The sequence below is a fragment of the Burkholderia sp. Ac-20349 genome, assembly GCF_017104865.1.
Lineage (GTDB): Bacteria > Pseudomonadota > Gammaproteobacteria > Burkholderiales > Burkholderiaceae > Burkholderia > Burkholderia aenigmatica.
Window position 1 is genome coordinate 1 of record NZ_JAAGPM010000040.1, and the last position, 57,671, is coordinate 57,671.

51 protein-coding genes and 1 pseudogene (1 of these 52 running past the window's edge) are annotated in these 57,671 nt (G+C 66.8%); 16 read left to right on the forward strand and 36 right to left on the reverse strand.

What is annotated here, in order from left to right:
• Positions 1-175: 175 nt before the first annotated feature.
• Positions 176-640, reverse strand: a pseudogene (locus G3N61_RS15560) (MFS transporter); the annotation flags it as partial.
• Positions 641-854: 214 nt separating this feature from the next.
• Between G3N61_RS15560 and G3N61_RS15565 the strand changes: the two are divergent.
• Positions 855-1,769, forward strand: coding sequence for a LysR family transcriptional regulator (locus tag G3N61_RS15565; protein WP_089453374.1), 915 nt, complete (start codon positions 855-857; stop codon positions 1,767-1,769).
• 22 nt (positions 1,770-1,791) lie between these two features.
• Here the strand turns inward: G3N61_RS15565 and G3N61_RS15570 are convergent, their stop codons facing one another.
• The 8 genes from G3N61_RS15570 to G3N61_RS15605 form a co-directional block, all read right to left on the reverse strand.
• On the reverse strand, positions 1,792-4,857 hold the full coding sequence (locus tag G3N61_RS15570) for an efflux RND transporter permease subunit (RefSeq protein WP_205822948.1): 3,066 nt from the start codon (positions 4,855-4,857) through the stop codon (positions 1,792-1,794).
• Complete coding sequence (locus G3N61_RS15575) at positions 4,854-5,843, reverse strand: efflux RND transporter periplasmic adaptor subunit (protein ID WP_346778574.1); 990 nt, start codon at positions 5,841-5,843, stop codon at positions 4,854-4,856. The genes G3N61_RS15570 and G3N61_RS15575 overlap by 4 nt, the downstream gene beginning before the upstream one ends.
• A 109-nt stretch (positions 5,844-5,952) precedes the next feature.
• The gene (locus G3N61_RS15580) at positions 5,953-7,365 is read right to left on the reverse strand and encodes a TolC family protein (RefSeq protein WP_241017766.1); all 1,413 of its coding nucleotides are present in this window, start codon (positions 7,363-7,365) and stop codon (positions 5,953-5,955) included.
• A 284-nt stretch (positions 7,366-7,649) separates the two neighbouring features.
• Positions 7,650-9,182, reverse strand: coding sequence for an amino acid permease (locus G3N61_RS15585; protein WP_043177647.1), 1,533 nt, complete (start codon positions 9,180-9,182; stop codon positions 7,650-7,652).
• 102 nt (positions 9,183-9,284) lie between these two features.
• Positions 9,285-9,749, reverse strand: a complete 465-nt coding sequence (locus tag G3N61_RS15590) for an Lrp/AsnC family transcriptional regulator (protein WP_043177650.1) — start codon at positions 9,747-9,749, stop codon at positions 9,285-9,287.
• Positions 9,750-9,847: 98 nt separating this feature from the next.
• Positions 9,848-10,606: an arginine deiminase family protein gene (locus tag G3N61_RS15595; RefSeq protein WP_205822950.1), complete on the reverse strand. Its 759-nt coding sequence runs from the start codon at positions 10,604-10,606 to the stop codon at positions 9,848-9,850.
• 208 nt (positions 10,607-10,814) lie between these two features.
• Positions 10,815-12,065: a DUF1479 domain-containing protein gene (locus G3N61_RS15600; RefSeq protein WP_205822951.1), complete on the reverse strand. Its 1,251-nt coding sequence runs from the start codon at positions 12,063-12,065 to the stop codon at positions 10,815-10,817.
• Positions 12,066-12,175: 110 nt separating this feature from the next.
• On the reverse strand, positions 12,176-12,565 hold the full coding sequence (locus G3N61_RS15605) for a VOC family protein (RefSeq protein WP_174971955.1): 390 nt from the start codon (positions 12,563-12,565) through the stop codon (positions 12,176-12,178).
• 73 nt (positions 12,566-12,638) lie between these two features.
• On the opposite strand from G3N61_RS15605, the gene G3N61_RS15610 reads away from it, so the two are divergent.
• The gene (locus G3N61_RS15610; protein WP_205822952.1) at positions 12,639-13,616 is read left to right on the forward strand and encodes an AraC family transcriptional regulator; all 978 of its coding nucleotides are present in this window, start codon (positions 12,639-12,641) and stop codon (positions 13,614-13,616) included.
• Positions 13,617-13,706: 90 nt separating this feature from the next.
• Here G3N61_RS15610 and gltA read toward each other — a convergent pair whose 3' ends face one another.
• The 7 genes from gltA to G3N61_RS15645 form a co-directional block, all read right to left on the reverse strand.
• Entirely contained in the window at positions 13,707-15,008 is a 1,302-nt protein-coding gene (gene gltA, locus G3N61_RS15615; RefSeq protein WP_011355741.1) for a citrate synthase, read from the reverse strand.
• A gap of 65 nt (positions 15,009-15,073) precedes the next feature.
• The gene (locus tag G3N61_RS15620; protein WP_011355742.1) at positions 15,074-15,346 is read right to left on the reverse strand and encodes a succinate dehydrogenase assembly factor 2; all 273 of its coding nucleotides are present in this window, start codon (positions 15,344-15,346) and stop codon (positions 15,074-15,076) included.
• 7 nt (positions 15,347-15,353) lie between these two features.
• On the reverse strand, positions 15,354-16,055 hold the full coding sequence (locus tag G3N61_RS15625; RefSeq protein ID WP_011355743.1) for a succinate dehydrogenase iron-sulfur subunit: 702 nt from the start codon (positions 16,053-16,055) through the stop codon (positions 15,354-15,356).
• A gap of 21 nt (positions 16,056-16,076) precedes the next feature.
• Entirely contained in the window at positions 16,077-17,855 is a 1,779-nt protein-coding gene (gene sdhA / locus G3N61_RS15630) for a succinate dehydrogenase flavoprotein subunit (RefSeq protein ID WP_043177662.1), read from the reverse strand.
• Between the two features lie 3 nt (positions 17,856-17,858).
• Positions 17,859-18,227, reverse strand: a complete 369-nt coding sequence (gene sdhD / locus G3N61_RS15635) for a succinate dehydrogenase, hydrophobic membrane anchor protein (protein ID WP_011355745.1) — start codon at positions 18,225-18,227, stop codon at positions 17,859-17,861.
• A 4-nt stretch (positions 18,228-18,231) separates the two neighbouring features.
• On the reverse strand, positions 18,232-18,648 hold the full coding sequence (gene sdhC / locus G3N61_RS15640) for a succinate dehydrogenase, cytochrome b556 subunit (RefSeq protein ID WP_034185792.1): 417 nt from the start codon (positions 18,646-18,648) through the stop codon (positions 18,232-18,234).
• A 171-nt stretch (positions 18,649-18,819) separates the two neighbouring features.
• Positions 18,820-19,644: a GntR family transcriptional regulator gene (locus G3N61_RS15645; RefSeq protein WP_043177665.1), complete on the reverse strand. Its 825-nt coding sequence runs from the start codon at positions 19,642-19,644 to the stop codon at positions 18,820-18,822.
• 288 nt (positions 19,645-19,932) lie between these two features.
• On the opposite strand from G3N61_RS15645, the gene G3N61_RS15650 reads away from it, so the two are divergent.
• From G3N61_RS15650 to G3N61_RS15675, 6 genes are all read left to right on the forward strand, one after another.
• A complete protein-coding gene (locus G3N61_RS15650; protein WP_043177668.1) occupies positions 19,933-20,919 on the forward strand; it encodes a malate dehydrogenase in 987 nt (328 codons plus the stop codon).
• Between the two features lie 184 nt (positions 20,920-21,103).
• Positions 21,104-22,111, forward strand: a complete 1,008-nt coding sequence (locus G3N61_RS15655) for an aldolase/citrate lyase family protein (protein WP_043177670.1) — start codon at positions 21,104-21,106, stop codon at positions 22,109-22,111.
• 230 nt (positions 22,112-22,341) lie between these two features.
• Positions 22,342-22,857, forward strand: coding sequence for a hypothetical protein (locus G3N61_RS15660; RefSeq protein WP_043177672.1), 516 nt, complete (start codon positions 22,342-22,344; stop codon positions 22,855-22,857).
• 22 nt (positions 22,858-22,879) lie between these two features.
• On the forward strand, positions 22,880-24,331 hold the full coding sequence (locus tag G3N61_RS15665; RefSeq protein WP_205822953.1) for a bifunctional 2-methylcitrate dehydratase/aconitate hydratase: 1,452 nt from the start codon (positions 22,880-22,882) through the stop codon (positions 24,329-24,331).
• A gap of 52 nt (positions 24,332-24,383) precedes the next feature.
• Positions 24,384-27,101, forward strand: coding sequence for an aconitate hydratase AcnA (gene acnA / locus G3N61_RS15670; RefSeq protein WP_043177678.1), 2,718 nt, complete (start codon positions 24,384-24,386; stop codon positions 27,099-27,101).
• A gap of 203 nt (positions 27,102-27,304) precedes the next feature.
• Positions 27,305-28,249: a hypothetical protein gene (locus G3N61_RS15675; protein ID WP_089453382.1), complete on the forward strand. Its 945-nt coding sequence runs from the start codon at positions 27,305-27,307 to the stop codon at positions 28,247-28,249.
• 15 nt (positions 28,250-28,264) lie between these two features.
• On the opposite strand, the gene G3N61_RS15680 is transcribed toward G3N61_RS15675, so the two are convergent.
• From G3N61_RS15680 to G3N61_RS15690, 3 genes are read right to left on the reverse strand one after another with little or no spacing between them, the layout of a single operon-like run.
• A complete protein-coding gene (locus G3N61_RS15680; RefSeq protein WP_089453383.1) occupies positions 28,265-28,699 on the reverse strand; it encodes a DUF1801 domain-containing protein in 435 nt (144 codons plus the stop codon).
• Positions 28,696-29,127, reverse strand: coding sequence for an SRPBCC domain-containing protein (locus tag G3N61_RS15685; RefSeq protein ID WP_205822954.1), 432 nt, complete (start codon positions 29,125-29,127; stop codon positions 28,696-28,698). The genes G3N61_RS15680 and G3N61_RS15685 overlap by 4 nt, the downstream gene beginning before the upstream one ends.
• Complete coding sequence (locus G3N61_RS15690) at positions 29,127-29,450, reverse strand: metalloregulator ArsR/SmtB family transcription factor (RefSeq protein WP_043177689.1); 324 nt, start codon at positions 29,448-29,450, stop codon at positions 29,127-29,129. The genes G3N61_RS15685 and G3N61_RS15690 overlap by 1 nt, the downstream gene beginning before the upstream one ends.
• Positions 29,451-30,093: 643 nt before the next feature.
• Here G3N61_RS15690 and G3N61_RS15695 point away from each other — a divergent pair.
• Both G3N61_RS15695 and G3N61_RS15700 read left to right on the forward strand, forming a co-directional pair.
• Positions 30,094-31,827, forward strand: coding sequence for a S53 family peptidase (locus G3N61_RS15695; protein WP_205822955.1), 1,734 nt, complete (start codon positions 30,094-30,096; stop codon positions 31,825-31,827).
• A 187-nt stretch (positions 31,828-32,014) separates the two neighbouring features.
• Positions 32,015-33,406 carry an MFS transporter gene (locus tag G3N61_RS15700; RefSeq protein ID WP_205822969.1) on the forward strand — a complete coding sequence of 464 codons (1,392 nt, stop codon included), beginning with the start codon at positions 32,015-32,017 and terminating at the stop codon, positions 33,404-33,406.
• A 14-nt stretch (positions 33,407-33,420) separates the two neighbouring features.
• Here G3N61_RS15700 and G3N61_RS15705 read toward each other — a convergent pair whose 3' ends face one another.
• The 6 genes from G3N61_RS15705 to G3N61_RS15730 all read right to left on the reverse strand — a co-directional run bounded on the left by G3N61_RS15705 (position 33,421) and on the right by G3N61_RS15730 (position 40,545).
• Complete coding sequence (locus G3N61_RS15705) at positions 33,421-34,353, reverse strand: LysR family transcriptional regulator (RefSeq protein WP_205822956.1); 933 nt, start codon at positions 34,351-34,353, stop codon at positions 33,421-33,423.
• Between the two features lie 85 nt (positions 34,354-34,438).
• Complete coding sequence (locus tag G3N61_RS15710) at positions 34,439-35,857, reverse strand: MFS transporter (protein ID WP_205822958.1); 1,419 nt, start codon at positions 35,855-35,857, stop codon at positions 34,439-34,441.
• Positions 35,858-36,084: 227 nt separating this feature from the next.
• Positions 36,085-36,921 carry an ABC transporter permease gene (locus G3N61_RS15715; protein WP_027791109.1) on the reverse strand — a complete coding sequence of 279 codons (837 nt, stop codon included), beginning with the start codon at positions 36,919-36,921 and terminating at the stop codon, positions 36,085-36,087.
• Between the two features lie 37 nt (positions 36,922-36,958).
• Positions 36,959-38,215 (reverse strand): ABC transporter permease, encoded by a 1,257-nt coding sequence (locus G3N61_RS15720; RefSeq protein WP_205822970.1) that lies wholly within the window; start codon positions 38,213-38,215, stop codon positions 36,959-36,961.
• A 99-nt stretch (positions 38,216-38,314) separates the two neighbouring features.
• The gene (locus G3N61_RS15725; protein WP_043177703.1) at positions 38,315-39,361 is read right to left on the reverse strand and encodes an ABC transporter substrate-binding protein; all 1,047 of its coding nucleotides are present in this window, start codon (positions 39,359-39,361) and stop codon (positions 38,315-38,317) included.
• A gap of 77 nt (positions 39,362-39,438) precedes the next feature.
• Entirely contained in the window at positions 39,439-40,545 is a 1,107-nt protein-coding gene (locus G3N61_RS15730) for an ABC transporter ATP-binding protein (protein WP_043177706.1), read from the reverse strand.
• A gap of 108 nt (positions 40,546-40,653) precedes the next feature.
• Here G3N61_RS15730 and G3N61_RS15735 point away from each other — a divergent pair, with 108 nt between their 5' ends.
• The gene (locus G3N61_RS15735) at positions 40,654-42,177 is read left to right on the forward strand and encodes a PLP-dependent aminotransferase family protein (protein ID WP_205822960.1); all 1,524 of its coding nucleotides are present in this window, start codon (positions 40,654-40,656) and stop codon (positions 42,175-42,177) included.
• A 45-nt stretch (positions 42,178-42,222) separates the two neighbouring features.
• Here G3N61_RS15735 and G3N61_RS15740 read toward each other — a convergent pair whose 3' ends face one another.
• From G3N61_RS15740 to G3N61_RS15760, 5 genes are all read right to left on the reverse strand, one after another.
• Positions 42,223-43,257, reverse strand: a complete 1,035-nt coding sequence (locus G3N61_RS15740; RefSeq protein WP_205822962.1) for a lipase secretion chaperone — start codon at positions 43,255-43,257, stop codon at positions 42,223-42,225.
• 3 nt (positions 43,258-43,260) lie between these two features.
• Entirely contained in the window at positions 43,261-44,355 is a 1,095-nt protein-coding gene (locus tag G3N61_RS15745; RefSeq protein ID WP_089453393.1) for a triacylglycerol lipase, read from the reverse strand.
• A 228-nt stretch (positions 44,356-44,583) separates the two neighbouring features.
• Positions 44,584-46,716, reverse strand: coding sequence for a TonB-dependent copper receptor (locus G3N61_RS15750; RefSeq protein ID WP_205822963.1), 2,133 nt, complete (start codon positions 46,714-46,716; stop codon positions 44,584-44,586).
• 82 nt (positions 46,717-46,798) lie between these two features.
• The gene (locus tag G3N61_RS15755; protein WP_043177717.1) at positions 46,799-47,167 is read right to left on the reverse strand and encodes a DUF2946 domain-containing protein; all 369 of its coding nucleotides are present in this window, start codon (positions 47,165-47,167) and stop codon (positions 46,799-46,801) included.
• 155 nt (positions 47,168-47,322) lie between these two features.
• Positions 47,323-47,859: a cytochrome b gene (locus G3N61_RS15760; RefSeq protein ID WP_089453395.1), complete on the reverse strand. Its 537-nt coding sequence runs from the start codon at positions 47,857-47,859 to the stop codon at positions 47,323-47,325.
• Between the two features lie 225 nt (positions 47,860-48,084).
• Between G3N61_RS15760 and G3N61_RS15765 the strand changes: the two genes are divergently transcribed.
• Complete coding sequence (locus G3N61_RS15765; protein ID WP_043179140.1) at positions 48,085-48,723, forward strand: Pr6Pr family membrane protein; 639 nt, start codon at positions 48,085-48,087, stop codon at positions 48,721-48,723.
• 48 nt (positions 48,724-48,771) lie between these two features.
• Here the strand turns inward: G3N61_RS15765 and G3N61_RS15770 are convergent, their stop codons facing one another.
• Entirely contained in the window at positions 48,772-49,506 is a 735-nt protein-coding gene (locus G3N61_RS15770) for a peptidoglycan DD-metalloendopeptidase family protein (RefSeq protein WP_043177721.1), read from the reverse strand.
• 425 nt (positions 49,507-49,931) lie between these two features.
• Here G3N61_RS15770 and G3N61_RS15775 point away from each other — a divergent pair, with 425 nt between their 5' ends.
• On the forward strand, positions 49,932-50,252 hold the full coding sequence (locus G3N61_RS15775) for a hypothetical protein (protein WP_043177723.1): 321 nt from the start codon (positions 49,932-49,934) through the stop codon (positions 50,250-50,252).
• 118 nt (positions 50,253-50,370) lie between these two features.
• Here G3N61_RS15775 and G3N61_RS15780 read toward each other — a convergent pair whose 3' ends face one another.
• From G3N61_RS15780 to G3N61_RS15795, 4 genes are all read right to left on the reverse strand, one after another.
• Positions 50,371-50,715 (reverse strand): DUF4148 domain-containing protein, encoded by a 345-nt coding sequence (locus G3N61_RS15780; protein ID WP_043177725.1) that lies wholly within the window; start codon positions 50,713-50,715, stop codon positions 50,371-50,373.
• 200 nt (positions 50,716-50,915) lie between these two features.
• A complete protein-coding gene (gene gndA / locus G3N61_RS15785; RefSeq protein ID WP_043177729.1) occupies positions 50,916-52,328 on the reverse strand; it encodes an NADP-dependent phosphogluconate dehydrogenase in 1,413 nt (470 codons plus the stop codon).
• 97 nt (positions 52,329-52,425) lie between these two features.
• Positions 52,426-53,067 (reverse strand): DUF938 domain-containing protein, encoded by a 642-nt coding sequence (locus G3N61_RS15790; protein WP_089453396.1) that lies wholly within the window; start codon positions 53,065-53,067, stop codon positions 52,426-52,428.
• Positions 53,064-53,960, reverse strand: a complete 897-nt coding sequence (locus G3N61_RS15795) for an NAD-dependent protein deacetylase (RefSeq protein ID WP_043177732.1) — start codon at positions 53,958-53,960, stop codon at positions 53,064-53,066. Before G3N61_RS15795 ends, G3N61_RS15790 begins: the two co-directional genes overlap by 4 nt.
• 1,031 nt (positions 53,961-54,991) lie before the next feature.
• Here G3N61_RS15795 and G3N61_RS15800 point away from each other — a divergent pair.
• Positions 54,992-55,723, forward strand: coding sequence for a GNAT family N-acetyltransferase (locus G3N61_RS15800; RefSeq protein ID WP_205822965.1), 732 nt, complete (start codon positions 54,992-54,994; stop codon positions 55,721-55,723).
• A gap of 31 nt (positions 55,724-55,754) precedes the next feature.
• Here the strand turns inward: G3N61_RS15800 and G3N61_RS15805 are convergent, their stop codons facing one another.
• Positions 55,755-56,153, reverse strand: a complete 399-nt coding sequence (locus G3N61_RS15805; protein ID WP_205822966.1) for a lysozyme inhibitor LprI family protein — start codon at positions 56,151-56,153, stop codon at positions 55,755-55,757.
• 200 nt (positions 56,154-56,353) lie between these two features.
• On the opposite strand from G3N61_RS15805, the gene G3N61_RS15810 reads away from it, so the two are divergent.
• Positions 56,354-57,313 (forward strand): LLM class oxidoreductase, encoded by a 960-nt coding sequence (locus G3N61_RS15810; protein WP_205822967.1) that lies wholly within the window; start codon positions 56,354-56,356, stop codon positions 57,311-57,313.
• A gap of 303 nt (positions 57,314-57,616) precedes the next feature.
• On the forward strand, positions 57,617-57,671 hold part of the coding region annotated (locus G3N61_RS39570) for a hypothetical protein (protein WP_241017767.1) (this coding region is incomplete at its 3' end). The annotated region continues 175 nt past the right edge of the window; 55 of 230 annotated nt are visible.

Consider the following 57,671-nt stretch of genomic DNA (forward strand, 5'->3'; position numbering starts at 1 on the left):
GCCGAGCCCCTGAACCAGCCGCCACGCGAGCAGCATCCCGATCGACGGCGATGCGCCGACGCCGGCGCTGCCGAACCCGAACAGCAGCAGCGATGCAGCGAACACGCGCCGCTCGCCGCAGCGGCGCCCGAAGATCGGAAGACCGTCCGGGAGGTCAGACGTTTGCTCTTCCAATCTCGACAATGGCACCGCCGATCGCCGGCGACAACGCGGGCACGAGCAGCGCGACCATCATCACGACCGACGTGAGCCGCGCCCGCGCCTGCGGCGGATACGCGCGATAGGCCATCGTCTGCCCGACCGGAATCAGCAGCCCGCCGCCGAGCCCCTGAACCAGCCGCCACGCGAGCAGCATCCCGATCGACGGCGATGCGCCGACGCCGGCGCTGCCGAACCCGAACAGCAGCAGCGATGCAGCGAACACGCGCCGCTCGCCGCAGCGGCGCGCGAGCCACGTGCCGAACGGGATCACGACGGTCAGGCCGAGCACATATGTGTTGCCGACCCACGCAAGCTGCGCGACCGACGCGTGCAGTTCGCGCTGCAGCGCCGGATACGCGGCGTTCAGCATGAACATGTTCGCGAGATCGATCGCGAAGCCGAGCAGGTAGACGGCGGCGATTCTGGAACGGTCGGTCATGGCGGCGGCAACATCACGAAACGCCGCAGTGTAGAGGCCGGCCGGCCCATCGGTAAGCGGCCGGATTCGACCGGTTTCGTCGAATTTTTTTGACAATCAGGTCACGTCCCGGCAACGCCGCGCAGTCGCAGCCATGCACCGCACGCCGCACGCGGCCGCACATTCGGGTACCCTTCGAGCGATCCAACGCATAGACAGGACCCACGCCCCAACCATGGTGAGCCTCGATCGTTTCGCCGTCTTCCGTGCCGTGGTCGAGGCCGGGTCGTTCACGGCCGCCGCCACCGCGCTGAACCAGGCGCGGGCGGCCGTCAGTTTCAACATCAAGCAGCTCGAAGCGGAGCTCGGCGTCACGCTGCTCACGCGGACGACCCGGCGTGTCGAGCTGACCGACGCCGGCGAGCGCTTCTACCAGCGCTGCCTGCGCGTGCTCGAAGAAGCCGAAGGCGCGATCGACGAGGTGCGCGGCGAGCATGGCGGGATGCACGGCATCCTGCGCGTGACGTCGACGGTCGAGTATGCAGCGCGCGTCCTCGCCCCGATGCTGCATGCGTTCACCGCGCAACATCCCGCGTTGCGCGTGCGGCTCGAAACGCATACCTCCCAGGCCGATCTCGTGCGCGACCGCTTCGACGTCGCGATCCGGCTCGGACGCGACGAGCACTTTCGCGACCTGCCCTATCGCGGTGTCTGCCTCGCCACCTACGATGTGCTCGCCGTGATGGCACCCGGTCTGCCCGCGAAAGCCGGGCTGCCGCACCCGGCGTCGCCCGACGACCTGGCCCGCTTGCCGCAGCTCGGCCACAGCCGGCTCGAGCGGATCGCCGAATGGATGCTCACCGATCGCGCGGGCAACGAACATGCGTTTCGACCGGCCCAGAAGCCTCGCATCGTCGTCGACAACGCATCGGTATTAAGCGAACTGGCACGCCAGGGCAGCGGCGTCGCGCTGCTGCCCGAATGGCTCGTACGCGACGATCTCGAGAGCGGCACACTGGTCGACGCGCTGCCCGCGTACCGGTTTCCGCAGCAGAACGTCTACGCGCTATACGTCGCGACGCGGCACGTCCCGCAGAAAGTGCGCGCGTGGGTGGATTTCATGAAGGCGCGACTTGCGCGAGCGGACTGACGCAACGTGCGTGCGCGCGGCCTTACCCTTGCGCCCTCCCCGGGCGCCGCCCCGACAGCAACACGCGCAGCAGCGCCGGCAGCACGAGCAGCACGAGCGGCAACTGCACGATCAACCCCGAAATGATCGCGACCGCAAGCGGCTGCTGCATCGCCGAACCCTGCCCGAGTGCAAACGCGAGCGGCAGCAAGGCCAGGATCGCTGCGATCGTCGTCATCGCAATCGGCCGCAACCGGTTGCGGCCGGCCGCCAGCAGCGCCACATCCGGCGCCATGCCTTCGTCGCGCACGAGCCCCTGGAATTCCGACACGTAGAAGATCGCCACCTCCGTCACGATGCCGACGATCATCGTCATCCCCATCATGGCGGAGATGTTCAGCTCGATGCCGGTCACCCATAGCCCGACGAACACGGCACCGGTCGCACACAACGGCATCGCCATCACGGCGAGCGCCACGCGGAATCGCTCGTAGAGGAACAGCAGCAGCGCGAACACGAGCGCAACGGCCGCGCCGAACACCGCGATGAGCCCGCGGAAGGCGATCTGCTGTTGTTGATACAGACCGCCCAGTTCGTAATAGACGCCCGACGGCAACAGGTTCGCGTCGCCAAGCGCGCGCTGCACGTCCGCGATCGTCGAACCGAGATCGCGACCGTCGATCCGCGCGGTGACGGACACCATCCGCTTCAGGTTGTCGCGACTGATCTCCGGCTGACCGCTGATGGTGATACGGTCGGTCACGCGGTCGAGCGGAAACAGGTGCCCGTCCGGCGCGCGGATCTGCAACGCGCCCAGCCCCGTGCCGTTCATCCGCATCGCGTCCGCCACCCGCACGCGCACGCCGACCGTCTTCGGACCTTGCTGATACTGCGTCGCGACGCTTCCCTCCAGCAAGTCCGACACCTGCTGCGCGATCGACTGCGGATCCATCCCTTCGGCGGCCGCCGCGTCGGGCCGGATATGCAGGTCGAGCGCATCGCCCGCCGGGTTGATGCCGTCGTCGACGTCGACGATGCCCTGAATCTTCCCGATGCGCGCCGCCACACGTCGCGCGGTTGCTTCGAGCACATTCGGATCGTCCGAATAAATCTTGATCTGCACGGGTTGCGGCACCGCGGTCAGGTCGCCGATCAAATCCTCCATCAATTGCGCGAGTTCGATATTCACGCCGGGCACGTTCGTCTCGACCTTCGAACGGATCTCTTCCATCACGGTATCGATCGGCTCGCGCGACCCCGATTTCAGGCGCACGAAGAAGTCTCCCTTGTTCGGTTCGTTGAGATCGCCGCCGAGGCCCGCGCCCGTCCGGCGCGAATACGTCGCGACGTTCGGGTTCTCGCGAATGATCGTTTCCACCTCGCGCATCAGGCGATCGGTCTCGGTGATCGAGGTACCGGGCGCCGTATGGTAGTCGAGCACGAAGCCGCCCTCGTCCATCGACGGCATGAACCCGCTGCCGACGCGCGTGAACGCGAACGCGGCCACGACCAGCAGCGGCACCACGCCCGCGAATGCCAGCCAGGGCTGGCGGCTGACGCGCTCGACGAGCGTCGCATAACGTGTGTTCAGCCAGTGGGCGAAACGCGACTCGCGATGCTCCGCCGCATCGGCCGGCGTCAGCCAGTGATCGCACAGGATCGGGATCGCGAGCCAGCTCACGATGAACGAAATGAACAGCGCGCTCGCCATCGTGATCGACAGCGCCTTGAAAAACGCACCGGTCACGCCCGACAGGAACGCGAGCGGCACGAAAATGATCAGCGTCGCGGCCGACGACCCGGCGAGCGGCCGCGTGAATTCGAGCGCCGCGCTCATCACGCGGCCGTGAAATGCGTGAGCGCCCGCCTCGCGCATGCGTCGCGCGATGTGCTCGATCATCACGATCGCGTCGTCGATCACGAGCCCGACGGCCGCCGCCATCCCGCCGAGCGTCATGATGTTGAAGCCCATCCCGAACACGTCGAGCAGCAGGATCGTCGTGCTCATCACGATCGGCACCAGGGCGACCGCGATCGCGGTGACCTTCCAGTTGCGCAAGAATACGAACAGCGTGAACGCGGCCAGCACGACGCCGATCAGGATCGCGTCGCGCACGCTCGATGCGGATGCGATCACGAGCTGGCTCTGGTCGTACCAGTTCGCGAGACGGACACCCGACGGCATCTGCTTGCGGAAATCGGCGAGCTTCGCGCGGATCGCCGCGGCCATCGCCACACTGTTCGCGCCCGGCTGCTGGAACACGTTGACGAGCACCGCATCCTGTCCGTCCGCGGTCACGCGGATCCATTGCGGGACCGTGCCGCGCGACACCGTCGCGACGTCGCCCACGCGCACCTGGTTGCCGCCCGACGATGCGACGACCGCGTTGCGCAGCGTATCGAGCGACGTGATCGTCGTATCGGCAACGACCAGATATAGCTTGTAGTGATCCTCGATGCGCCCGGTTGCCATCAGCACGTTGCCGGCACCGATCGCCTTCGACACGTCCTCCACCGACAGCTTGTACGCGGCAAGCCGCGCGGGATCGATCGCGACCTGCAGTTCGTCCTGCGCGCCGCCCGTCACCTCGACACGTGCCACGCCGTCGACCGACGACAGCAGCGGCCGCAACTGGAACTGCGCGAGATCGCGCAGTTCGGACAGCGACTGCCGCGACGACGTGAGGCTGTAGGCGAGCACCGGGAACACGGTCGGATCCATCCGCTTCACCTGCATCGTCGTGCCGGCCGGCAGCGACGGCAGGATCTCGGCGATCGTCGACTGCGCCTGCAGCGTCGCCTGCGCCATGTCGGTGCCCCAGTCGAAGTTCAGCGAGATCTCGGCCGAACCGCGGCTCGTTTTCGATTCGACGTCGCGCACGTTCGGCACGCGCCGCAGCGCCTCTTCAACCGGCATGGTCACGAGTGTGGCCATCTGCTCGGCCGGCCGGTCGCCGGCGTCGAGCGACACGACGGCGCGCGGGAACGACACGTTCGGAAACAGCGAGATCGGCAGCCGGAACGCCGTCAGCGCACCGGCAATCGCGAGCAGCGCGACGACGAACAGCAGCGAGCGCCGGTGCCGCTGCATCCATTGCCCGAAGTTCATCGATGCACGCCTCCGGCAAGACGCACGGCCATCCCGTCCTGCAGTTCGTAGTTGCCGGTCACGACGAGCGGCTCGGCCGCATTCAGCGGGCCGTCCACGCCGTAACGGTCGCCGCTTTCGACGCGCACCGCGACATCGACGCGACGTGCCGCCTGCTTCGGCGTCACCTGGAACACGTACGCACCCTTTGCATCGCGCAGCACCGCCGAGCGCGGCACCACCCACCACGTGCCGGTCTGCGTCGCGATATCGGCGCTCACGCGCGTCCCGGGAATGAACGCGGTGCCGCCGAGCGGCACGTTCGCGCCGACGTTCACGAGCTGGCTCTGCGGATCGATCGACGCGCCCGCGACGACGACCTGCCCCGCCGGATTCGCGTGTTCCAGCGCGGTCGACAACCCGTGCAGCACGACGGCGTCGCCCGCATGAATCGACGCGGCCGACGACGGATCGACGCCGAGCGTGACATTCGCCTGGTGGCTCGACGCGCCGGTGGTCGCCGCAAGCTGCGCGATCGTCGCGCCGGCCTGCAACTGGTCGCCGGGCAGCGCCGACAGCTGCGACACGACGCCCGCGGACGGCGCCGCGATCGTCACGTCGCCGCCATGCACACCCATCTGCTGCTGCGCGGCCAGCCCCTGCTGCGCATCGTCGAGCGCTTTCTGCGCGGCGGCCAGCTGCGACTGCGTCGCGAGACCGTCGTCGTACAGCGAGCGCGTACGCGCGAGTTCGCCGCGCGCCAGCGTCAATGCACTCGCCGCCTGCGATGCGGCCAGCACCGCGGCGGGATCGGCCTGCACGACGACGAGTGGCGTGCCGCGCGCGACCGTCTGGCCGGGCAGCACGAGAACCTTGCGCAGACGCGCGGTGTACGGCAGGTTCACCGACATCACGCTCGCCGACGACGCGGCGACAATGCCGTACGCACGCACTTGCTGTGAGATCGGCGCACGCTGCACGCGCACGGCTTCAACCGAGGCGGTCACGGGTTCATCGGCACTCGCGGGCCCGGCGCACGGCGCAAGCGCGGCAAGCGCGACGGCGAATGCTGCCGCGCGGCGGCGTGTAAGGCAATTCAGGACGGCTGGCATGAAGTCAACGCTGGGGGGAGTCGGTGGAAAAGGCATTGGGGACGGCACTGCCGAGCAACGCCTGCAGGCCGATGCGTTGCTCGGCGAGCGCATCGCGCTGCGTCGCCACGTCGATCCGCTTCGTCAGCGCGACAAGCTGCGCGTCGGTGTACTGGCCGAGCGCGATATCGTGCGCGGCGTACGCGTGCCCGGCATGCTCGGCGGCCCGTTCGAGCGCGGGCAGCGCAGCCTCGTCCTGCGCAAGCTGCTCCGTCGCGAGACGGGAATCGGCACGCAGGTGCGCGATATCGGCATAGGCGACGTTCAGCCGCGACTGGTATTCGTCGCCCAGCCGCTGGCGGGTTGCCTGCTCGATCGCGACGTTGCCGCGGTTGCGATTGAAGATCGGCAGGCTCAGCGCAATCTGAAAGCCGGTCGTATAAATGCCCGACGTGTCGCGTGCCCGATTGAAGCCGACATTCAGGCTCGGAAACTGGTTCAGGATCGCGGCGCGATATTTCTGCTCCTGCGCGTCGTAGCCGGCCTGCAGCGCGATCAGGTCGGGCCGCCGCTGCGGCAGCGCGGCCACTGCGGCGTCGAGCGTCGCATCGGTCAGCGGCACCGCCCGGTCGGCGCCGGCCAGTCGCAGTTCGACGCCCGGTGCGAGCCCGAGCAGCGCGTTCAGGTCGTGGTGCGTCTGCTCGCGTGCACGCACCATGTCGTCGTATTGCTTGCGCGCATCGCTGCAGGCCGTCGACGCGACGCTGACGACGTCATCCGTCACGTTGCCCGCCTGCCGCGCATGCGCGATCCGCTCGTAGCGCGCCGTGTTGAGCGCGCGCGCCTGCGCGAGCAGCGGCAACGTCGCGTCCTCGTAGCGCGCCTTCGTGTACAGCTGCTTCGCCTGCGCGACGACCTGCCACTCCTGCCACAGCAGACCGAGATCGGTCTTGCGCACCGTCGCGTCGGCGGACCGCTTGTTCGCATTGCGCGTGACGATCGCCATCACGTCCATGCTCAGGCCGTAGTTGAACGCGCGCTCGAGACCGGCCGCGCCCGGGAAATCGCTCGACACCGACAGTTGCGGATCGGGCAGCAGGCCCGCGGAAAACGCCTGCGCCTGTGCAATCCCGAGATCGTCGCGCGCAAGCTTCAGGTCGGGATTGTTCGCGACCGCGAGCATCGCGATGTCCTCGATGTCGAAGCCATCGGATGGATCGAAGCGATGCGCAGCCAGTTCCGGCAGCGGCATGGCCGCCGGATCGATGCGAATCCGGTTCAGCGCGTCGGTGGTGGTCAGTGTCGCGTGCGGGGTCAACGGTCGCGGGTGGTATGCCGTGCAGCCGCCGAGCACGACGGCACACGACACGGCACCGGCAAGCGCGGCACGCAAACGGCAAGCGGAGAACGACGACGAAGCAAGCGGAGAGCGGAACAACGGTCGCTCCTGAGCGGATGAACGTGAGAATGGACGCGTCCGCGACAGGTCGAGGCAAACGCGACGCCATTATCCCGACCGCTTGCTTAAGGGCCGATTAAGCAGCCGCCGAATGGGCTGCGAAAGGATTGCGCGGGTGGCGCGCGATGGACGAACGCGACATGAAAGTGTCACGCACCCGCACCGAGCGCCAGTCGAAAGGGAACCGACAGAAAGCGAGGCACCCCGGGCACGCGAGATGCCGGGCGAGCGCATCGATCGCCCGGCAGCGTACGTGCCATCGCTCAGTTGCCGCGCCCGGGCCGGCTCGCCCCCGCATCGACCGCCTCGACCGAACGCGTCAGCCACGGCCCGATGTCCATCTCCTCGTAGCGCACGAGCCGGCTCTTGCGCGCGCGGCGATACGCCCACCAGATCGCGACGAACAGCGGAATCCACACGTAGATCGACAGCACTTCCATCCAGTCGATGCGGGCCGCGAAGAACGCCTGGTAGTCCTGCCCGAGCGAGATCACGATGCAGATCGCGATCGCGAACAGCGGCCCGAACGGGAACCATTTCGCGCGGTACGGCAGTTGATCGAGCCGGTAGCCCTGCTTCAGGAAGCCCTTGCGGAACCGGTAATGGCACACCGCGATGCCGAGCCACGCGATGAAACCCGTGATGCCGACCGTATTCAGCAGCCACAGATAGATGCTCTGGTTGTTGGTCAACGACGTGAGGAAGCACAGCCCGCCGACGGCCATCGTCGCGTACAGCGCGTTGCGCGGCACGCCGCCCGGCGACAGCGTCGCGAACATCGCGGGTGCGCGCCCTTCCGCGGCGAGGTTGTACAGCATCCGCGTCGCCGCGTAGGTGCCGGAATTGCCGGCCGACAGCACGGCCGTCAGGATCACGAGATTCATCGCGCCGGCCGCGAGCCGGAAACCCGCGTGGCTGAACACCAGTGTGAACGGGCTCACGCCGATGTCGGTCACATCGCTCTTCAACAGGTTCGGATCCGTGTACGGCACGAGCAGGCCGATCACGAAAATCGCGAACACGTAGAACAGCATGATCCGCCAGAAGATCTGCTTCACCGCGCGCGGGATCGTCTGGCGCGGATTCTCCGATTCGCCGGCCGTGATCCCGACCAGTTCGGTGCCGAGAAACGAGAAGCCCGCGATCAGCGCGACGCTCATCATCGCGTGCACGCCGCCGACGAACGGCGCGTCGCCCGTCGTGAAGTTGCGCAGGCCGACCGGATGCCCGTTCCCGATCAGGCCGGCGGCGATCAGCAGCCCGGCCGCGATGAACGCGACCACGGTGACGACCTTGATCAACGAGAACCAGTATTCCGATTCGCCGAAGCCACGCACCGACAGCGTATTCAGCAGGAAGATCAGCACGAGAAAGCCCGCGCCCCACCAGATGCCAGGTAGGGTTGGAAACCAGTAGCGCATCACGATCTGCGCGGCGACCAGCTCGATCGCGATCGTCACGGCCCAGCTGTACCAGTAGGTCCAGCCGAGCGCGACGCCGAAACCTTCGTCGACGTACTTCTCGCCGTAGATCGCAAACGAACCCGATACCGGCATCAGCGCGGCCATCTCGCCGAGGCCCGTGACGACGAAGTACACCATCAGCCCGATCGCGATATACGCAGCGATCGCACCGCCCGGCCCCGCCTGCGCGACCGACGCCCCCGACGCGACGAACAGCCCCGTGCCGATCGAACCGCCGATCGCGATCATCGCGATGTGGCGGCCCTGCAGACGACGCTTCAGCGTCGTTCCGGACGGCGCGGCCGTCTCCGCTGCCGCTTGCAAAGCATCCATAGTGTTCACCCTGATTGGATTCGGGGCGGGCGATTTGATTCGGAATGCGAATCGCCCAACCCGGTCATTCGCGTTGAAACCGGCCCTTTCCGGCCGGCTGCCTCACACGACGCTGCGCTTGATCGCCTGCAGTTCGGCCGTCGTCACGATCTTCTCGATCCGGAACCGCGGGCTTTCCAGCCACGCGTTCGCGATCCGCCGGTACTCGTCGAGATCCTCGCACGCGAGCCGCACGAGAAAATCGAACGTGCCGCTGACGAGCCAGCAATCGAGCACGGCCGGATTCGCCCGCATTTCGTCCTCGAACGGCGCCTGCGAACGCCCGTGGTCGGCCAGCGTGATCTGCGCGATCACGACGATCGGCTTGGTCGCGCGCGGCGCCTTGATCACCGCGCGGTACCCTTCGATCACGCCGAGCGCCTCGAGCCGCTCCACGCGCGCCTGGCACGGCCGCGGCGTGAGGTTCACGAGCTCCGACAGCTTCCGGTAGGAAATCCGCCCGTCGGTGCGCAGGATGTCGAGGATCCGGAGATCGATCTTGTCGAGCTGCATCTTCTTGTCGGTCATCCGCGTTCGCTCCGGTCGGGTCGTGGCTGGTGCGCGGAACGTCTCCGGTTCCGCGCGGGGGCCACATTATCCGGCCGAAGCGGCCGCGCGCCAATCGGCTAGAACCGCAGCGACAGGCAGGTCAGCCCGCCGTCCATCTTGCGGAACTCGCTCGTGTCGATCACGTGCAGCGGCAGCCCGAGCGATGCGATCGCATCGTGCACGCGCGGGTAGCCGGCCGGGGTGATCAGCGTGCCGTTTACGCGCAGCGTGTTACCCGCGTATTCGTCGGCGGCCGAGATCGCGATCCGGCGATAGTCGGCGAACGCCGGATGCGCGGCCAGCGCTTCGGTCACGAGCAGTGTGTCGTCGCCGAGCGCGTTGACGACCGACTTGAGATGCAGGCCGGCACCCACCGGCACCGCGACGACCGAATAGCCGTAGCGCGACACCAGCGATTCGAACGCGGCGATGCCTGCGGCGTCGGTGCGGCCCGTCAGGCCGACGTAGAAGCGCTTGCCGACCTGCATCACGTCGCCGCCGTCGAGGCGACCGTCCTGCATCGGCAGCAGGTCGCGATGCGCGGCCAGTGCCGCTTCGATATGCACCGTCTCGCCGCGTCGCGCGGGCGCACCGGGGCGCGTGATCACCGCGAATTCCGGCGTCACGACCGCGGTGTCCTCGACGAAGTGCGAATCGGGAAACGCGTCCAGCGGCGGCAGTTCGGTCAGCTCGACGCCGAGCGTGCGCAGCGCTTCGCAGTAAGCGTGAAACTGCGTGAGCGTCTTGTCGTAGTCGGGCGCGCCGAGCTCGGCGGTGGTCAGGCCCGCGCCACAGGACGGCGCGGGGCGGCGAACGATCGCTTGCGTGAATTGCATCGACTCCTCCATGGTCAGCGCCACACCCGTGCTTCAACGGGGTGGCTGCGTTGTGTCCGGACCATTATCGGAAGCCAAATTGCGCAATTCGCGTCGATTTCGGCGGTGCCGACAGCCGATTGCGTCGAATTGCACGCGGTACGCAGCGGATTCGGCAAACGGCCGTTCACCGCCGGGCGAACGGCCGCCTTCGCCTGCGGTGCGCCGGCTACAGGCCCGGCCCGAAACCCATCTGCGAACGGCCGAGTGCCGTGAGATCGCCCTCCCCGCCGCGACCGTCGAATTCGACCTCGAAATGATCGGCCGGAAAATCGGGCGGGCTCTCGCCGCGCAGGAACGCAGCCCGCTGGCGCTGCAGGTACGCGTCGTTCTTCGCGCAACCGGGTGCGGCCGCGATGTACATCACGTTGCTGTCGCCATTGCCGCGATGCGCATCCTCGACCGCGTGCACGACGTCGCCATGCCAGAACACCGCGTCGCCCGGCTCCATGTGCGGGATCGGCACCAGTGCATCGAGCAGCAGCGCGTGCCATTCGGGCCGGATCGACAGCGCGCGGCCGGGACGCGCGCCGCACAGGTCGTCGTCGGCGACATCGTCCTGCAGCGCGCGCAGCACGACGTAGGCCATCGCGTTCGCGACCGGGATCAACTGCAGCGTACCGTCGCCGGGCCCCTGCGGCGTCAGCGCGGTCCAGCCCTGGAACGTGCGGAACATCGAGCACACGGCCGGCGACGGGATCTCCTCGACGTCCGGACGAAACGCCGCATCGAACGGGTCGTAATCGCGCCAGCGACCGGCCAGCACGTGACGGTAGACCTGGCGGAAATTCGCGCCGAGCCAGCGTTCGACGGAGCCGCCGTCGACGTGCGGCGACAGCCCGAGCGACGTCGAGCCGGGCGGGCGGCGGCGAATCCGGTCCGCATAGGCCGGCACCTGGTCGGGATCGAAATGCGTGTGCGTGCCGTCCGCATGCCGCCACAGGCGGTTCAGGAACACGCGCGCCTGGGTCAGCGCCAGAGACTGGCGCGCAGCCACCTGCGGCTTCGACCAGTAGACGCCGTAGATCTGCGGCTTGCCCGACGCGAGATTGCCGAAATAGCGGTCTTCGGCGCGTGCGTGCAGCCGCTCGGCGAAGCGGTTCGCGTCCAGGTACGCGCCGATCTCGTCGTTCCAGTCGCGCGCCTGCTGCGCATCGAATACGCCACGAATCACGACCGCGCCATGCGTGCGGATCGCGGCAACCGCGTGCGGATCGACGGTCCCGCCCGCGATGTCCGCGAACGGCACCACCGGAATCACGTCATGGCCATGCGCATGCGTGCGGCGAATCGCGTCGACCTGCCGCGCGATGTCTCCTTCCAGTTCGCGGAACGTGGCCGCATAACCGGGCAGGTCGGCGCGCAGCCCCCTTTTCGCCGCGCGAATCGCGGCAGGCAGGTCGTCAATCGTCAGTTGCATCGTGGTCTCCTCGCTGACAGGTGTCGTGATGTGCTGTCAGCGTACGGCCGGTACGCGACCACCATCACCCCTATCCGGCCAACTATCGATACAATCCTGACAATCGTGCATCACTCGGGACGATGGCAGACCACGCAGAGCTTGTTGCCGTCCGGATCGCGGAAATAGGCGCCGTAGTAGTCGCGGTGATAGTCCGGCCGCAGGCCCGGCGGCCCTTCGCAGGTGCCGCCGTGGCGCAGCGCGAGCGCGTGGCAGCGATCGACGTGCGCACGCGTCGGTGCAACGAACGCGATCGTGTGGCCATTGCCCGGTTCGGGCGCGCGGCCGTCGAGCGGCTGGCCGAAGAAGAACAGCGGCCGGTCGGCGTCGGCCGGCATCCAGCCCGACCAGCCGTCCGGTTCGCGGAATTTCAGGCGCAGCCCGAGTTCCGCGAACAGCGGCGCGTAGAAATCGTAGGCGCGCGCGGTGTCGGTCACACCCACGCAAACATGTGAAAACATCGCATCGCTCCGTCGTGACGAATGCTCACGATCATGCCACGGCGCGATGCCCGCCCTCGCCCGGAGGCCGCCGATGAAACCGCAGTACGAGCACGTGACCTTCGCCCCCGGCTGTTCGATCCGCGTGTATCACCGCCAGCTCGCGCGCATTCCGTTCGAATGGCATCGCCATCCCGAATACGAACTGACGCTGACGCTCAACAGCCGCGGCCAGCGCTTCATCGGCGATCACGTCGCGCGCTACGCGGACGACGACCTGGTGCTCGTGCCGCCCAACCTGCCGCATACCTGGTCGTCGAACGCACGCATCGATCGCGATGCGCCCGAAGTCGCGCTCGTCATCTGGTTCGACGGCGACTGGGTGAGGCGGCTGGCCGACTGCTGTCCCGAATACGCGCCGCTGCGCTCGCTGCTGCGGCGTGCCGCACCGGGCCTGCGCTTCGATGCGGACGCGGCCTCCGCGATGCGCGCACGGCTGCCGCAGTTGCTCGACCCATCACCACGCACGCGGCTCGCGGCCGCGCTCGACACGCTCGCCGATCTCGCGGACGCCGGCGGCGAACCGCTCGCCACCGCACACGCGTACGACCGCGCCGACGGCACGGCACCGCACGCCGACACGGCCGCCCCCGAAGCCGAACGCCTCGATCGCGTGCTCGACGCAATCGACCGGCACTTCCACGAACCGCTGCGCGTCGACACGCTCGCCGCCGCTGCGCACATGTCCGAACGCACGCTGCAGCGCCTGTTCGTCCGGCATCTCGGCGAAAGCGTCGGCCGCTACGTGCAGCGGCTGCGGCTCGCGCACGCGTGCCGTCATCTCGTCGGCACCGACTGGCCGATCGCGACCGTGGCCGCGCGCTGCGGCATTCCGAATGCCGCGAACTTCAACCGCCAGTTTCTCGCCGCGCGCGGGATGACGCCCGGCGCATACCGGCAGTTCTTCGTGCAGCACGGTCACGCGCCCGATGACGATGCCCCCGCACTCGACACGCGCCCGCCGTCGCTGGAGCGCCGCGCCGGCCCGGGCGAACCCCGGCCGCACAAATGAAAACACCCCGACGGGATGACCCGTCGGGGTGTCGTGGCGTTGCGATCGCCCGACGCGAGCGGCCTGCCGGCCGTTCGCGCCGCGCACGACTTAACGTGCGTTGAGCGGCTTCGCTTCGCGCGGCGTATCGCCGATGAACAGCTGACGCGGACGGCCGATCTTCTGCTCCGGATCGCCGATCATTTCGTTCCACTGTGCGATCCAGCCGACCGTACGTGCCATCGCGAAGATACACGTGAACATCGACGTCGGGATGCCCAGCGCGCGCTGGACGATGCCCGAGTAGAAGTCGACGTTCGGGTACAGCTTGCGCGACACGAAGTATTCGTCTTCCAGCGCGATCTTCTCGAGCTGCATCGCGAGCTTGAACAGCGGGTCGTCGTGCAGGCCCAGTTCGTTCAGCACTTCGTAGCACGTTTCGCGCATCAGCTTCGCACGCGGGTCGTAGTTCTTGTACACGCGGTGACCGAAGCCCATCAGCTTCACGCCCGAATTCTTGTCCTTCACCTGCTTGATGAATTCGGGGATGTTGTCCGGCGAACCGATCTGCTCGAGCATGTTCAGCGCGGCTTCGTTCGCACCACCGTGCGCCGGGCCCCACAGACATGCGATACCGGCCGCGATACATGCGAACGGGTTCGCGCCCGACGAACCGGCCAGGCGGACGGTCGACGTCGATGCGTTCTGCTCGTGATCGGCGTGCAAGATCAGGATACGGTCGAGTGCGCGGACGAGCACGTCGTTGACCTTGTACTCTTCGCACGGGTTCGAGAACATCATGTGCATGAAGTTCGCGCTGTACGACAGCGAGTTCTTCGGATACACGAACGGCTGACCGATGCTGTACTTGTACGCCATCGCGACGAGCGTCGGCAGCTTCGCGATCATGCGGATCGCCGACACTTCACGGTGACGCGGATCGTTGATGTCGAGCGAGTCGTGGTAGAACGCGGACAGCGCGCCGACTGCGGCGACCAGGATCGCCATCGGGTGCGCGTCGCGGCGGAAGCCACGGAAGAAGAAGTGCATCTGCTCGTGCACCATCGTGTGCTTCGTGACGGTGTCGACGAATTCCTTCTTCTGCGCTGCGTTCGGCAGTTCGCCCTTCAGCAGCAGGTAGCAGCTTTCGAGGAAGTCCGCGTTTTGCGCGAGGTTGTCGATCGGGTAACCGCGGTACAGCAGCTCGCCCTTGTCGCCGTCGATGTACGTGATCGCCGAATTACAAGCTGCCGTCGACATGAAGCCCGGGTCGTACGTGAACTTGCCGGTCTGGCCGTACAGCTTGCGGATGTCGATTACGTCCGGGCCCATCGTGCCCTTGTAGATCGGCAGTTCGACGCTCGGCGAGTTGTCGCTGAACGATAGCGTGGCTTTAACATCAGACGGAGTCATGGCACATCCTCAATCGAAAATAGAAACGGGATTCGATAACGGGCACAGCGCGTTACACCTTGGCGTTACACGTTGCGCAGCATCTCCAACAGCCGGTGAATATCCGGGCTGTCTAGGTCGCCTTCTGGTTCCTTGCGCGCGAGGAGCAAGTCCATCAGGTCGTTGTCGCTCAGATCGAGCAGGCGCGACAACGCGCCTACGTCTGCATCGGTGAGGTCATGCTCGTATCTGCTGAAGAAACGCTCGAAGATGATGTCGTTTTCCAGCAGACCCCGCCGCGCACGCCAGCGGAGGCGTGCGCGACGGTGCGGGTCGGATTGATGCGAATCGTCGCTCATGCCGACCTTAAACCGCGCGGCGGACCATCAGTTCCTTGATCTTGCCGATCGCCTTCGTCGGGTTCAGGCCCTTCGGGCAAACGTCGACGCAGTTCATGATCGTGTGGCAACGGAACAGACGGTACGGGTCTTCCAGGTTGTCGAGACGCTCGCCGGTGGCCGTGTCGCGGCTGTCCGCGATGAAGCGGTAAGCCTGCAGCAGGCCGGCCGGGCCGACGAACTTGTCCGGGTTCCACCAGAAGCTCGGGCACGACGTCGAGCAGCTCGCACACAGAATGCACTCGTACACGCCGTCGAGCTCGTCGCGCTCTTCCGGCGACTGGAGGCGTTCCTTCTCCGGCGGCGGCGCGTCGTTGATCAGGTACGGCTTGATCGAGTGGTACTGGTTGAAGAAGTGCGTCATGTCGACGATCAGGTCGCGCACGACGGGCAGGCCCGGCAGCGGACGCAGCACGATCTTCTGCGGCAGGTCGTTCAGGTTCGTCAGGCACGCGAGACCGTTCTTGCCGTTGATGTTCATCGCGTCCGAACCGCACACGCCTTCGCGGCACGAGCGGCGGAACGACAGCGTCTCGTCCACGGCCTTCAGCTTGACCAGTGCGTCGAGCAGCATGCGCTCGTGCTCGAGCTCCAGCTCGTACGTCTGCATGCGCGGCGCTGCGTCCTTGTCCGGATCGTAGCGGTAGACTTCAAAAATGCGTTTTGCCATTTCGGATTCCTTTGACTCGGCTTAGAACGTGCGCGGCTTCGGCGGCACGGATTCGACCGTCAGCGGCTTCATTTGAACCGGCTTGTAGTCGAGGCGATCGCCTTCGCTGTACCACAGCGTGTGGCGCAGCCAGTTGTCGTCGTCGCGGTGTTCGTAGTCGCTGTGGGCGTGTGCGCCACGGCTTTCCTTACGTGCTTCCGCCGACACCATCGTTGCGCGAGCAACTTCGATCAGGTTCTCCAGCTCGAGCGCTTCGACGCGCGCGGTGTTGAACACCTTCGACTTGTCCTTCAGGTGGATGTTTTCCACGCGTGCCTTCAGGCCGGCCATCTCGTCGACGCCTTCCTTCAGCAGTTTCGACGTGCGGAACACGCCTGCGTGCTTCTGCATCGTCGAGCGGATGTCGTTCGCGACGTCCTGCGTGTATTCGCCCGAGGTCGACTTGTCGAGCTTCGCCAGGCGCGCCAGCGAGAATTCGCCTGCATCGGCCGGCAGCGGCTTGTGTTCCTTCTGGTTCTTCACGTGCTCGACGATGTGGTTGCCGGCCGCACGGCCGAACACCACGAGGTCCAGCAGCGAGTTCGTGCCGAGGCGGTTCGCGCCGTGCACGGACACGCACGAGCATTCGCCCACTGCGTAGAAGCCGTTGACCGGATCCTTGTGACCGCCGCGCGACGTGCCGACGACCTGACCGTGGATGTTGGTCGGGATGCCGCCCATCTGGTAGTGGATCGTCGGGACGACCGGGATCGGTTCCTTGATCGCGTCGACGTTCGCGAACTTCAGCGCGATTTCGCGGATCGACGGCAGACGCTTCATGATCGTCTCGGCGCCGATGTGCGACAGGTCGAGCAGCACGTGATCCTTGTTCGGACCCACGCCACGGCCTTCCTTGATTTCCTGGTCCATCGAACGCGACACGAAGTCACGCGGCGCCAGATCCTTCAGCGTCGGCGCGTAGCGCTCCATGAAACGCTCGCCGTTCGCGTTGCGCAGGATACCGCCTTCGCCGCGCACGCCTTCGGTGATCAGCACGCCCGCGCCGGCCACGCCGGTCGGGTGGAACTGCCAGAACTCCATGTCCTGCAGCGCGATGCCCGAACGCGCAGCCATGCCGAGGCCGTCGCCGGTGTTGATGAACGCGTTGGTCGATGCCGCGAAGATCCGGCCTGCGCCGCCCGTTGCGAACAGCGTGGTCTTGCCTTCCATGATGTAGACGTCACCCGTCTCCATCTCGAGGGCCGTCACGCCGAGCACGTCGCCTTCCGCGTCGCGGATCAGGTCGAGCGCCATCCATTCGACGAAGAACTGCGTCTTCGCTTCGACGTTCTGCTGGTACAGCGTGTGCAGCAGCGCGTGACCGGTACGGTCGGCGGCCGCGCATGCGCGCTGGACCGGCTTCTCGCCGTAGTTCGCGGTGTGGCCGCCGAACGGGCGCTGGTAGATCGTGCCGTCCGCGTTACGGTCGAACGGCATGCCGAAGTGCTCGAGTTCGTACACGACGTTCGGCGCTTCACGGCACATGAATTCGATCGCGTCCTGGTCGCCGAGCCAGTCGGAGCCCTTGATCGTGTCGTAGAAGTGGAAGTGCCAGTTGTCTTCGCTCATGTTGCCGAGCGACGCGCCGATACCGCCCTGCGCGGCCACCGTGTGCGAACGGGTCGGGAACACCTTCGACAGCACGCCGACCGACAGGCCCGCGCGCGACAGTTGCAGCGCTGCGCGCAAGCCGGAGCCGCCCGCGCCGACGATCACCACGTCAAACTTGCGACGCGGGAGGTTAGATTTGATTGCAGCCATTCTTTACACTCTCCAGAGAATCTGCGCGGCGTAGCCCGCACATGCGAGCAGCCAGACGATGGTCAGCGATTGCAGCAGCAGGCGCACACCGACGGGCTTCACGTAGTCCATCCAGATGTCGCGCACGCCGACCCATGCGTGGTAGAAGAGGGAAAGCAGCATCACGAAGGTCGCGAGCTTCATCCATTGCGCGGCGAAGATCGAGGCCCAGCCTTCGTACGAGAAATCGTGCGCGCCGAAGAACAGGACGAGCAGGATGACCGTGTAGACCGCCATGATCGTGGCGGTGATGCGTTGCGCGAGCCAGTCGCGCAGGCCGTAGTGCGCGCCGACGACGAGGCGCTTCGAGCCGATTCGGTTATTGGCTGCCATTTTCTTAGAATGCTCCGAACAGTTTGAGTGCCATGGCGATCGTCAGGGCGATCGAGACGACAAAGACGACGACTGCCGTCCGCTTGCCGCCTTCCTTCGTGACGGCGTCGTGATTGACGTCCATCAGCAGGTGGCGAATGCCGGCGCAGAAATGGTGGAAGAAGGCCCACGACAGTGCGAGGACGATCAGCTTGACGATGATGTTGGAGAGGAAAGCCTTGAAGACTTCGAAGCTGAGCTCGGACGTGAGGCTCTGGTCGAAGAGGAACAGCAGGAACGGCAGGAACAAGAACAGCAGCGCGCCGCTGACTCGATGGAGAATCGACAATATCGCTGCCAGCGGCATGCGATATTTCATCGTGATATCGCCAAATCCGATGTTCCGGTATTCCGGCCTCGGCTTTCTTACTGCATCAGTCATGCTAGACCCCTACTATGTTGTCACACTAATCCGCGATTTTAGCGCCTTTTTATATCGCGCTGCAGCGAAAGTCTGCTCTGGATAGTTGCGCGAACAAGAACAAAAGGCGGCCCGAAACGTGCTTCGCGAACGTGGGGAACGCGAACGCACTCGGCTTGAGCCGATACACCGTCAACTCAAGTCATTCTGATAGTAGTACCCGGTTGTGACATACCAGCCGCGACGCACTTCCACCGGCCGGTCTCCGTATGTATAGGACACGCGCTCGACCGACAGCAAAGGAAAACCCGCCGGCACGTGCAGCAGGTCGGCCACCGCCGGCTCCGCCGCGACCGCGCGGATCTTTTCCGTCGCGCGGATCATCCGCGTGCCGAACTCCGTCTCGAACATCGCGTAGAGCGGCCCCTTGTACTCGCTCAGCCGCTCGAACGTCAGGCCGCGGAACATCGCGCCCGGCAGCCAGATCTCGTCGAGCACCGTCACTTCCTTCTCGAACTCCAGCAGACGGCGCACCTGCACGACGGGATCGGCCGGCTTCAGGTCGAGCTGCCGCGCGATCTCGGCCGGCGCGCGCAGGCGCCGGCATTCGAGCAGGCGGCTCACGTGCGGATGCTCGGCACCGTCGTCGGCCAGCAGGCGGAGGAAGCGGAACTGCGCGCGATCCTCATTGTGCGTTGCAACAAAAGTGCCCTTGCCCTGCCGCCGGACCACGAGGTTTTCGGCGGCCAGCTCGTCGATCGCCTTGCGGACGGTGCCCTGGCTGACCTTGTAGCGAGCCGCGAGCTCCACCTCGCTCGGGATGATCTCGCCCGGCTTCCATTCACCGGATTCGAGACTTTGCGTGATCAATGACTTAATCTGCTGGTATAACGGGCTGAACGTCGGCGACGGCGGCGCCGCAGGCGAAGGTGCGGGATCGCTCGCGCCCGGCTGCCCTGGGCCGCCTGCGCCGGTCTGATTCGCGGTATTCGCCTGGTTCGATGTCATGGCGCGCATTTCATCACAAACCGCACTTTTAAGTCCACTCAATTTCCGCAAAACATCTGTCTTATATAAGACATATGATACCGTTTGACTTTGAGCCGGACGGCTCCTACACTCCGGGTCGAGCAAGGGTTCGCGGGTGCAAAAGCGCGTCCCCGGCTACGTGCCACGGCCGTCTCCAGGTTCACCGCGTCTGCCATCGCGAGTCCTCCGCCCTGCTTCAATGCAACACTCAGCACAACGCGCATAGAATGGCGTTTTCGCGAGTGTCCAACGCTTCACCCGTCCTGGAGATTTTCAATGGCTAAGCCCGCAAAGCGTGTTGCCGTCACCGGCGCCGCAGGTCAAATCGCTTACTCCCTGCTGTTCCGCATCGCGAACGGCGATCTGCTCGGCAAGGACCAGCCGGTCATCCTGCAACTGCTCGACCTCCCGCAAGCCCAAGGCGCCGTCAAAGGCGTCGTGATGGAACTCGACGATTGCGCGTTCCCGCTGCTGTCGGGCGTCGTGATCACCGATGATCCGAAGGTCGCATTCAAGGATGCCGACGTCGCACTGCTGGTCGGCGCACGTCCGCGCTCGAAGGGCATGGAGCGCAAGGACCTGCTGTCGGCAAACGCCGAAATCTTCACGGTTCAGGGCGCTGCGCTGAACGAAGTCGCGAGCCGCGACGTGAAGGTGCTGGTCGTCGGCAACCCGGCGAACACCAACGCGTACATCGCGATGAAGTCGGCACCGGATCTGCCGAAGAAGAACTTCACGGCCATGCTGCGCCTCGACCACAACCGCGCGCTGTCGCAGCTCGCAGCGAAGTCGGGCAAGCCGGTCGCATCGATCGAGAAGCTCGCCGTGTGGGGCAACCACTCGCCGACGATGTACCCCGACTTCCGCTTCGCGACCGCCGAAGGCGAGTCGATGCTGAAGCTGATCAACGACGACGTGTGGAACCGTGACACGTTCATCCCGACCGTCGGCAAGCGCGGCGCGGCGATCATCGAAGCGCGCGGCCTGTCGTCGGCAGCGTCGGCAGCGAACGCAGCGATCGACCACGTGCGTGACTGGGTCCTCGGCACGAACGGCAAGTGGGTCACGATGGGCATCCCGTCGGACGGCTCGTACGGCATCCCTGAAGACATCATCTACGGCGTGCCGGTCGTTTGCGAAAACGGCGAGTACAAGCGCATCGAAGGCCTGGAAATCGACGCGTTCTCGCGCGAGAAGATGGACGGCACGCTGGCCGAGCTGCTCGAAGAGCGCGATGGCGTCGCCCACCTGCTGAAGAACTAAGCATCACGCATCTTGCCGGGCCGCCCTCGGGCAGCCCGGTCTCGGCCCGGGCCGGCATGCCGCCGGCGCGGGCCGACCGATCCGATCCGCGCACGTTTTGCCGCCCGCGCCCGCCGCGCCCCGGCCCAGAACGCGCCCGAATCCGATTTTCTCCACGTTGACCCGCTTCCCTGACGTAGACGAGATGGCCGCGCTCACTCCTGCACAAGTGCTGTACGACGGGGCGTCCCCGCCCGCGATCCTGCCCTGCTGCGATCACTACGCGGGCAGCGAAAAGCTGATGCGCAAGTCGCTCGCGCTGCAGGCCGAAACGGGCCCCGTTTTCGACATCACGCTCGACTGCGAAGACGGCGCGGCCGTCGGCCAGGAAGCCGCGCACGCGGCACTCGTCGCCGAACTGCTCGGCAGCGCCGAGAACCGCTTCGGCCGCGTCGGCGTCCGTATCCACGACTTTTCCCACCCGCACTGGCGCGACGACGTGCGCATCGTGCTGCGTGCGGCGCGCGCCCCCGCCTACATCACGCTCCCGAAGATCGCGAGTGCCGCCGACGCAGCCGAAATGACCGCGTTCATCGAAGGCACGCGCCGCGAGCTCGGCATCGCGCAGCCGATCCCGGTCGACGTGCTGGTCGAGACGCACGGCGCGCTCGCGCAGGCGGCCGCCCTCGCCGCGCTGCCGACGGTCGGCACGCTGAGCTTCGGGCTGATGGATTTCGTCTCCGCGCACCATGGCGCGATTCCCGATTCCGCGATGCGCTCGCCGGGCCAGTTCGAGCATCCGCTCGTGCGCCGCGCGAAGCTGGAAATCGCCGCGGCCTGCCACGCGCACGGCAAGACGCCGTCGCACAACGTGACGACCGAGGTGCGCGACATGGGCATCGTCGCCGGCGATGCACGCCGCGCGCGCGACGAATTCGCATTCACGCGGATGTGGAGCATCCACCCCGCGCAGATCCGCCCGATCGTCGACGCATTCGCGCCGCGCACCGACGAGGTCGCGCTGGCCGCCGAGATCCTGCTGGCCGCGCAGGCCGCCGACTGGGGGCCGACGCGCCACGGTGATACGCTGCACGATCGCGCGAGCTACCGGTATTACTGGTCGGTGCTGCGCCGCGCGCGGGCCACCGGCCAGCCCGTACCGGCCGAGGCCGCGCCGCTGTTCGGGCCGGCCGCCGCAGGCAGCGCGCCGTAAGCGCGCGCCGCCGGCCGAGACACGAGATTCATGCATTCGACGACGCGCGAACCGGATAGAGTTTTGCGAAACGACAAAAAACGTAACGGAGCCCGAAAACCTGATATATACGCGGCCAAATAGGTGAAAATAGCGGCCGCTGCGCGCTTTCGGGGCGCGTGCAGTTTCAAACCGGCCGGCCACTTCGATTGCCGGCCCTTGTCAACTGATTATCGAAAGGTTCTGACTCCATGAAGAAACTCCTGATCGCTACCGCCATCGGCGCCTTGTCCGCCACGATGCTGGTGTCGGCTCCGAGCGCGTTTGCCCAGGGTACGGCCACGACGACCGCGAAGAAGGCTACGGCCAAGCGCCCGGCGCCGGCCAAGCGCATCATCCCGCGCAGCAAGAAGGCGCAGGCGCGCGCAGCCGCCAAGGTCGATCCGGTACCGGACGGCGCGGTCAAGTGGTCCTGTAAGGAAGGCCTGTCGTTCGACCTCGCCGGCGACATGAAGCGCGACCAGGTCGTCACGGTTCACTGGGCGAAGAAGAACTACAAGCTGCCGCGTCAAGCCACGACGACGGGCGCCGACACGTTCTACGATCCGGCAGCAGGCTTCAAGCTGATCGTGATCCCGACCAAGGCAATGCTGTTCTCGGACGCAAACGGCGGCGAGCGCCTCGCGGACGAATGCGTGACGCCGGAAATGGCACAAGGCACGGCTGCGCCGACGCAATCGAACGAGCTGAAGCCGGCAACGAACTAAGCGCGTTCCCATCGGCCCCTCGATGTCCGCCCCGGTCTCCAACGTCCGCCCTGCTCCGGATACGGTACTCGTCGATATCGTCGACTACGTGCTGAACACCGGTCTCGACAGCGCGCTCGCGCTGGAGACGGCGCGTCATTGCCTGATCGACACGCTCGGATGCGGGCTCGAGGCGCTGTCCTACCCTGCCTGCACCAAGCTGCTCGGCCCCGTCGTGCCCGGCACGATCGTGCCGAACGGCGCGAAGGTGCCCGGCACGTCCTTCCAGCTCGATCCCGTCCAGGCCGCGTTCGGCATCGGCGCGATGATCCGCTGGCTGGACTTCAACGACACCTGGCTCGCCGCCGAATGGGGTCATCCGTCCGACAACCTCGGCGGGATCCTGGCGACGGCCGACTGGCTCTCCCGCACGGCCGTCGCGGCCGGCCGGAAGCCGCTCCTGATGCGCGACGTACTGGTCGCAATGATCCAGGCCCACGAGATCCAGGGCTGCCTCGCCCTCGAGAATTCGTTCAACGCGGTCGGGCTCGACCACGTGCTGCTCGTGAAGGTCGCGTCGACCGCCGTCGTCGGCCGGCTGCTCGGGCTCACGCGCGACGAGCTGATCAACGCGGTATCCAACGCGTTCGTCGACGGCCAGGCGCTGCGCACTTACCGCCACGCACCGAACACCGGCTCGCGCAAATCATGGGCGGCCGGCGACGCCACGTCCCGCGCGGTGCGCCTCGCGCTGATCGCGAAAACGGGTGAAATGGGCTACCCGTCGGCGCTCACCGCCAAGACCTGGGGCTTCTACGACGTGCTGTTCGACGGCAAGCCGTTCTGCTTCCAGCGCCCGTACGGCACGTACGTGATGGAAAACGTGCTGTTCAAGATCGCGTTCCCCGCCGAATTCCACGCGCAAACGGCCGCCGAGGCCGCGCTGCAGCTGCACGCGCAGCTCGCCGCCGCGGGCCGCACGACCGACGAGATCAGCCGGATCACGATCCGCACGCACGCGGCCGCGATCCGCATCATCGACAAGCAGGGCCCGCTCGCCAATCCGGCCGACCGCGACCACTGCATCCAGTACATGGTCGCCGTGCCGCTGCTGTTCGGCCGGCTGACCGCGGCCGACTATGAAGATTCGGCCGCCGCCGATCCCCGCATCGACGCGCTGCGCGCAAAGACCGTGTGCGTCGAGGATCCGCAGTTCACGAAGGATTACCACGACCCGGACAAGCGCTCGATCGCGAATGCACTGACGATCGAGTTCGCGGACGGATCGAAGCTTGCCGAAGTGGCGGTCGAATACCCGCTCGGTCATCAGCGACGCCGCACCGAAGGCATCCCGCTCCTGGTCGAGAAATTCCGGACCAACCTCGCCCGCCGCTTCCCGGCAAAGCAGCAACAAGCGATTCTCGACGTGTCGCTGGACCAGGCAAAGCTCGAAGCGATGCCGGTCGATCAGTACGTCGACTTGTATGTGATATAGCCGTCATCTACAGGACACGTTGTTTCCTAGCCTTAAACCCAGGAAAATCACCATGGCCCACAATCTCCACAAGACCCTCAAGGAATTCGACAGCGGTTCCGGCAAAGGCAAGTTCTACTCGCTGCCGCAGCTCGGCAAGGAACTGAAGACGAAGATCGAACGCCTGCCGGTGTCGATCCGTATCGTGCTCGAGTCCGTGCTGCGCAACTACGACGGCAAGAAGATCACCGAAGAGCACATCGAGCAGCTGGCGAACTGGAAGCCGACGGCCAAGCGCGTCGACGAGATTCCGTTCGTGGTGTCGCGCGTCGTGCTGCAGGACTTCACGGGCGTGCCGCTGCTCGCCGACATCGCGGCCATGCGCGGCGTCGCGGAGCGCACGGGCAAGAACCCGAAGAAGATCGAGCCGCTGGTCCCGGTCGATCTCGTCGTCGACCACTCGGTCCAGATCGACTACTTCCGCCAGAAGGATGCGCTCGACCTGAACATGAAACTGGAATTCCAGCGCAACAACGAGCGCTACCAGTTCATGAAGTGGGGCATGCAGGCATTCGACACGTTCAAGGTCGTGCCGCCGGGCGTCGGCATCGTCCACCAGGTGAACCTCGAATACCTCGCGCGCGGCGTCCACAAGAAGGCGGACGGCGGCGACACCGTGTACTACCCGGATACCCTCGTCGGCACGGACAGCCACACGACGATGATCAACGGCATCGGCGTGGTCGGCTGGGGCGTGGGCGGCATCGAGGCTGAAGCCGGCATGCTCGGCCAGCCGGTGTACTTCCTGACGCCGGACGTCGTCGGCGTCGAGCTGAAGGGCAAGCTGATCGAAGGCGTGACGGCCACCGACCTGGTGCTGACCATCACCGAAATGCTGCGCAAGGAGAAGGTCGTCGGCAAGTTCGTCGAATTCTTCGGCGAAGGCACGAAGTCGCTATCGCTGCCGGACCGCGCGACGATCGGCAACATGGCGCCGGAATACGGCGCGACGATGGGCTTCTTCCCGGTCGACGAAAAGACGATCGACTACTTCGAAGGCACGGGCCGCACGAAGGCGGAAATCGCCGCATTCGAAAACTACTTCAAGGCGCAGAAGCTGTTCGGCATCCCGAAGGCCGGCGACATCGACTACACGAAGGTCGTGACGCTCGACCTGGCGACGGTCGCCCCGTCGCTGGCCGGCCCGAAGCGCCCGCAGGACCGCATCGAGATCGGCAACGTCAAGTCGACGTTCACCGACCTGTTCTCGAAGCCGGTGGCGGACAACGGCTTCGCGAAGAAGGCGGACGATCTGGCCACGCAATACACGACGAGCAACGGCGTCGACGTGAAGAACGGTGACGTGCTGATCGCCGCGATCACGTCGTGCACGAACACGTCGAACCCGAGCGTGCTGCTGGCCGCCGGCCTGCTCGCGAAGAAGGCGGTCGAGGCCGGCCTCACGGTCGATCCGAAGATCAAGACCTCGCTCGCGCCGGGATCGCGCATCGTCACCGAGTACCTGACGAAGACGGGCCTGCTGCCCTACCTGTCGAAGCTCGGCTTCGAACTCGCCGCCTACGGCTGCACGACCTGTATCGGCAACGCGGGCGACCTGACGCCGGAGCTGAACGAAGCGATCACGAAGAACGACATCGTCGCGGCAGCCGTGCTGTCGGGCAACCGTAACTTCGAGGCGCGTATCCACCCGAACATCCGCGCGAACTTCCTCGCGTCGCCGCCGCTGGTCGTCGCGTACGCGATCGCCGGCAACATCACGCGCGACCTGATGACCGAGCCGGTCGGCAAGGGCAAGGGTGGCCGCGACATCTACCTCGGCGACATCTGGCCGTCGAGCGAGGAAATCCATGCGCTGCTCAAGTACGCGCTCGATCCGGAAAAGTTCGAGAAGAACTACGCGCACCTGACCAAGAAGGGCGACCTCTGGAGCAAGATCGAGGGCGAAACGGGCCAGGTCTACGACTGGCCGAAGTCGACGTACATCGCGGAGCCGCCGTTCTTCGGCAACAACTTCTCGATGGAACCGGCTGCATCGATCCCGACGGTCAAGGGCGCGCGCGCACTGGGCATCTTCGGTGACTCGGTCACGACCGACCACATCAGCCCGGCAGGCTCGATCAAGGAAGACTCGCCGGCAGGCAAGTGGCTGAAGGAAAACGGCGTGCAGAAGGCCGACTTCAACAGCTACGGCTCGCGCCGCGGCAACCACGACGTGATGATGCGCGGCACGTTCGCGAACGTCCGGATCAAGAACCTGATGATCCCGGCGAAGGCAGACGGCACGCGCGTCGAAGGCGGCCTGACGATCCACCAGCCGAGCGGCGAACAGCAGTCGATCTACGACGCGGCCATGCAGTACGTCGGTGCGGATACGCCGACGGTCGTGTTCGCGGGCGAAGAGTACGGCACGGGCTCGTCGCGCGACTGGGCGGCGAAGGGCACGCAACTGCTCGGCGTGAAGGCCGTGATCGCACGCAGCTTCGAGCGCATCCACCGCTCGAACCTGGTCGGCATGGGCGTGCTGCCGCTGCAGTTCAAGGGCGCTGACAGCATCCAGTCGCTCGGCATCACCGGCGACGAAACGTACGACATCGAAGGCCTCGGCGACGACTTCAAGCCGCAGCAGGATGTTACGCTCGTGATCAACCGCAAGAACGGCGAATCGCAGCGCGTGCAGGTACTGCTGCGCATCGATACGCCGATCGAAGTCGACTACTACAAGCACGGAGGTATCCTGCCGTTCGTGCTGCGCTCGCTGCTCGCAGCGTAAGCGCCCTGCTTTTGCAGGTGCCGCAGCCGCCTCGCGGCGGTTGCGGCCGATTTGGAAGCCCGACCTCGTGTCGGGCTTTTTTTTGCGGTCATCGCGGATGAATCGACGTCCCGCCGATGGGCCGCACCACGCGCGGGACCGGCTACGTCGCGACTCGGGGCACCGTGTCACAATGGCGCCACCATCGACCCCTACCGCGCCCCATGTTCCGTCCTGCCCTGCAACTCGCCGCAGTGCTTCTGTCCTTGATCACTGCCACGACAGCGCTGGCCGACACTCAGTACTTCCACAAGTACTTTGCAGGCCGGATCGGTGACCGCTATGCGTTCACGATGGATCTCAAGAATATCGAAGGAAAGTTGACGGGAAGCTATCGCTACGCCGGCAAGCGCAACGTTATCGCGCTGAGCGGCAAGATTGATCCAGCGGGCACCTTTACGATGGAGGAGATCGGGAGTGGCGGTCAACACACCGGCACCTTCACAGGCAAGGTGACCGGCAACACGCTCGACGGAACCTGGGCATCGGCCCGTGGCGACCGGCATTTGCCCGTCGACGCGCATCAGACGTCGGAAATCGTCATCGGCTCGAAACGCGAGATTCTCACGCACGCAATCGGCACTTACGTGCTCGACAACATCACCGGCTCCGGCTGGGCCAACGGCATGTGGGATTCATGGCGCGAGAAAGGCCGATGGAAATCAAACATATCGGTCATCTCAATGGCGCGTCGCGAGTTCTCGGACGTGAGCCTGACACGCGAGGACCTGCACCGGCTCGACAGCATGACGATCACCGTGGACCCAGCGCTCGCGACGCGCCTGAGTGTCGAGGGCAAGGTGCTGCTGTCGATCCCGTACCGCGATGCAGGCATGCAGTACGAGATCGGCCAGCCCCACGACAGCGCCGCGGAGAACGCGCTGAACACCCTGTCGCCTGCCACGACGGTGCATGACGAGCATCTCTACCTGCTCGCCCGCGACGCGATTGATTTCGTTCCGGCGATGTCGGGAAGCTATTTGCCCAACGACCGCCTGGACGTCGTGACCATCAGCTATGCCGTCGTTGACAAAACCTTCACCGTCTACTTGCAGCAAGGCGACTGCTGTGGCGGCACCATGTTCACTTTCCGGCGCAAGGACCGATAACGGCGCCGCGCCACATCACGCCGCCTTGCTGCTTCGCCCCTTCGCACCCGCACCCGCCCGCGCGTTCTTCTTCAGATGCGAACGGTTGTAGTCGATCGCCGCGCGTACGAGGTTCTTCAACGCCCGCTTGTCGATCCGGTCGCCTTCGAAAAAATCGATCGCGCGCCGCGCGTTGCCGTCGAGACCGTCGTTGAACAGCTGGTCGGGATCGGGCAGCTTCGCGCCGTGCATGAAGGTCAGCTTCACCTTGCCCTTGTGCGCGTTCGCGACCGCGATCATCCCGTCGCACTCCCACACGGGGCTGCCCATCCATTTCCATTCCTCGACGATGCCCGCCTCGGACGCGAGGATCGTCTGGCGGAGATCGGCGAACGTCTTGCCGCGCCAGTCGGCAATGCCGGCGATCAGCGCGTCGATACGCGCCGACGGTGTGAGGTCCGTGGTGCTCATGCCCGCGCCTCCGACCCTTCGTCGGGGCGGGCCAGCACCTGTTCGAGCGCGTCGAAGAACCGGACCCAGCCGTGCTGCGCCCCGCGGTACGCCTGCTCCTGGTCCGCGCGGAAGCCGACCTGCTCCATCCGCAGGTGCGTGCCGGCCGGCGTCGGCGTAAGCGTCCACGTGACGACGCTTTCGAGACCGTAAGCGGCCCACGTATACGACAACGCGTGCGGCGGCTCGATCGTCAGGACCTTGCAATCGACCGAACCCCAGTCTGCGCGGAAGCTGAAGGCCCGGCCCGCGACGGGCTCGAAGTCGCTCTTCATCAGCCACGCCTCGATCAGGTGCGGTTGCGTGAGCGCGCGCCAGATCTTCTCCGGCGGATGAGGCAGCTCCCGGTCGACGACGACGGAGCGCGTTTCGGTGGTGGCCTGGTTCATTACTGATCCATCCTTTTCAGAAGATCTTCAAGGGCATCGAACCGGTTCTGCCAGAAGCCGGCCATCTGGCTCGTCCAGTCGATCAATGGGGCCAGCGCTTGAGGCTGCGCGCTGTAGTGCGTCTGCCGGCCTTCGTGACGGTCGATCACGAGCCCGGCCTGCTTCAGGACGCCGAGATGCTTCGAGACGGCGGGCTGCGAGACGCCCGCATGGGCCGTCAGCGCGGCAACCGTCAGCTCGCCGTCCGCACACAGCCGCTCGAAGAGCGCGCGGCGGGTGGGATCGGCAAGCGTCCGGAAAAGCATGTCGTGTGCGTTCTGCATGTCCAAATCCATAACCCGATGGTTATGAATCGAAGCATATCCGCTGATCGACGCGCGTCAAGGCGGAATTTCACGAACGATGCCAGGCGATCGCGCGCGGGCTGCCAGTCCGCCGCAGCGGTGCGCGCCAGCGTTCGGATTCGAGCATTTCCTCTAATTCACCATCGCCGCATGCGATCCGAAAGTCGCCTGCAAGACTGCCGGAAGCACCGTTCCACAATTCGGGAAACGTTTGCGCTGGACCGGCCCCTTTTTTGTGCACGCGTGAATCCGTTCCTGCCGTGTCGCTTCGTTTGACCACATAGTGCGACGCGGCACACGGCAACGACCGGTCGCGCGCCATGCGTTCACGGGTCGATCCGCTCCGCGATCGCGCACGTTCCGGTGCCACGACGAACGACTCGTGCGCGCGAACGTCGCCCCTTGCCGCGCCCTCGTGTCGCGAACCGGTTCCGTTCGCCGCGGCCACGATCGCCGGCACGTCCGACGCAGCCCATGTGCGCACCCGTGCCGATGTCAGAACTGACAGCTATGGAAACTGGCAGCTACCCGAACCGCAGCGACGCCCTACGCTCGTCACCGCTCGCGATCCCACAAGGGTCGGGGGCTCCAGCAACGTCGTCTCTCCTAAAAAGGACTCCCGATGAAAAGGAACGCCTGGTTTGCCCTGCCCCTGCCGTCGCCCCGCCGCCTTGCGTGCGTGGCACCGCTCGTGTTCGCCGCCGCTGCGGCGCATGCGGCGACGGACTGGGTCGACACCCATACGAAGGCCTTTCTGACCGGCCCGCAGTTGATGGCGCGCAGCGCGGCGCCGTCGCTCGAACTCGCGTCCGGTGAAACGACCAACGTCGTCGTCAGCCTGAAGCTGCGCAATGCCGCGCAGCTCAAGCAACTGGCGCGCGACGTGAACCGGCCGGGCAGCGCGCATTACCACCAGTACCTCACGCATGCGCAGTTCCTCGCCAGCTACGCGCCGACCGAAGCCCAGGTGAAGTCGGTCGTCGACTATCTGCACAAGAGCGGCTTCGTGAACGTCGAGGTCGCACCGAACCGGTTGCTGGTATCCGCACGCGGCACGGCCGGCACGGTGAAGACCGCCTTCAACACGTCGCTCGTACACTTCGACTACGCGGGCCGCTCGGGCTTCGCCAACACGTCGACCGCGCAGGTGCCGCGCGCGCTCGGCGACGTCGTCGGCTCGGTGCTCGGGCTGCAGAGCGTCGCGCACGCGCGGCCGCTGCTGCGCATCGGCAACGTGTCGAAGCCGCAGGCGCTCGCGGCCGGCACCGCAACCGGCCACTATCCGAAGGAATTCCCGGGCCTCTACAACGCAACCGGCGTGCCGACCGCGGCCGGCGTGACCGTCGGCATCATCACGATCGGCGGCGTGTCGCAGACGCTGCAGGACCTGAAGCAGTTCACGTCGAGCAACGGCTACGGCACGGTGTCGACGCAGACCGTCCAGACCAACGGCTCGGGCGGCAGCTACACCGACGACCAGGACGGCCAGGGCGAATGGGATCTCGACAGCCAGTCGATCGTCGGCTCGGCCGGCGGCCAGGTCGGCAAGCTCGTGTTCTACATGGCGGACCTCAACGCCACCGGCAACACGGGGCTCACGCAGGCGTTCAACCAGGCGGTGTCGGACAACACCGCGAAGGTGATCAACGTGTCGCTCGGCTGGTGCGAGACCGACGCGAACGCGGACGGCACGATCGACGCCGAGGAACAGATCTTCACGACCGCCGCGGCGCAAGGCCAGACGTTCTCGGTTTCGTCAGGCGACGAAGGCGTGTACGAGTGCAACAACCGCGGCTATCCGGACGGCGCGAACTACACGGTGTCGTGGCCGGCGTCATCGCCGCACGTGCTCGCAATCGGCGGCACGACGCTCTATACGACGTCGGCGGGCGCGTTCTCGAGCGAGACGGTGTGGAACGAAGGGCTCGATGCGAACGGCAAGCTGTGGGCGACGGGCGGCGGTGTCAGCACGATCCTGCCCGCGCCGTCGTGGCAGTCGGGCAGCAACCGCCAGTTGCCGGACGTCGCGTTCGACGCCGCGCAAAGCACCGGCGCGTACATCTACAACTACGGCCAGTTGCAGCAGATCGGCGGCACGAGCCTCGCCGCGCCGATCTTCACGGGCCTCTGGGCGCGCCTGCTCGCAGCGAACGGCACGGGCCTCGGTTTCCCGGCCGGCAAGTTCTACGCCGACATTCCGTCGAACCCGTCGCTCGTGCGCTACGACGTGGTATCGGGGAACAACGGCTATCAGGGGTATGGCTATAACGCAGGCACCGGCTGGGATTACACGACCGGCTTCGGCAGCCTGAACATTGCGAACCTCAACCAGCTGATCAAGTCGGGCGGGTTCTAAGCGAAGCGTGAAGGCCGGCGCGTGGCTGTGGTGGGTCGCGCGCCGGCCGGCGGAAGACCGCATGAACACGGATCGATTCACGGCGACACCACTATCCACCGCATCAATATCGACATCACAAACATCCGTTGGATCAATTGCCAGGCCGATGCGACAGTGGGTATTCACCCAACCTGCGCTGCCCGCGATGTCGACAACCCACCTGCCTCCCCTCAGCCCGCCCCGTCACGATGGCCTGCCGACGCGACAGCGAATCGCGGCATTGATCGCCCTCTCGCTCGCGGTCGCGATGGCCAACCTCGATACGGCCATTACCAATACCGCGCTGCCGACCATCGGCAGCAGCATCGGCGCCGATCCGGCCTCGGTGATCTGGGTCGTCAATGCGTATCAGCTTGCGATGGTCGCGACCTTGCTGCCGTTTGCGTCGCTCGGCGAGATAGTCGGCCATCGGCGCATTTACATCGCCGGGCTGATCCTGTTCACCGCAAGCTCGCTCGCGTGCGGCATCGCAGGGTCGCTTCCCGCGCTCGCCGCCGCGCGTGCGTTGCAGGGCGTCGGCGCGGCCGCGATCATGAGCGTCAACACCGCGCTGATTCGTTTTGCGTACCCGGCCAGGCTGCTCGGCCGCGGCGTCGGGTTGAATGCGCTCGTCGTCGCCGTGTCGTTCACCGTGGGGCCGACCGTGGCGTCGGCCATCCTGTCGGTCACGTCGTGGCACTGGCTGTTTCTGATCAACGTTCCCATCGGCCTGCTTTCCGTCGCATTGGCGGTTCGCACGCTGCCGATCACCGATCGCGCCCGGCATGACTTCGACGTCGTCGCTGCGCTGTTATGCGCCGGTTGCTTCGCACTGCTGATACTTGGATTGGGGACGGTTGCGCATGATGGCTTGTCGCCGACGATCATGACTGAATGGATCGTCGCGGCAGTATTCGGCTACGCGCTGCTGAAGCGCCAGGCACATCACCCCGCTCCACTGCTCGCCGCCGACCTGTTTCGGCGGCCGGTCTTCTCCCTTTCCGCCGCCACGTCGGTTTGCTCGTTTGCGACGCAAGGCCTCGCATTCGTGTCGCTGCCATTCTTCCTGCAAGCCGGCCTCGGCCACAGTCAGGTCGACACCGGCTTCCTCATGACGCCGTGGCCCGTCGTGGTGGCCATCATGGCGCCCGTTGCCGGACGCCTGGCCGACCGATACACGGCCGGCATTCTCGGCACCATCGGCCTCTTCATCCTGTGCATCGGCATGGCGTCGCTGGCCATGCTGCCGCCCGCGCCGTCGACGCTCGATATCGTGTGGCGCATGATGATGTGCGGCGCCGGATTCGGTTTCTTCCAGGCACCGAACCTCAAGGCGCTGATGGGCAGCGCGCCGGCCGAGCGCAGCGGCGGCGCCAGCGGCATCGTCGCAACGGCCCGCCTGCTCGGACAGACGCTCGGTGCGGCGCTGGTCGCCCTGTGTTTTCACGTCTCCGGGGCCGGCGGCCCGATCGTCGCGTTGTGGGCCGGCAGCGCCTTCGCGCTGGCGGGCACGGTCATCAGCTGCCTCCGGCAATTGCCGCGCTGGGCACGCTCGTGACGCATCGGCTGCGTTCAGCCCGTCGCGCGCTGCGCGCCGGGCAACCGCATCGGCTTCGCCGCCTCGTGAATCTTCTCCCTCAGCCAGATTTGTGCGGGGACGCCGTCGTGGCGCCGATGCCAGTACATCGACCACTGGAAACCCGCTGACTCGAACGGCAACGCCTTGAGCACCAGCCCGTCTTCCTCAAAACGTTCGGCCAGGCGCGCGGACATCACCGCGACCATCGACGAATGGCGCAACAGATGCGGCACGACCAGCCAGTGCGGGACATTGAGCACCACGTTCCGGGCGCGGCCCATCCCGGCGAGCGTGGCATCGACATAACGCCCGTCGGTCGCGCTGATGGACACCTTGAGATGCGGCAGAGCAAGGAACCGGTCGAGCGTCAACGCGTCAGCGGCACACGGATGATCCCGCGCCATCACGCAGACCATGCGGTCGTCGAACAGCGGCATCGCCTGCACCGCGCCCGCATGCTCCAGATCCATGCTCACCGCGACGTCGATATCGTCGGCATCGAGCGCGGTCACGGTCTGCCCCGGCGACAGGTGCACCACGTCGAGCGTCACGCCCGGCGCCTCCTGTTCGAGCTGCGCGAGCAACGACGGCATCAGCAGATATTCGAGCACGTCGGACATCCGCAGCCGGAAGTGTCGGGGCGTCGTGGCCGGATCGAACGCGTCATCCGACACGAGGAGCCGCTCTGCCTGGCGAAGCAGTTGCCGCAGCGGCGCTTCCAGTTCCAGCGCACGCGGCGTCGGCTCCATGCCCGTTGCATTGCGTATCAGCAACTCGTCGTGCATCAGGATTCGCAAACGCCCCAGCGCGCTGCTCATCGCCGACTGGCTCAACCCCACCTTCGTCGCGGCACGCGTCACATGCTTCTCGGTCAGCAACGCATCGAGTGCGACCAACAGATTCAGATCAACGCTGCGCAAATTCATGGGTGCTCGCGATTTCGACATGAAATGCTACGTTGCACCCGGCCGTGCGTTCGGTCAATCACACCGGCCTGCCGCGCGCCACCCGCTACTCCGTCGCACGCTCGCTCACGCGCGCCGACGCGGCCGGCACGCCGGCCCGATGCGACGGCGCAAAGAGCCGCAACCCGCTCGCGACGCTCGCGGCCCCGGCGAAGCCGGCACCGAGCATCAGCGCGAGCGTCGGTCCGTGGCGCCCCGCGATGCCGAACGACAGCGCGACGAGCGCGGCGCCCGTCGCCTGCCCGATCAGCCGCGCGGTCGCGATGATCCCGCTCGCGCCGCCGCTGCGCTCGGGCGGTGCGCTCGACATCAGCGCCTTCAGGTTCGGCGACTGGAAGAAGCCGAAGCCCGCGCCGCACAGCATCATCCGCCAGCCGATGTCGACGACGCCCGGCGCCGCCGGCAACGCGGCGAGCGACACCATGCCCGCGCTCAGCAACGCAAGACCGATCGCGCCGAGCAGGCCCGGCGGATAGCGATCCGACAACCGGCCCGCGATCGGCGCGGCGAGCGCGACGATCACCGACCACGGCGTCATCAGGAACCCTGTCTCGACCGCGTTGCGATGCAGGACGGTTTCGAAATAGAACGGCAGCGACACGAACGCGAGCCCCTGCGCGGCGAACGCGCACACGGCGGTCAGCGCGGACAGCGTGAACACTGGCCGGCGAAACAGGTCGACCGGCAGCATCGGCGCCGGATGCCCGGCCTGGCGGCGGATCAGCAGCCAGCCGAATACGAGCGCGACCGCGGCCATCGTGAACACGACGGCAAGCGGCCCGCGCTGCGCGAATTCGCCGAGCGCGAAGATCAGCGACGCGAACGTGATCACGTTGAACAACGCAGCGACCGGATCGAACGCATGCTTGCCGCGCGCCGTCTGCGGCAGCGACGGAATCGCCACCGCAAGCGCGAACACGCCGAGCGGCACGTTCACCGCGAACAGCCACGGCCACGCGGCGACCGACAGGATCAGCGATGCGATGGTCGGCCCCACCGCGAACGACACGCCGACCACGAGCGCATTGAAGCCGACGCCGCGCCCGAGCCGGTGCGCGGGGAACAGCCCGCGGATCAGCGCGACGTTGACGCTCATGATCGCGCTCGCGCCGAAGCCTTGCACGATCCGCGCGGCCGTCAGCATCGGCAGCGTCGACGCGAGCGAACAGCCGAGCGACGCAAGCGTGAACACCGCGAGCCCGGCGATATACACGCGCTTGTGGCCGACGATGTCGCCGAGCGACGCGAACGGCAGCAGCGTCGCAACCATCGCGAGCTGGTAGGCGTTGATGATCCACACGGACGCGGCCGGCGACGCATGCAGGTCGGTGGCGATCGCGGGCAGCGCGGTGTTCGCGATCGCGGTGTCGAGCGTCGCGAGCGCGACGGCCAGCAGCACCGCGGACATCGCACGCCAGTTGACGGCCGGCTCATGCGCGCCGGCGGGGGAAGCGAATTCGGACAAGATGAGGCTCGACTGACGAGCGACGCGTTGCGCCGCGTCGCGGATTGAACTCGCGGCGGCGTTCCGGTCGAACCGCACGGAACGCGCGCCGCCGCGCCCCGTATTGTTGCAGAGCCGCATCGAACGTGCAGGCCGCCGCCTCATCAGTCAGCGAAATGAAAGAAAGCACGTTGCCGCGCAGGACGCGCGGCAACGCTGGCGCAGCACGCAGACCCGACGGCGCCGGGTCAGCTCACCGCGCGCCGCGCATTGCGTCCGCGCAGCCATTCGAGCGCCAGCAACAGGCTCGTCGAGAAGATGATCAGGATCGTTGCGAGCGCAGCGATCGTCGGGCTGATGTTCTCGCGGATCCCCGTGAACATCTGGCGCGGCAACGTCGTCTGGTCCGCACCCGCGAGGAACAGCGTGACGACGACTTCGTCGAACGACGTCGCGAACGCAAACAATGCGCCCGACATCACGCCCGGCGCAATGACAGGCAGCGTCACGCGGAAGAACGTCGACACCGGATTCGCACCCAGCGACAGGCTGGCGCGCACGAGGTTCTGGTTGAAGCCCTGCAGCGTCGCGGCAACCGTCGTCACGACGAACGGCACGCCGAGCGCCGCGTGCGCGGCGATCAGCCCCGTGTAGGTGTTCGCGAGCCCGAGCGGCGCGAAGAACAGGTACATGCCGACGCCGACCACGACGACCGGCACGATCATCGGCGACAGCAGCACGGCCATCAGCAGCCCCTTGCCGCGGAAGTCGGCCTTCGTGAGACCGATCGCGGCGAGCGTGCCGAGCACCGTCGCGACGACGGTCGCCGACGGCGCGACGATGAAGCTGTTCTTCGCGGCCATCCGCCACTCGTCCGACGCGATCAGGTTCTCGTACCAGCGCATCGAGAAACCCGGGATCGGATAGACGAGGAACGTGCTCGACGAGAACGATAGCGGCACGATCGCGAGCACCGGCAGGATCAGGTACAGCAGCGTCAGCACGACGAGCACGCGCAGCGCGACGTACCACGCGCGCTCGACGAACGACATGTGCGGCGCGAACAGCGGCCTGGCGAGTTTCATGGTCGAATTCCCCTTCCCGTTTCGTTGTGCGCGGCGCTCAGCCGAGGCTCACGTTGGTGCGCGTGAAGCGCCCGTACACCGCGTACAGCACGAGCGTCGCCGCGAGCAGCAGCCCGCCGAGCGCGCATGCCATGCCCCAGTTGATCGTCACGTTCGTGAAGTACGCGACGTAGTAGCTGACCATCTGGTCGTTCGGCCCGCCGAGCAGCGCCGGCGTGATGTAGTAGCCGATCGCGAGGATGAACACGAGCAGCGCGCCCGCGCCGACGCCCGGATAAGTCTGCGGCACGTACACGCGCCAGAACGCGGCGAACGGGTGGCTGCCGAGCGACACGGCCGCGCGCTGGTAGGTCGGCGGGATCGACTTCATCACGCTGTACAGCGGCAGGATCATGAACGGCAGCAGGATGTGCGTCATCGAGATATACACGCCGACGCGGTTGAACAGCAGCGTCAGCGGATGCGAGATCAGCCCGCTGCCGATCAGTGCGGTGTTGATGAGCCCTTCGCTCTGCAGCAGCACGATCCATGCCGCGACCCGCACGAGCACCGACGTCCAGAACGGAATCAGCACGAGGATCATCACGAGGTTCGCGCGACGCTCCGACAGCGTCGAGATCCAGTACGCGAGCGGATAGCCGAGCAGCAGCGCGAACAGCGTGACGGCAACGCCGATCACGAACGTGCGGCCGAAGATCGCGAGATAGATCGACTGATCGGGATCGGCCTGCACGACGTGGCCGAAGCCGTCCTGCTTGTGGTCGAGCGCGGCGAGCAGGTAGAACGGCGACACCTGGCTGCCGTTCTTCGCGATCGACTGCCAGTACGCGACATCGCCCCAGCGCGCGTCGAGCTCGACGATTTTCTCGCGCGTCTGTGCGGGTGTCAGCGCCGCGTCATTGTCGCCCTTCAGCGGCATCGCGCGCGCCGTCTTCGCGACGAGCGAGCGATAGCCGGGAATCTCGGTGTTCAGGCGTCGTGCGAGCGCACCCATCGCCTCGCTGTCGGCCACCTTCGTCATGTCGGCCGCGAGCGCGACATACGCGGCGTCGGCCGGCGGCGCCTTGCGGTCCCAGCCCGAAAGCGCGGCCACCGTATTCGGCAACGCGGTCGCGATCTCCGGGTTCTGCACCGCGCGCGTGAGCAGCGTGCCGATCGGCACGACGAAAATCAGCAGCAGGAATATCGCGAGCGGCGCGACCAGCAGCAGCGCCATCGTGCGCTTGCGGGCTTCGGCGGCCTTCAGCTCGCGCTTGAGCGCGGCCGCCGACGGCGAGGAAGGCGCGATCGTCATCGTATTCAACGGTTCTCTCCGGCCGGGCATGATCCAGCGGAAGGCCGCGCGACACGATCGACGTGCCGCGCGGCCGGTTGCATCAGGACACCTGACCGGTTACTTGGTCGCCCATGCGGCGAAACGCTGCTCGAGCTCGTCGCTGTGATCGGTCCAGAAGCCGATATCTTCCAGCACCGCGCTCTTGCCGTTGGCCGGCGAGTTCGGCAGGTTCGCGAGCGTCTTCGCGTCGAGCGACTTGATCGCCGCGATGTTCGCCGGGCCGTACGCGATGTGCTGCGCATAGCCCTGCTGCGGTTTCGGCGTCAGCGTGTACGCGATGTACTGCTCGGCCAGCGCCTTGTTCGGCGAGCCCTTCGGAATCGCCCAGTAGTCGAGGTCGTAGATGCTGCCGTTCCACACGACCTTCAGGTTCTTGCCTTCCTTCTGCGCGGCGTCGATGCGGCCGTTGTACGCGGTCGACATCACGACGTCGCCGGCGACGAGGAACTGCGGCGGCTGCGCGCCCGCTTCCCACCACTGGATGTTCGGCTTCAGCTCGTCGAGCTTCTTGAACGCGCGGTCCTGGCCGGCCTTCGTGCCCAGCACCTTGTAGACGTCCTTCGGCGCGACGCCGTCGGCCATCAGCGCGAATTCGAGGTTATAACGCGCGCCCTTGCGCATGCCGCGCTTGCCGGGGAATTTCTTCACGTTCCAGAAATCGGCCCAGCCGGTCGGTGCCGACTTCAGCTTGTCCGCGTTGTACGACAGCGCCGTCGACCACACGAAGAAGCCGACGCCGCATACCTGCGGCGATTCCGGAATCAGGTCGGACTTCTTCGCGATCTTCGACCAGTCGAGCTTCTCGTACAGCCCTTCGTCGCAGCCGCGATTCAGGTCGCCCGATTCGACTTCGACCACGTCCCAGTTGACGTGCTTCGCCTCGACCATCGCCTTCACTTTCGCCTGCTCGCCGTTGTATTCGACGGCCGTGACCTTGTTGCCGGTCGCCTTCTCGAACGGCTGGTTGAACGCGGCCTTCTGCGCGTCGCCGTTCGCGCCGCCGAAGTTGACGACCGTGAGTTCGGCGGCCGTTGCCGATGCGCCGACGACGGCGAGCGCCAGTGCCAGCGCGGTACGACGCGCGGTAAAGCTTGCTCGGTTCATGGTGGTTCCTCTCCTCTCGTGGTGGAAGTGGGCAGTTGTTGTTGACGACGTGCTACGGAAAATCGGGGAGACCGTGCTCACGCGAACACGCGCAGGTGTTCGGGTGCGAACGCGAGCGCGACCGGTACGCCGGGCGAGAACGCGTCGAGCGCGCCGGTGCCGAGCGGCACCTTCACGAAGCATTCGTCCTGGCCCGGCAGCGCGCAGCGCATGCGCACGTGATCGCCGAAATAGATGAGGCTGCGCGCCTCGCCGCTCAGCCGGTTGGCGGCCGAGCCGTTCGCCTGCCCGTTCGCGCCGTGCGCGGCGAGGCTCATGCGTTCGGGCCGGATGCACGCGACGGCCGGCGCGCCCTCGGCCGCGTCGCCGATGCGGCGGCCGACGAGCTTCGTGCCGTCGTCGAGCCGGAATTCGCAGAATTCGCCGTCGACGCGCGCGATGGTGCCGCGCAGCCGGTTGCTGTCGCCGATGAAGTTCGCGACGAATTCGTTGCACGGCGATTCGTACAGGCGGTCGACGGTGTCGAGCTGCTGCACGATGCCCTTGTCGAACACGGCGACCCGATCGGACATCGTCAGCGCCTCGCCCTGGTCATGCGTCACGTACACGAAGGTCACGCCGAGCTTTTCGTGCAGCGCCTTCAGTTCGTACTGCATGTGTTCGCGCAGCTGCTTGTCGAGCGCGCCGAGCGGCTCGTCCATCAGCACCAGCTTCGGTTCGAACACGAGCGCACGCGCCAGCGCGATGCGCTGCTGCTGGCCGCCCGACAGCTGCGCCGGGTAGCGTTTCGCGAAGCGCTCCATCTGCACCATCTTCAGCGCATGCGCGACGCGTTCCGCGCGCTCGGCCGCCGGCAGCTTGCGCACGGTCAGCGGATACGCGACGTTCTGCTCGACCGTCAGGTGTGGAAACAGCGCGTAGTTCTGGAACACCATGCCGATGTTGCGCTTGTGCGGCGGCACGTTGTTCAGCAGCTCGCCGTCGAGACGGATCTCGCCGCCGGTCGGAAATTCGAAGCCGGCGAGCATCATCAGGCAGGTCGTCTTGCCCGAGCCCGACGGCCCGAGCAGCGTCAGGAATTCCCCGCGGTGGATATCGAGGTCGAGCGATTTGACGACCAGCGTCTCGCCGTCGTAGGTCTTCCGCACGCCGCGAAAGCTGACGATCACATCATCGGACTTCATCGTGGCTGTCCCCTTGCTTCGCGACAATTGATTTTGAGATGCGAACCACTATACGGCGCTCACGGTTCTACAATAGGGAACCATTTCAATATTCCGCGTGGGACCACTTTGGACACAGTGATCGTCGCCGACTGGCTCTCCGCCCGCCTCGACCGTAGTTCGCCCGAGCCGATGTACCGCCAGTTGCTGCAGTTGATGCAGCAGGCCATCCTGACCGGTGAATTGGGGCCAGGCACCAAACTGCCGAGTTCGCGCACGCTCGCGGCCGACCTGTCGATCGCGCGCAATACCGTGCTGCACGTGTACGACCAGCTGACGGCCGAAGGCTACGTGCTGACGACGACCGGCAGCGGCACCTATGTGGCCGACACGCGACCGGACGCCGCCGCGATCCACGTGCCGGGCGCCGCACCGCCGCCGTCGGCAGCCGACGAACCGCCGCAGCCCGACGCGCAGGGCAGCCTGTCGGCGCGCGGCCGGCAACTGATCGAGCACGCGGGGGTGTCGCGACGCCAATGGGGCGCGTTCATGCCGGGCGTGCCGGACGTGTCGGAATTCCCGAGCCGGACATGGAGCCGCCTGCAGGCGCGGCTGTGGAAGGAAGCGAACCCAGAGCTGCTGACCTATGCGCCGGGCGGCGGCTACCGGCCGTTGCGGCGCGCGCTCGCCGATTACCTGCGCGTCGCGCGCTCGGTCAAATGCTCGCCGGACCAGGTGATCATCACGACGGGCATCCACCAGTCGATCGATCTCGCGGTGCGGCTGCTGTCCGACATCGGCGATCGCGCATGGGTCGAGGAGCCGTGCTACTGGGGCGTGCGCAGCGTGCTGCAGGCAGCCGGCCTCACCCTGACGCCGGTGCCGGTCGACCAGGAAGGGCTCGACCCGCGCGCGCGCGACATGCAGCATCCGCCGCGGCTCGTGCTGGTCACGCCGTCGCATCAGTACCCGCTCGGGATGGTGATGAGCCTTGCGCGACGCCGGATGCTGCTCGAATACGCGCGCCAGCACCGCTGCTGGATCATCGAGGACGACTACGACAGCGAGTTCCGCTACGGCAGTCGCCCGCTCGCGTCGCTGCAAGGGCTCGACGACGGCGGCCGCGTGATCTACGTCGGCAGCCTCGGCAAGATGCTGTTCCCGGGGCTGCGAATGGGCTACATGGTCGTGCCCGAGCATCTGGTCGACACGTTCCGCACGGGGCTGTCGGAGCTGTATCGCGAAGGCCAGCTGATGCAGCAGGCCGTGCTCGCCGAATTCATCATGGACGGCCACCTGACTTCCCACGTCAGACGGATGCGCACGCTGTACGGCGAACGCCGGCAACTGATGATCGACGCAATCCGTGCGCGCTTCGGCGACGCGCTGCCCGTGATGGGCGACGAGGCCGGCCTGCATCTCGTGCTCGGCCTGCCCGACGCCTGCGACGATCGCGCGGTCACGCAGAGCGCGTTCGATGCGGGCGTGATCGTGCGCCCGCTCACCAGCTACTACAGCAGCCTCGACACCGCGCGGCGCGGCCTGCTGCTCGGCTATGCGTGCGTTGCGCACGAAGGCATCGGGCCCGCATTCGACACGCTCGCGAATACCCTCGAGCAACACCTGCCGCGGGACCTCACGCGCGCGGCATAGCGGCGATCCTGCGCCGCGCCGCCCGCGTTACCGCGCTTACCCGCATTACCGCGCGCTGCCCGCCCCGCGATCGAGCGAGGCCGCACGCACCGCTTCGCCGGGCTTCGTGAACACGCGCTGCCGCAGTGCAGCGATCTGCGCGTCGCGATCCTGCGGCGACAGGCCCGCCGACTCGATCTGCGCACGCTGCGCCGCATAGTCCGCGTAGCGGCTCTGCCACGATGCGTCGTCCTGCTGCATCTGCGCGACGCGCGCGGCCGCTTCGGGGCCGAGCGTCTGCGTCAGTTGCGCGCGCATCGCATCGGGCGTCGCCCCGCTCTTCTGCAATTGCGCGATCTGGTCGATCGCCGCGCGCTGCTGGTCGATGCGGTGTTGCGCAGCGCGTTCGTCGGCCGGCATCTGCTGTTCGAGCGCAGCAAGTCGTTCGGCCTTCTGCGCCTCCGTCAGCGTGGGATCCTGTGCGATCTTCAACCGCGCGAGGTCGTAGCGCTGCCGCCACTGCTCCGCGCCGAAGAACGGCTGGCTCCAGTCGCCGAGCGTGCGATACGCAATCGACGCGCGCTGGTCGAGCGCGAGCTGCAGCGCCCCCAGGTCGGACTTCTCGACAGCGCCGGCATCGCGCAGTTTCGCGAGTGCGTCGAGATACGCGCGATACCGGTGCCACACGTCGAGCGCCTCGGCCTGCGCAGCGGTGCCGTCGAGCTGCGCGGCAATCTCGCGCGCGACGAACGCATCGAGCGCGGCCGCGCTCAGGTCGCTCTGCGCGGTCAGGCAGTAGTCGAAGAAATCGCGCACCGCACGCGACTTCGCGAGATGGCCGCCGGCATCGAGCGGCAACCGGGGCGCGCTGGAGCCGGCGAGTGACGGCGGCAGGCCCGCGCTTGTCGGCACGGCGGCCTGCGGCGGTGCGGCGGTCAATCCGCCTGCCGCCTGCGCATCCGGCGATTCGCCGGCCGTGCCCGCTCCGCGGTGCCAGCCCGCGCCGCTCCACATCGCGACGCCGGCAATCGCCGCCAGCCCCACGACACCATAGATCATGGCGCGCCGCGCCAGCGGCGCGCGTCCTTCACGTACCGTCATCGATTACACGCCCGCCAGCTTCAGCCGGTTCGCATGCGTGCGGATCACCGCGACCGGATCTTCCGCATACGCGCCGCGCACGCCGAGCAGCTGGTTGATCTCGTCGAGGTGGTTCCACTTGTAGCTCGTGCTCAGCACCTTGCCGTACAGCGCACTGCACTTCGACACGAGCCCGTCGTTCTGCCCGGAGCCGCGGTTGATCATCACCGTGCCCGTGCCGAACAGCGCGAGCGTCGACGGATCGAGCGCGTTCGCCGGATCGACGAGCGGGACGGTGCTCGTGTCCGCGGCACCCGTGACGCCGAACACGGAGAGCGTCGGCTGGATCGCCGTGCCGGCCCACGAATACAGCAGGTGCGTGTTGCCGCCGACGGTTTCCGTCGGTGCGCCGGTCTGGCAACTGCCCGGCGCCCCCAGGCCCGCACTCGGATAGTTCTGGTTGTACGTGGCCGCGCGTGCGGTCGTCAGCGTCTGCAGGGCGGCGAGCGCGTCCTGGTTCGTGTTGTGGCTGCTGCTCGTCAGGATCCCGAACACATTGACGAACGCCGCGATCACCGATGACGACAGCCCGGTCGGATCGTACGCGAGCACGTTCTGCACGAAGTCCGCGAACTCGGAGCCGCGATGCGGCGTGCCGATCGTCGTCACCGACGCGACGAGATCGGGGGCGACGGCCGCGACATAGCGCGACGTGAGGCCGCCCTGGCTGTGGCCGACGAGATTGACCTTGGTCGCACCCGTCGCGGCGAGCACCGTCTTCACGTAAGCGAGCAACTGTTCGCCGCGCCCGTTCGGGCCGTCGTCGCTCTGGAAACCCGACAGGTTCGCGACGTAGACGGTCGCACCGTTCTGTTGCAGGTCTTCCTGAATGCCGTACCAATACTCGAGCACGCCGGCGTACTTGTCGGTACCCGAAAGCCCGTGCACGAGAATGATCGGATAACGCGTCGCCGCGTAGCCGTCGGCGGGCGCGGTCGCCGCCATCGCCGCGTGCGTCGTCGCGAGCGTCATCACTGCCGTCGTCCCCGCGAACGGCGCGATGCTCATCGCGCATGCCACTGCCCCTGCCACCACCCTGGAACGCATCGTTCTGGCCATGCATGTTCTCCTGATTATTGTGCTGCCGGTGCGAATGAAGCCGGATCGACGCGCACGATGCGTCGCAAACGTCGCGCGTACCGTGTGCGTCGAATGCGGGAGTGAATCACGAGTCGCGAACGTTTGCGCCCCGACTAGATACGGTTCTCTAATCGGTTGACGCGCCCCGCCCGTTCAGGCGGGGCCGCGTTCCTGCGCGCGCATGCTGCGGCGCACACGCGCAATGCGTCACAGCTTCGCGCTGACGCGCAGCCATGCGGTCCGGCCCGGCTCCATCACCGGCGCGTTCGCCGGATAGCCGAAGCCCGCGTTGCCGGCGAGGTTCAGATGCTCGGTGTAGGCCTTGTTCAGCACGTTGTCGATGCCGACCGAGATCTGCACGGTCTTGCTGACGTTGTACTGCGTATGCAGCGAGAGCACACCGAATCCGGCGCTCGGGCCGAAGTCCTTGCCGACCACGTTGCCCTCATTCAGTGCATAGCGATGCTGCGGCGCAACGATGCGCCACAAGCCACCCGCCGACCACGCGCCGCGCGTGTATTCGAGCCCGATGCGCGCCTCGAGCGGCGGCATCTGCGGCATCGGATCGCCCGTTGCCACGTTACGCCCCCACGCATACGCGAGCGACGTGTCGACGCGCAACGGCGCAACCGGTTTCCACGACACGCCTGCTTCGCCGCCCATGATCTGCGCATTGACGTTGGTCGCCTGCGTGGTCGGGCCCATCATGCCGGCCGCGTAGTTGAACAGGATGAAGTCCTGCACGTAGCCGGCGTAGGCCGACACCCATGCATCGAGCCGGTCGCTCTTGTATTGCGCCCCGATGTCGAACTGCGTGGTCTTCTCCGGCTGCACCGCCGAAAACGCGTTGATCGAACCGGCCGGCCCGCGCTTCGCGGAGAACAGCTCCCAGTAGTCGGGATAGCGCTCCGTATGGCCGATCCCGGCGTACCACGTGACGGGCAGCGACGCGAGATCGCGCTCGTAGCGCACGAAGCCGCTCGGCAGCACGCGCGAGCGATCGTCGTCGAAGGTCGGGTTCGGCTTGCTCATCATCATGCCGCTCGTCGTCGCGCGCTTGTCGCGTGCGCTCGCATAGTCGACGCGCGCGCCGCCGATCACGCGCGACACGTCGCTCGCGTACCACGTCAGTTCGCCGAACACGCCCGCGTTCCACATCGTCGCCTGCGCATCCCACGACTTGTCGCCATAGTTCTGCCGCCCCATCGCCGAGCGCGAGTCGAGCCGGTTCGACTGCGCATCGACGCCCGTCACGAGCTTGAAGTCGTCGGCGAAACGGAACGTCGCGGCCGCGCGCGCGCCGAACGTGCGACGCCGCACTTCCGACGCCATCCGCATCGGCATGCTGCTGGTCGGGTCCGGTTGCCGCAACGTGTAGTTGTCCATCACGTGATCGGCTTCGTTGTAGTACACGCGCGCCTCGATCCGGTCGAGCACGTCGCCGAGATGCTTCTTGTCGAACGACAGCCCGAACGTCTCGCGGCGGAAATGCGCGCCGTCCATCCCGCGCCCCGCGTAGCGCGCATAGCCGTCGCCGGTGCCGGCGGTCAGCTCGACGCGCGTATGGTCGTCCGGCGTCCAGCCCAGCGCCGCATCGGCGTTCCACTTGTCCCACTGCGACGGCACGGTGTTGCCGTTACCGTCCTTGTAGTCCTGCGAATGCGCGTGGTTCGCGGTCACCCGGCCATAGACGTCCGGCGTGCCGGCCGTCACGTCGATGTTCTGGTCGTTGCGGCCGAACGACCCGCCGACCAGGCTGCCGTCGAAGCGCATGCCGGGCTTGTCGAAGCGCGGCGTCACGCGCTCGAACATCACGGTGCCGGCCGACGCGCCGGGACCGTACAGCACGGTCTGCGGCCCCTTCACGACCGTGACCTTGTCATAGCTTTCCGGTGCGATATACGACGTCGGCGCATCCATCCGGCCTGGACATGCGCCAAGCGTCGACATCCCGTTCGCCAGGATGTTCAGCCGCGAGCCGAACATCCCGCGCAGCACGAGGTCGCCGTTGGTGCCGCCGCTGCGGATCGACGTGAAACCGGGGATCGTTTTCAGGTAATCCGCGCCGTCGCTGGCGGGCAGCGGCTGGCGTGGGGTCTTCGGATCCGTGACGACGACGAGCGGCGTCCTCAGCGGCGATGCGACGACTTCGATGGCCGGCAGCGGCGCGGCCGTATCGTCGGTCGGCGCGCCGGGTGCGCGCGCCGTTTCGGCGGCCGCGGCGCTCGCGGCCAATGCGCCGACAGCCAGCGCGGGAACGGTGAGTTTCAGCACGCGCGGCATGCGCCGCGCACAGGCATTGCGTGACGCCCGCGGCGCACGCAACTGGAAAATGGTCATGATCGAAAGCCCGAGTGACGCCCTCCACGCGGCCTCGACGGGCCGCACGGATATCGGCGGTGAAAAGAACGGAAACAGCGCGTCAGGCGCGCTCGGGCGGTGCGCGTGGATACGCGCGCGGATAGCGGTCGGCGTGCGCCGCGATGGCAGGCGGCGCGACGGCGGAAACGGAAACGGCGGGAACGGAAGCGAGTGCCGCAGCGGCAGGCCCGCCGATCGCGGGGCTGTGCGCGAAGAAGCCGCAGTAGCCGCACGCATCGAGATGCAACGCATGATCGTGCATGCGGCCCGCATCGGATGACTGATGCGCGCCATGCTCTGTACTGCAGACGATCGCGTCAGGCGTGGCCGCCTGCGCGACGCGCCACTGCGACACCAGCGGCGCCGCGATCGCGAACCAGATCGCGAGCACGCCAAGCCAGGCGGTCAGGTGACGATGTCGGGGCAGCATGCTCGGCAACGAGTAAGCGGAATGTAAAAACAGCCGAGATGTTACAGAATGTTTAACGTGATGACCAGCGCGGATGACGGTAAACGAACCGGGGGCGCATGGTTGTCAACACAACCATGCACCCCCGCCTGCTGCATGCTTCCGGAGCGTGTCGTTCAGGGCGCCATGCGCCGCAGCACGTCGTCGCGCCGGATGAAATGATGATAGAGCGCGGCGAGCGCGTGCAGGCCGATCACGAAGTAGAACGCGTTGCCGATCAGCTCGTGCGCTTCCTTGATCGTCGGCCGCAGCGCCTTGTCGGGGCCGAACAGCGTGAACGACAGGCCGAGCCAGTCGAGCGACACCGGCTTGCCGCCCAGGTTGATCATCATGATGCCGAGCAGCGGCTGCGCGATGATGAATACGTAGAGCGCGACATGTGCAAGCTTCGACAGCCAGCGCAGCAGCGCCGCTTGCGGAATGGCCTCCGGCACGCGGCTGACGGCTCGCCACAGCACGCGCAACACCGACAGCACGAGCACGAGCGTGCCCGCGGTGAGATGCACGTTCATCCAGAACACCCGGCTGTCGCTGCCTTTCGGCCCGCGGATCTCGATGGCCAGGTAGGCCAGCGCCACCAGCAGGAAGACGGCCCAGTGGAAGAAGATCGCGGGCGAGCTGTAGCGCGTCTGTTTCGCGAGGATGTTTCTCATGCTTCGTCTCGTGTTGTATGCGGGGATGGGTGCAGGCGGCAACCGGCCTGCGCCCGGCAAAGCTGCCCCGATTGTAGCCGCACGTGCGCCCGGTTTTGCACGACTCGCGCAAATATCCGACGAATCGTCAACGTGCGCCGCGCGGCGCGCCATATGGAAAATCCGCATCGCGCGCCCGGACGGCTGTGGCACGATGGAGCTTTGGTGCGACGGCACGCGGGCATCATGAGCAAGGCGTTCTTCGTTGCGGCCTATCGGCTGACCGCCGCGTTGCTCGCGGTATCCACCACGCTGCACAGCGTCGCCGACTACTGGCACCTGCCGGGCTTCCATCTCGGCAACTACCTCAGCTACTTCACGCAACTGAGCAGTCTCTACGCGGCCGTGATGCTCGCCGCCGGGCTCTGGCGCATCGCGCGCCCCGGCTCGGCCCGCTACGAATCGATGCGCGGCGCCGCGGTGCTGTACGTCCTGATCACCGCGATCGTCTACGAACTCCTGCTCGCCCGGCTCGATGCGCTGCGCCACGTCACGCCGGCGTTCAACAACTGGGTGCTGCACCGGATCGTGCCGCTCGTCATGCTGTGCGACTGGCTGTACGTGGAGCCGCGCTTGCCGATCCCGTGGCGCAGCGCGGTCGCGTGGCTCGGCTTTCCGGTCGTCTATCTCGGCTATACGCTCGTGCGCGGCGCGCTGGAGAACTGGTACCCCTATCCGTTCGTCGATCCGCGGCCGCACGGCTACCTGCCGGTCGCGATCCAGTGTTCGATGATTGCGATCGGCGCAGTGGCGCTCGCACTGGGCATTCGCTGGCTCGGCAATCACGCGAGAGCGTCCGGCGCGATAACGTTCAGGAAAGGATGAAGGCGGGAACGTGTGCGCCGCCCGGCGCACACGGGGTGAGGCGGATCGTCAGCCGCCGTTGCGCGGCAGGAAGTTCATCGGATCGACGACCTTGCCGTTCTGGCGGACTTCGAACTCGAACGTCGAACGGCCGCTTGCGTCGGTGCCCATTTCGGCGACCGGCTGGCCCTGGCGCACCGCGTCGCCTTCGTTGACGAGCAGTTTGCCGTTGTGTCCGTAGGCCGTGATGAGCCCGTTCTCATGCTTCAGGATCACGAGCGGGCCGTAAGCCTTGACGCCGGACCCGGCGTAAACCACGCGCCCGGCCGCCGCGGCCCGCACCGAATGGTCGGGCCCGGACGCGGCGATCACGACGCCGCGCGTCTTGCCGGCCGCGAACGGCGCCGCCACGACACCGGTGGCCGGCCACGCGAGCGAGCCCGGCTGCGCGGCCGCCGCGGGCGGCTGCCCGAGCGACGTCGCGGCAGACGGCGGCGCGACGCGCAGCACCTGGCCGGGATACACGGCATCGGTCGGCGCCATGTGGTTCCAGCTGGCCACGTCCTGCACGCGCTGCCCGTACGCATTCGCGATGCCCGCGAGCGTATCGCCCGGGTTCACGCGGTAATAGCCGGCGATCACGCCCGGCGTCGCGGCCGACGTCGGTGCCGACTGGCGCGCCGGCTGCCAGCTATCGGTCCACGGCGTCATCGTGCAGCCCGTCAGCGCGATGGCCGCGGCAACGAGCGCCGCCTGCGGCAGCCAGCGCGTCAGCGCATCGTGGATGGGAATAGTTTCTCTCAAGGGTCCTCCCGGATTTGCGTCGCTGCGCCGCCCACCGCCCCCCGGCGCGCGACGCACGATGTCCGGCCGAAAGGCCGGACCAACCATTATCCGACCGCTGTCGCGGCCGTCAGTTTCCACAGTGGGACGTCGGCGCGAACGGGCTCACCGGCCCCTTTTTCGCGTCGTCCCAATCGGCAAAGATACCATTTGTCGCGGTCAGGGCCGCGTCAGGTGCCCGCTCCGGCAACAATCTTGCGTCGCCGCACCGGCGTGCCGGCGGCCTGCAAGCCGCGCCGCGCGGGCCGCCAGGCGGGCCTGTCGCGGATCCGCCGCCTGCCTCGCCGCCCTCGCCCGCCGTATCGATCCCGTCACATTCTCCCCTTCGATCGCCACCTATACTCGGTGATGCACTGCGCGATCCAACGACAACGAGGAGCATGACAATGAACAACGCGACGTTTCTTTCCGTGCAGCTCAACGCCGACGATTTCACCGGTTCCAGCGGCCTGGTCGAATTGCTCAACCGGCATCTGCTGTTCGCGACCGATGTCGCCGAGGCGGCCGATGCGCTCGTCCAGCTGGCGAGCGTCGCGCATATGACGGGCGCCACGCGCCATAGCGTCGAGCTGCCGGTCCTCGCGATCGAGCGGCTGCGCGATGCGCTCGACACGCTGAGCGGCTACGACGAAACGTGGCTGCAGGTGCTGGAACCGGCCGAAGCGCTGTTCCGGGATATCGGGCGCGGCCGGCGCCCGCTGCACTGAACAGGCCGCTGGCGCGATACACGCGCCGCCAATGAAAACAGCCCGTCGTTCCGCATGACGGAACGACGGGCTGTTTGACCTTCCAGGGTCGGATCAGGCCGCCGATGCGGCCGCACCATTAACGACCCTTGTAGATCGGGGCGTCGTCAGCGATACGCTTGACTTGCCAGCCGGTCTTGGCCTTGGCCGGCGCACCGGATTCTTGTGCGGCAGCCGGTTGGGCGCCGTAGCCGGTCGTGTCGGCAGCGGCGACGTTCTGTTGCGGGTTCAGGCGGGCTTCAGCAGCCTGGATGCCTTCCGGGTAGTTCGTACGGTCGCTGCCCAGCTTGTAGCCGGCCTGTTGCACGGCGACCAGATCGGCCTTCACCTGTGCACGGGTGACGGGTGCATTCTGTTGGGCGAACGAGACGGCGGGAACGGCGAGGACGGCAGCTGCGGCGAACGTTGCGATCAGCGATTTCATGATTACCTCCGGGATTTTTTTGCTCCGCCGCACACACCATGTCTGCAGCGATGGAACAGAGTTTAGTCCCGGCGTCCCCTAGGGAAAACCATGAAACAACGAAAACACTGTTTCCCCGGAGCCAACAATGTCGGCATCCGGGATCGAAAAACCCTACTCAAAGAATAGATTTTCGCAACAATGCTGTCCCCGCCAGCCGGTTACGACCAGTTCGCGTGGAAGCTGCCCGGCTTGTCAGTACGCTCGAACGTGTGCGCGCCGAAGAAATCTCGCTGCGCCTGCACGAGGTTCGCCGGCAGCCGCTCGGAGCGGTAGCTGTCGAAGTACGCGACCGCCGACGCGAACGCCGGTACCGGCACGCCGGCCTTCACCGCGGCGACCACGACGTCGCGCAGCGACGCCTGGTAATTCGCGGCGATGTCCTTGAAGTACGGATCGAGCAGCAGGTTCGCGAGCGCCGAATCCTTCGCGTACGCGTCGGTGATCTTCTGCAGGAAGCGCGCGCGGATGATGCAGCCCGCGCGGAAGATCTTCGCGATCGTCCCGAGATCGAGGTTCCAGCCGTACTCTTCGGACGCCGTGCGCAGTTGCGCGAAGCCCTGCGCGTACGAGATCACCTTGCTCAGGTACAGCGCGCGGCGCACCGCTTCGACGAACGCAGCGCGATCGCCGTCGAACGGCGCGGCGGCCGGGCCCGACAGGACCTTGCTGGCCGCGACACGCTCGGTCTTCAGCGACGACAGCACGCGCGCGAACACCGATTCGGTGATCAGCGGCAGCGGCACGCCGAGATCCAGCGCATTCTGGCTCGTCCACTTGCCGGTGCCCTTCTGCGCGGCACGATCGAGGATCACGTCGACGAGGTGCTTGCCGGTTTCCTCGTCCTTCTTGCCGAAGATCTTCGACGTGATCTCCATCAGGTAGCTGTCGAGCTCGCCCTGATTCCATTCGGTGTACACCGCGCCGAGCTCGTCGTTGGTCAGGCCCGCGACGTCCTTCAGCACCGCATAGCTCTCGGCGATCAGCTGCATGTCGCCGTACTCGATGCCGTTGTGGACCATCTTCACGTAATGGCCCGCACCGTCCGGGCCCATGTACGCGACGCACGGCTCGCCGTCCGACGGCGCCTTCGCGGCGATCTGCTTGAGGATCGGCTCGACGAGGTCGTACGCGTCACGCTGGCCGCCGGGCATGATCGACGGGCCGCGCAGCGCGCCCTCTTCGCCACCCGACACGCCGGTGCCGATGAAGTGCAGGCCCGATTGCGCGAGCTCCTGGTTACGGCGGATCGTGTCGGTGAAATGCGTGTTGCCGCCGTCGATCAGCACGTCGCCCTTCTCGAGCAGCGGCTTGAGCGATGCGATCGTCGCATCGGTCGCTTCGCCGGCCTTCACCATCATCAGGATCCGGCGCGGCGTTTCGAGCGACGCGACGAACTCCTCGAGCGTATAGGTCGGCACCAGATTGCGGCCGGGGAATTCGGCGATCAGTTCGTCGGTTTTCTCGCGGCTGCGGTTGTACACCGACACCGCGTAACCGCGGCTCTCGATATTGAGTGCGAGATTGCGGCCCATCACCGCGAGCCCGATCACACCGATTGCTTGTTTGCCCATTAGTCAATTCTCCGGAAAAAACGGGGCGCGACCCGAGCCGGGTCGCGCGCACAGGCGAAAGGATAGTGGAAACCCGGCGGCGATGCGCGCTTCCGTGTCATTGCTCCGCGTGCGGCAGCCGCCGGAACACGACGCTCAGGTTGTTCGCCGGCATCTCGACCACCTCGATGCAGTCGAGCCCGCGATCGAGGCCGAGCGCGACGACCGTCTCGAGATCGCGCACGCCCCACGACGGGTCGCGGCTGCGCAACTGCAGGTCGAACGCTGCGTTCGACGGCGCCGTATGCCGGCCCTCGCGGCGGTACGGCCCGTACAGGAACAGCACGCCGCCCGGCCGCAGCAGGCGCGACGCGCCCGCGAACAGCGCGTCGGTGCAGGCCCACGGCGAGATGTGAATCATGTTGATGCAGACGATTGCATCGAGCGCGTCGACCGGCCACGACGCGTCGCGCACGTCGAACGCCAGCGGCCCGGCAACGTTGGCGAGGCCCGCATGGGCAACCCACGCGGCGATCGAGCGCCGCGCCTGCGCATCGGGATCGCTCGGCTGCCAGTGCAGGCCCGGCAGCGCCTGCGCGAAGTGGACGGCGTGCTGCCCCGTGCCGCTCGCGATCTCGAGCACGCGGCCGCTCGCCGGCAGCACGCGGCGCAACACGTCGAGGATCGGCCCGCGATTGCGTTCGGCCGCCGGCGCCGACAGCCGCTCGGACGGATCGGGCGAAGATGTCGGACCGGTCACGATGCCTGCTCCGGTGCGTGGCCCGCGAGGCCCAGTCGCGCAGTCAGCGCGTCGAGCGCGGGTGCGCAGCGCGCCTCGACCTTCAGCGTCAGTATCGGATCGGCACGCGTATGGCCGAGATTGAGTGCGGCGACCGGCTTGTTCTGCGCCTGCGCCCACACGCAGAAGCGGTAGCCGGAATACACCATCAGCGACGAGCCGACGACGAGCAGCGCATCGGCCGCGTCGAGCGCCTGCGACGCGAGCGCCACGCGCTCGCGCGGCACGTTTTCGCCGAAGAACACGACCGCCGGCTTCAGCAGCCCGCCGCACGCGGGGCACGCCGGGATGCGGAACGTGTCGAGCGCGGCCCATTCGAGGTGCGCGTCGCCATCCGCAGCCGGCTCGGCTTCCGCGCCCAGCAGTTCGGGATTGTCGGCCTCGAGCATGACCTGGATCGTCGCGCGCGCATGATGGGCGCCGCAGCCGAGGCACGTGACGCCGTCGATGCCGCCATGCAGCTCGATCACGTCGCCGCTGCCCGCGCGCTGGTGCAGGCCGTCGACGTTCTGCGTGACGAGACGCTCGATCCGCCCCGCGCCGCCGAGCCGCGCCAGCGCGACGTGCGAGCCGTTCGGCTGCGCGCGGCCGACGACGGGCCAGCCGATCATGCTGCGCGCCCAGTAGCGCCGCCGCGCGGCATCGGAGCCGAGGAATTCGTGGAGCTGGATCGGCGGCGAGCGCATCCATTGGCCATTGCGGTCGCGATAGCCCGGAATGCCGGAGTCGGTGCTGATGCCCGCGCCGGTCAACACCAGCAGGCGCGGATGACGCTCGACGAACGTGTGCAGCGCATCGAGCGCGGCCGGGTCAACGTCGGCGGTTGAAGAGTCGTGCAGGGCTTTGTCGTTCATGTTGGCAGCGTGATCGGGCGCGCCGGCAAGCCGTGCGCCCGCACGGGCGGCCAGGCACGCCAGCACATGATACAGAACGCCGCGCGATCGGGCCGATGGCTCGCGTCGCAAACCGGCGCACAAAAAAAGACGCCCATCCGCCACTTGGCGATGGGCGCTTCAACAATTGATCCATCGGGGTAGTGGATCAACTGACAGCACAATTTCGCGGCGCCCGCCCTGCTACGGCCGGCGAACGCTTCCCCTGGACACCCTGTGTTCGGCGATGCCGAATGCATCGATTGCCGGCTTTCCGGTGCGATCCGGTTCGGACCCGTCGCGCCAACGCGATGCACGGCGCGCACGCCTACGCCGCGCGACGACTCGCGTTGCGCGCGGCTGCATGACGATCCGGGATCCGGGCCGGGCCATCCACAGGCATTCACGGTTCATCCCCGACGGCCGACCGGCACCAGTCGGCCTCGTGCGTCACACCTGCACGTCGTCGTTCAGAACGAACCCGATTGCTCGGATGGAACGGAAAGCCGCGCGCTCACGTCGCCTCGAAAAACGGCGAAGCGAACAACCCGGCAGGTCGGCGATTCATGTTTGCAACATGACATGTTGCGATTCGGTCTGTTTTCATTCTCTTGTCCCCGTCTCCGATACGTCCGACCCACTGAAGCGATTGCCGGACCAACTGCGTCCGCGACCGCGCTCACGGCCTGCACAGATATGCAAGGAGCGCACCATGCTTCATGCCACAAGGCCGCGCGGGCCGAAACGGGGCCAGCGACGCGAATCGCGCACCGACAAGCAGCGCGAACGTTTCGAAACTGAAACGCCTGCCGGACCGGCAGCCGTCGGCCGGGCCGGCCGTCACGCCGGCCCGGCCCGGCCGGTGCCGACGTCACGGCGTTGCATCTGCGCGCGATCGTCGATCGGCTTACAATCGCCCCACAGTGCGGCGCGCGCACGAATGGATGCGCAGGCCCGCCCTGGCATTCCGCGCGCAGCTCGCCGCCACCTGACCGGAGCCTCCTACCCGACGCATGCCTGACACACACGACTGGCTGGATATCGACTTCCGCACGCTGTTCCGCCTGCATCCGGATCGCCGGATCGAACGCGAGAACGATCCCGACTGCTCGCCCGGGCCGCGCTTCTGGCTCGGCCGATCCACGGACGGCAACCTGGCGGGCGTACGCGCCGACGTGCCCACCGCTGTCGCGGACGAACTCGCGCGCGTGGCCGACAGCGAACCACTGTTGGCGGATCGCACGCCCCCCGCGCATCTCGAACGCTATCTCGCGCTGCTCGCGCCTGTTTCGCACTGGAATATCGGCTTCGTCTACGCGCTGCCGCACGCACTCGGTTTCGACACCGACGCGCGCGTCGCGCTGATCGATGGCGACAGCGATGCGGGCCGGCATCTGCTGCATGCGCTGTCCACGCACGGGATGCCCGAAGGCCTGTGCTCGATGGGGTTTCGGAGCGTCGCCGATCTGTGGACGCCGTGGTGCGCGGCCGTCGTCGACGGCGAGGTCGCATCGGTCGCGTTCGCCGCGCGGCTGTCCGACGTCGGTGCCGAACTCGGTCTCGCGACGGCCCCCGCGTTTCGGGGGCGCGGCCTCGCGGCGACGGTAACCGCCGCGTGGTCGCGGCTGCCGTCGCTTCAAACGCGCACGCTGTTCTACAGCACCGACAGCGACAACCTCGCGTCACAACGCGTGGCGTCGCGCCTTGGCCTCACGCTGCGCGGCACGACGCTGCGGGTGGCCTAGCGGCGGGGCCGGCGCGCCACCTCGACACACCTCAACGAAAGGCTTCGATCACCTTCACGCGACGCTCGGTTTCGTCGACGAAGCAGCTGTCGACCTCCACGAGCCCGAGCGTGCCGCCTGCATCGGGCTGCCGCGATTCGGCGCAGGCGGCATCCCGCGCCTTGAGCCAGCGGCGCTCGTCGTGGCGCAACCTCGCCTTGCCCGGCTCATCCAGGCTCGCTATCTTCGTCTTGTAGACGGCATTCAACCGCTGGTCGGCCGCTTCGTATTTCAGCCGGAGGCAATTGCGGATGTCGGCCGTGTAGCTCGTTTCCTCGGCGGTCTTGCAGATGGCGGCGCGCTCCGCGTCGTCCGCGAGCGCATCGGATGCGACCGCGAAGAGCATCGCGCTCGCCGCCAGACCGATCATCGTGTGTTGAAGGACGTTCATCCGGATTCGTTGTTTTCAATGACGGAAGGGCACCGATTATGCCCGGCCCGCTGCCCGCATGGCCCTCGTGGTCTCAACGCCAACCGGTCACGCTCGACCGATCACTGCGCATCCCGTGCCGCGCAGCCGGCGTGCAAACACGCTAGCATTCGGACACGCCACGTCGCGCGTTCGCTTTGCCCCGCCGCCAAGGATTCCCCATGACCACGCCCGCCCCCGCCCAACCCGATGTCGCGCATCGCGTCTTTTCGGACGGACGGTTGTCGATCGGCCTCACGCTTCCACTGCTTCGCACCGGCCATATCGTCGCCGACTTCGACGAGCAGCTCGAACTCGCGGCGCTGGCCGACACGCTCGGCTTTCGCGCGCTGTGGATTCGCGACGTGCCGCTGAACAGCGCCGACTACCCCGACCCGGTCGGCCACCTCGACCCGTGGGTCCTGCTCGGCGCACTGGCGTCACGCACGCGCCGGATCGCGCTCGCCAGCGGCGCGATCGTGCTGCCGCTGCGTCATCCGCTGCATATCGCGAAAGGCGCGCTGTCGGTCGCGACGCTGTCGGACGGACGCTTCATCCTCGGGCTCGGCTCCGGCGACCGGCCACCCGAATATGCGGCGTTCGGCGTCGATGCGGAGACGCGGCGCGACCGCTACCGCGCGCACTGGGACGTCGTCGCGGCCGCGCTCGGCGTGCCGTCGCGCGTCCTCCCCGACGAAGCGCCGCCCGATGCGCCCGAATTCACGCTGCTGCCGCGCGGCGCCGACGCGGTGCCGATGCTGGCAGTCGGCTCGGGCGGCCAAAGCGTCGACTGGATCGCGCGTCACTCGATCGGCTGGATGACGTACCACCGCGATCCGGACACGCAGCGCGCACGCTATTCGATGTGGCGCGCGGCGGTCGACCGGCTCGCGTCGCCGGCCTTTCGCGCATTCGGCGTGTCGATGCGGCTCGACCTCGCCGCGGATCCCGATGCGCCGGCCACCGCGTTGCCGCTCGGCTATGCAACCGGACGCCACGCATTGATCGACATCCTGCAGGACATGCGTGCGGCGGGCACGCATCACGTCACGCTGAATCCGGGCTCTGACCGGCCCGTGCGCGAAGCCATCGAAGAAATCGCAGAGCACGTTCTGCCGGCTTTTCACGACGGACATGCGTAATTCAGCAGGATTCCAGATTAATTATTCCGATGCGATGGGTACGTCGCTCACCGTTACCGACAGGCGGGCATTACAAAAACCCTACATTTCGGTACTTGAAACGCTCCCACCTGTCTGACTGCCTACAGTCCACGTCGGACACATGACTGCGCAAACGCGCCGCAATCGCCCGCAGCGCGTCGTGTATGCCCGATTCGAATGATTGTCGACGGAACTATTCGGTTCCGCTCGCGATCATGTTAACTTCCGTCCATCGTTCAGCCCGGCGGGCCGCGCGCCGATGCGCGCCCGCATGCCAACTCCATGCGACATTTCCTCCTCGGCTGGCTGCTTGCCGCCGTCGTCTCGGCCGCCCAAG

Coding starts and splice junctions, on each gene's coding strand:
- G3N61_RS15565 (WP_089453374.1), top strand. CDS start 855: ATGGTGAGCCTCGATCGTTTCGCCGTCTTCCGTGCCGTGGTCGAGGCC.
- G3N61_RS15570 (WP_205822948.1), bottom strand. CDS start 4,857: ATGAACTTCGGGCAATGGATGCAGCGGCACCGGCGCTCGCTGCTGTTC.
- G3N61_RS15585 (WP_043177647.1), bottom strand. CDS start 9,182: ATGGATGCTTTGCAAGCGGCAGCGGAGACGGCCGCGCCGTCCGGAACG.
- G3N61_RS15590 (WP_043177650.1), bottom strand. CDS start 9,749: ATGACCGACAAGAAGATGCAGCTCGACAAGATCGATCTCCGGATCCTC.
- G3N61_RS15595 (WP_205822950.1), bottom strand. CDS start 10,606: ATGCAATTCACGCAAGCGATCGTTCGCCGCCCCGCGCCGTCCTGTGGC.
- G3N61_RS15600 (WP_205822951.1), bottom strand. CDS start 12,065: ATGCAACTGACGATTGACGACCTGCCTGCCGCGATTCGCGCGGCGAAA.
- G3N61_RS15605 (WP_174971955.1), bottom strand. CDS start 12,565: ATGTTTTCACATGTTTGCGTGGGTGTGACCGACACCGCGCGCGCCTAC.
- G3N61_RS15610 (WP_205822952.1), top strand. CDS start 12,639: ATGAAACCGCAGTACGAGCACGTGACCTTCGCCCCCGGCTGTTCGATC.
- gltA (WP_011355741.1), bottom strand. CDS start 15,008: ATGACTCCGTCTGATGTTAAAGCCACGCTATCGTTCAGCGACAACTCG.
- G3N61_RS15620 (WP_011355742.1), bottom strand. CDS start 15,346: ATGAGCGACGATTCGCATCAATCCGACCCGCACCGTCGCGCACGCCTC.
- G3N61_RS15625 (WP_011355743.1), bottom strand. CDS start 16,055: ATGGCAAAACGCATTTTTGAAGTCTACCGCTACGATCCGGACAAGGAC.
- sdhA (WP_043177662.1), bottom strand. CDS start 17,855: ATGGCTGCAATCAAATCTAACCTCCCGCGTCGCAAGTTTGACGTGGTG.
- sdhD (WP_011355745.1), bottom strand. CDS start 18,227: ATGGCAGCCAATAACCGAATCGGCTCGAAGCGCCTCGTCGTCGGCGCG.
- sdhC (WP_034185792.1), bottom strand. CDS start 18,648: ATGACTGATGCAGTAAGAAAGCCGAGGCCGGAATACCGGAACATCGGA.
- G3N61_RS15645 (WP_043177665.1), bottom strand. CDS start 19,644: ATGCGCGCCATGACATCGAACCAGGCGAATACCGCGAATCAGACCGGC.
- G3N61_RS15650 (WP_043177668.1), top strand. CDS start 19,933: ATGGCTAAGCCCGCAAAGCGTGTTGCCGTCACCGGCGCCGCAGGTCAA.
- G3N61_RS15655 (WP_043177670.1), top strand. CDS start 21,104: ATGGCCGCGCTCACTCCTGCACAAGTGCTGTACGACGGGGCGTCCCCG.
- G3N61_RS15660 (WP_043177672.1), top strand. CDS start 22,342: ATGAAGAAACTCCTGATCGCTACCGCCATCGGCGCCTTGTCCGCCACG.
- G3N61_RS15665 (WP_205822953.1), top strand. CDS start 22,880: ATGTCCGCCCCGGTCTCCAACGTCCGCCCTGCTCCGGATACGGTACTC.
- acnA (WP_043177678.1), top strand. CDS start 24,384: ATGGCCCACAATCTCCACAAGACCCTCAAGGAATTCGACAGCGGTTCC.
- G3N61_RS15675 (WP_089453382.1), top strand. CDS start 27,305: ATGTTCCGTCCTGCCCTGCAACTCGCCGCAGTGCTTCTGTCCTTGATC.
- G3N61_RS15680 (WP_089453383.1), bottom strand. CDS start 28,699: ATGAGCACCACGGACCTCACACCGTCGGCGCGTATCGACGCGCTGATC.
- G3N61_RS15685 (WP_205822954.1), bottom strand. CDS start 29,127: ATGAACCAGGCCACCACCGAAACGCGCTCCGTCGTCGTCGACCGGGAG.
- G3N61_RS15690 (WP_043177689.1), bottom strand. CDS start 29,450: ATGCAGAACGCACACGACATGCTTTTCCGGACGCTTGCCGATCCCACC.
- G3N61_RS15695 (WP_205822955.1), top strand. CDS start 30,094: ATGAAAAGGAACGCCTGGTTTGCCCTGCCCCTGCCGTCGCCCCGCCGC.
- G3N61_RS15700 (WP_205822969.1), top strand. CDS start 32,015: ATGTCGACAACCCACCTGCCTCCCCTCAGCCCGCCCCGTCACGATGGC.
- G3N61_RS15705 (WP_205822956.1), bottom strand. CDS start 34,353: ATGAATTTGCGCAGCGTTGATCTGAATCTGTTGGTCGCACTCGATGCG.
- G3N61_RS15715 (WP_027791109.1), bottom strand. CDS start 36,921: ATGAAACTCGCCAGGCCGCTGTTCGCGCCGCACATGTCGTTCGTCGAG.
- G3N61_RS15720 (WP_205822970.1), bottom strand. CDS start 38,215: ATGACGATCGCGCCTTCCTCGCCGTCGGCGGCCGCGCTCAAGCGCGAG.
- G3N61_RS15725 (WP_043177703.1), bottom strand. CDS start 39,361: ATGAACCGAGCAAGCTTTACCGCGCGTCGTACCGCGCTGGCACTGGCG.
- G3N61_RS15730 (WP_043177706.1), bottom strand. CDS start 40,545: ATGAAGTCCGATGATGTGATCGTCAGCTTTCGCGGCGTGCGGAAGACC.
- G3N61_RS15740 (WP_205822962.1), bottom strand. CDS start 43,257: ATGACGGTACGTGAAGGACGCGCGCCGCTGGCGCGGCGCGCCATGATC.
- G3N61_RS15745 (WP_089453393.1), bottom strand. CDS start 44,355: ATGGCCAGAACGATGCGTTCCAGGGTGGTGGCAGGGGCAGTGGCATGC.
- G3N61_RS15750 (WP_205822963.1), bottom strand. CDS start 46,716: ATGACCATTTTCCAGTTGCGTGCGCCGCGGGCGTCACGCAATGCCTGT.
- G3N61_RS15755 (WP_043177717.1), bottom strand. CDS start 47,167: ATGCTGCCCCGACATCGTCACCTGACCGCCTGGCTTGGCGTGCTCGCG.
- G3N61_RS15760 (WP_089453395.1), bottom strand. CDS start 47,859: ATGAGAAACATCCTCGCGAAACAGACGCGCTACAGCTCGCCCGCGATC.
- G3N61_RS15765 (WP_043179140.1), top strand. CDS start 48,085: ATGAGCAAGGCGTTCTTCGTTGCGGCCTATCGGCTGACCGCCGCGTTG.
- G3N61_RS15775 (WP_043177723.1), top strand. CDS start 49,932: ATGAACAACGCGACGTTTCTTTCCGTGCAGCTCAACGCCGACGATTTC.
- G3N61_RS15780 (WP_043177725.1), bottom strand. CDS start 50,715: ATGAAATCGCTGATCGCAACGTTCGCCGCAGCTGCCGTCCTCGCCGTT.
- gndA (WP_043177729.1), bottom strand. CDS start 52,328: ATGGGCAAACAAGCAATCGGTGTGATCGGGCTCGCGGTGATGGGCCGC.
- G3N61_RS15795 (WP_043177732.1), bottom strand. CDS start 53,960: ATGAACGACAAAGCCCTGCACGACTCTTCAACCGCCGACGTTGACCCG.
- G3N61_RS15800 (WP_205822965.1), top strand. CDS start 54,992: ATGCCTGACACACACGACTGGCTGGATATCGACTTCCGCACGCTGTTC.
- G3N61_RS15805 (WP_205822966.1), bottom strand. CDS start 56,153: ATGAACGTCCTTCAACACACGATGATCGGTCTGGCGGCGAGCGCGATG.
- G3N61_RS15810 (WP_205822967.1), top strand. CDS start 56,354: ATGACCACGCCCGCCCCCGCCCAACCCGATGTCGCGCATCGCGTCTTT.